The organism is Leptolyngbya sp. KIOST-1, assembly GCF_000763385.1.
Classification (GTDB): Bacteria; Cyanobacteriota; Cyanobacteriia; order Phormidesmidales; family Phormidesmidaceae; genus Nodosilinea.
Window position 1 is genome coordinate 741,200 of sequence record NZ_JQFA01000004.1, and the last position, 57,671, is coordinate 798,870.

Annotated in this window: 49 protein-coding genes (2 of these 49 running past the window's edge); 37 read left to right on the top strand and 12 right to left on the bottom strand. The window is 61.2% G+C overall.

Going from position 1 to position 57,671, the window contains the following annotated elements; genetic code table 11:
- The 4 genes from psbQ to NF78_RS20295 all read left to right on the top strand — a co-directional run.
- Positions 1-190 carry the 3' portion of a photosystem II protein PsbQ gene (psbQ, locus tag NF78_RS20280; protein ID WP_035991228.1) on the top strand. Its footprint begins 257 nt before the window's first position, so the window shows 190 of its 447 coding nt (coding positions 258-447); the start codon falls outside the window, past its left edge; the stop codon is at positions 188-190.
- A gap of 41 nt (positions 191-231) precedes the next feature.
- Positions 232-1,329 (top strand): NAD(P)/FAD-dependent oxidoreductase, encoded by a 1,098-nt coding sequence (locus NF78_RS20285; RefSeq protein ID WP_035993460.1) that lies wholly within the window; start codon positions 232-234, stop codon positions 1,327-1,329.
- Positions 1,330-1,421: 92 nt separating this feature from the next.
- The gene (locus tag NF78_RS20290) at positions 1,422-2,792 is read left to right on the top strand and encodes an FAD-binding oxidoreductase (RefSeq protein WP_035991230.1); all 1,371 of its coding nucleotides are present in this window, start codon (positions 1,422-1,424) and stop codon (positions 2,790-2,792) included.
- Positions 2,793-2,805: 13 nt separating this feature from the next.
- A complete protein-coding gene (locus NF78_RS20295) occupies positions 2,806-3,261 on the top strand; it encodes a hypothetical protein (RefSeq protein WP_225885384.1) in 456 nt (151 codons plus the stop codon).
- Positions 3,262-3,272: 11 nt separating this feature from the next.
- Here the strand turns inward: NF78_RS20295 and NF78_RS20300 are convergent, their stop codons facing one another.
- The 3 genes from NF78_RS20300 to menA all read right to left on the bottom strand — a co-directional run bounded on the left by NF78_RS20300 (position 3,273) and on the right by menA (position 6,688).
- Positions 3,273-4,706 carry an AMP-binding protein gene (locus tag NF78_RS20300; RefSeq protein WP_035991235.1) on the bottom strand — a complete coding sequence of 478 codons (1,434 nt, stop codon included), beginning with the start codon at positions 4,704-4,706 and terminating at the stop codon, positions 3,273-3,275.
- Complete coding sequence (locus NF78_RS20305) at positions 4,691-5,689, bottom strand: o-succinylbenzoate synthase (RefSeq protein ID WP_035991236.1); 999 nt, start codon at positions 5,687-5,689, stop codon at positions 4,691-4,693. Before NF78_RS20305 ends, NF78_RS20300 begins: the two co-directional genes overlap by 16 nt.
- Before the next feature lie 84 nt (positions 5,690-5,773).
- Positions 5,774-6,688 (bottom strand): 2-carboxy-1,4-naphthoquinone phytyltransferase, encoded by a 915-nt coding sequence (menA, locus tag NF78_RS20310; protein ID WP_035991238.1) that lies wholly within the window; start codon positions 6,686-6,688, stop codon positions 5,774-5,776.
- A 239-nt stretch (positions 6,689-6,927) separates the two neighbouring features.
- Here menA and NF78_RS20315 point away from each other — a divergent pair, with 239 nt between their 5' ends.
- On the top strand, positions 6,928-7,305 hold the full coding sequence (locus NF78_RS20315) for a single-stranded DNA-binding protein (protein WP_035991240.1): 378 nt from the start codon (positions 6,928-6,930) through the stop codon (positions 7,303-7,305).
- A gap of 325 nt (positions 7,306-7,630) precedes the next feature.
- On the opposite strand, the gene NF78_RS20320 is transcribed toward NF78_RS20315, so the two are convergent.
- Positions 7,631-7,996, bottom strand: coding sequence for a DUF1823 family protein (locus NF78_RS20320; RefSeq protein ID WP_035991242.1), 366 nt, complete (start codon positions 7,994-7,996; stop codon positions 7,631-7,633).
- A 285-nt stretch (positions 7,997-8,281) separates the two neighbouring features.
- Between NF78_RS20320 and NF78_RS20325 the strand changes: the two genes are divergently transcribed.
- The 3 genes from NF78_RS20325 to fbp all read left to right on the top strand — a co-directional run bounded on the left by NF78_RS20325 (position 8,282) and on the right by fbp (position 10,955).
- Positions 8,282-8,512 (top strand): hypothetical protein, encoded by a 231-nt coding sequence (locus tag NF78_RS20325; protein WP_035991244.1) that lies wholly within the window; start codon positions 8,282-8,284, stop codon positions 8,510-8,512.
- Between the two features lie 82 nt (positions 8,513-8,594).
- The gene (locus NF78_RS20330) at positions 8,595-9,494 is read left to right on the top strand and encodes an alpha/beta fold hydrolase (protein ID WP_035991246.1); all 900 of its coding nucleotides are present in this window, start codon (positions 8,595-8,597) and stop codon (positions 9,492-9,494) included.
- Positions 9,495-9,896: 402 nt separating this feature from the next.
- The gene (fbp, locus tag NF78_RS20335; protein ID WP_035991249.1) at positions 9,897-10,955 is read left to right on the top strand and encodes a class 1 fructose-bisphosphatase; all 1,059 of its coding nucleotides are present in this window, start codon (positions 9,897-9,899) and stop codon (positions 10,953-10,955) included.
- A 244-nt stretch (positions 10,956-11,199) separates the two neighbouring features.
- Here the strand turns inward: fbp and NF78_RS20340 are convergent, their stop codons facing one another.
- Positions 11,200-11,415 carry a hypothetical protein gene (locus NF78_RS20340; protein WP_052050783.1) on the bottom strand — a complete coding sequence of 72 codons (216 nt, stop codon included), beginning with the start codon at positions 11,413-11,415 and terminating at the stop codon, positions 11,200-11,202.
- A 155-nt stretch (positions 11,416-11,570) separates the two neighbouring features.
- Here NF78_RS20340 and NF78_RS20345 point away from each other — a divergent pair, with 155 nt between their 5' ends.
- The 10 genes from NF78_RS20345 to NF78_RS20385 all read left to right on the top strand — a co-directional run bounded on the left by NF78_RS20345 (position 11,571) and on the right by NF78_RS20385 (position 23,825).
- A complete protein-coding gene (locus NF78_RS20345; protein ID WP_035991251.1) occupies positions 11,571-13,907 on the top strand; it encodes an NACHT domain-containing protein in 2,337 nt (778 codons plus the stop codon).
- A 380-nt stretch (positions 13,908-14,287) separates the two neighbouring features.
- Positions 14,288-14,440: a hypothetical protein gene (locus NF78_RS31940; RefSeq protein WP_197064928.1), complete on the top strand. Its 153-nt coding sequence runs from the start codon at positions 14,288-14,290 to the stop codon at positions 14,438-14,440.
- Between the two features lie 251 nt (positions 14,441-14,691).
- Positions 14,692-16,221, top strand: coding sequence for a glucose-6-phosphate dehydrogenase (gene zwf / locus NF78_RS20350; RefSeq protein WP_035991253.1), 1,530 nt, complete (start codon positions 14,692-14,694; stop codon positions 16,219-16,221).
- A gap of 130 nt (positions 16,222-16,351) precedes the next feature.
- A complete protein-coding gene (opcA, locus tag NF78_RS20355; protein ID WP_035991255.1) occupies positions 16,352-17,680 on the top strand; it encodes a glucose-6-phosphate dehydrogenase assembly protein OpcA in 1,329 nt (442 codons plus the stop codon).
- 126 nt (positions 17,681-17,806) lie between these two features.
- Positions 17,807-18,475, top strand: a complete 669-nt coding sequence (gene pdeM, locus NF78_RS20360; protein ID WP_035993466.1) for a ligase-associated DNA damage response endonuclease PdeM — start codon at positions 17,807-17,809, stop codon at positions 18,473-18,475.
- 197 nt (positions 18,476-18,672) lie between these two features.
- Complete coding sequence (locus NF78_RS29850; RefSeq protein WP_225885385.1) at positions 18,673-19,485, top strand: SH3 domain-containing protein; 813 nt, start codon at positions 18,673-18,675, stop codon at positions 19,483-19,485.
- A 53-nt stretch (positions 19,486-19,538) separates the two neighbouring features.
- Positions 19,539-19,757 (top strand): hypothetical protein, encoded by a 219-nt coding sequence (locus NF78_RS20370; RefSeq protein WP_035991257.1) that lies wholly within the window; start codon positions 19,539-19,541, stop codon positions 19,755-19,757.
- A gap of 173 nt (positions 19,758-19,930) precedes the next feature.
- Entirely contained in the window at positions 19,931-21,079 is a 1,149-nt protein-coding gene (locus NF78_RS20375) for a glycosyltransferase family 4 protein (protein WP_035991260.1), read from the top strand.
- A 31-nt stretch (positions 21,080-21,110) separates the two neighbouring features.
- Positions 21,111-22,556 (top strand): undecaprenyl-phosphate galactose phosphotransferase WbaP, encoded by a 1,446-nt coding sequence (gene wbaP, locus NF78_RS20380; RefSeq protein WP_035991262.1) that lies wholly within the window; start codon positions 21,111-21,113, stop codon positions 22,554-22,556.
- Complete coding sequence (locus NF78_RS20385) at positions 22,557-23,825, top strand: O-antigen ligase family protein (RefSeq protein WP_035991264.1); 1,269 nt, start codon at positions 22,557-22,559, stop codon at positions 23,823-23,825.
- On the opposite strand, the gene NF78_RS20390 is transcribed toward NF78_RS20385, so the two are convergent.
- On the bottom strand, positions 23,812-23,907 hold the full coding sequence (locus NF78_RS20390; protein ID WP_035991266.1) for a cytochrome b6-f complex subunit PetL: 96 nt from the start codon (positions 23,905-23,907) through the stop codon (positions 23,812-23,814). The genes NF78_RS20385 and NF78_RS20390 overlap by 14 nt on opposite strands.
- 206 nt (positions 23,908-24,113) lie before the next feature.
- On the opposite strand from NF78_RS20390, the gene aroB reads away from it, so the two are divergent.
- From aroB to NF78_RS20410, 4 genes are all read left to right on the top strand, one after another.
- Positions 24,114-25,211, top strand: coding sequence for a 3-dehydroquinate synthase (aroB, locus tag NF78_RS20395; RefSeq protein ID WP_035991268.1), 1,098 nt, complete (start codon positions 24,114-24,116; stop codon positions 25,209-25,211).
- 164 nt (positions 25,212-25,375) lie between these two features.
- Entirely contained in the window at positions 25,376-26,116 is a 741-nt protein-coding gene (locus NF78_RS20400; RefSeq protein ID WP_035991270.1) for a DUF2993 domain-containing protein, read from the top strand.
- Positions 26,117-26,263: 147 nt separating this feature from the next.
- On the top strand, positions 26,264-26,905 hold the full coding sequence (gene hisB, locus NF78_RS20405) for an imidazoleglycerol-phosphate dehydratase HisB (RefSeq protein WP_035991272.1): 642 nt from the start codon (positions 26,264-26,266) through the stop codon (positions 26,903-26,905).
- A 42-nt stretch (positions 26,906-26,947) separates the two neighbouring features.
- The gene (locus NF78_RS20410) at positions 26,948-27,685 is read left to right on the top strand and encodes a class I SAM-dependent methyltransferase (protein WP_052050784.1); all 738 of its coding nucleotides are present in this window, start codon (positions 26,948-26,950) and stop codon (positions 27,683-27,685) included.
- Positions 27,686-27,837: 152 nt separating this feature from the next.
- Here the strand turns inward: NF78_RS20410 and NF78_RS20415 are convergent, their stop codons facing one another.
- The 4 genes from NF78_RS20415 to NF78_RS20430 all read right to left on the bottom strand — a co-directional run bounded on the left by NF78_RS20415 (position 27,838) and on the right by NF78_RS20430 (position 31,088).
- Positions 27,838-28,029, bottom strand: a complete 192-nt coding sequence (locus NF78_RS20415) for a DUF2949 domain-containing protein (RefSeq protein WP_035991274.1) — start codon at positions 28,027-28,029, stop codon at positions 27,838-27,840.
- 338 nt (positions 28,030-28,367) lie between these two features.
- Positions 28,368-29,258, bottom strand: coding sequence for an NAD(P)-dependent oxidoreductase (locus NF78_RS20420; protein WP_035991276.1), 891 nt, complete (start codon positions 29,256-29,258; stop codon positions 28,368-28,370).
- A 39-nt stretch (positions 29,259-29,297) separates the two neighbouring features.
- Entirely contained in the window at positions 29,298-30,083 is a 786-nt protein-coding gene (locus NF78_RS20425; RefSeq protein ID WP_263970663.1) for a glutamine amidotransferase-related protein, read from the bottom strand.
- Between the two features lie 231 nt (positions 30,084-30,314).
- Complete coding sequence (locus NF78_RS20430; protein ID WP_035991278.1) at positions 30,315-31,088, bottom strand: ABC transporter permease; 774 nt, start codon at positions 31,086-31,088, stop codon at positions 30,315-30,317.
- 201 nt (positions 31,089-31,289) lie between these two features.
- Here NF78_RS20430 and NF78_RS20435 point away from each other — a divergent pair, with 201 nt between their 5' ends.
- The 8 genes from NF78_RS20435 (at position 31,290) to NF78_RS20470 (ending at position 39,162) form a co-directional block, all read left to right on the top strand.
- Positions 31,290-33,245, top strand: coding sequence for an FAD-dependent oxidoreductase (locus NF78_RS20435; RefSeq protein ID WP_035991280.1), 1,956 nt, complete (start codon positions 31,290-31,292; stop codon positions 33,243-33,245).
- A gap of 88 nt (positions 33,246-33,333) precedes the next feature.
- Entirely contained in the window at positions 33,334-33,714 is a 381-nt protein-coding gene (locus tag NF78_RS33565; RefSeq protein ID WP_035991282.1) for a GIY-YIG nuclease family protein, read from the top strand.
- Between the two features lie 5 nt (positions 33,715-33,719).
- The gene (locus tag NF78_RS31380; protein ID WP_035991284.1) at positions 33,720-33,950 is read left to right on the top strand and encodes a hypothetical protein; all 231 of its coding nucleotides are present in this window, start codon (positions 33,720-33,722) and stop codon (positions 33,948-33,950) included.
- A gap of 160 nt (positions 33,951-34,110) precedes the next feature.
- Complete coding sequence (locus NF78_RS20450) at positions 34,111-35,232, top strand: Rieske 2Fe-2S domain-containing protein (protein ID WP_081972790.1); 1,122 nt, start codon at positions 34,111-34,113, stop codon at positions 35,230-35,232.
- A 122-nt stretch (positions 35,233-35,354) separates the two neighbouring features.
- A complete protein-coding gene (locus NF78_RS20455) occupies positions 35,355-36,128 on the top strand; it encodes an HAD family hydrolase (RefSeq protein ID WP_035991286.1) in 774 nt (257 codons plus the stop codon).
- Between the two features lie 215 nt (positions 36,129-36,343).
- Positions 36,344-37,375 (top strand): calcium-binding protein, encoded by a 1,032-nt coding sequence (locus NF78_RS28465; protein WP_156119897.1) that lies wholly within the window; start codon positions 36,344-36,346, stop codon positions 37,373-37,375.
- A 154-nt stretch (positions 37,376-37,529) separates the two neighbouring features.
- Complete coding sequence (locus NF78_RS20465) at positions 37,530-38,174, top strand: chromophore lyase CpcT/CpeT (RefSeq protein ID WP_081972792.1); 645 nt, start codon at positions 37,530-37,532, stop codon at positions 38,172-38,174.
- Between the two features lie 187 nt (positions 38,175-38,361).
- Positions 38,362-39,162, top strand: coding sequence for a hypothetical protein (locus NF78_RS20470; RefSeq protein ID WP_035991294.1), 801 nt, complete (start codon positions 38,362-38,364; stop codon positions 39,160-39,162).
- A 60-nt stretch (positions 39,163-39,222) separates the two neighbouring features.
- Here the strand turns inward: NF78_RS20470 and NF78_RS20475 are convergent, their stop codons facing one another.
- Both NF78_RS20475 and NF78_RS20480 read right to left on the bottom strand, forming a co-directional pair.
- Positions 39,223-40,839, bottom strand: coding sequence for a cyclic peptide export ABC transporter (locus tag NF78_RS20475; protein WP_035991297.1), 1,617 nt, complete (start codon positions 40,837-40,839; stop codon positions 39,223-39,225).
- A 238-nt stretch (positions 40,840-41,077) separates the two neighbouring features.
- Positions 41,078-48,385 (bottom strand): hypothetical protein, encoded by a 7,308-nt coding sequence (locus NF78_RS20480; protein WP_156119898.1) that lies wholly within the window; start codon positions 48,383-48,385, stop codon positions 41,078-41,080.
- A 325-nt stretch (positions 48,386-48,710) separates the two neighbouring features.
- Between NF78_RS20480 and NF78_RS20485 the strand changes: the two genes are divergently transcribed.
- The 7 genes from NF78_RS20485 to clpB all read left to right on the top strand — a co-directional run.
- Positions 48,711-49,415 carry a Crp/Fnr family transcriptional regulator gene (locus NF78_RS20485; RefSeq protein WP_035991300.1) on the top strand — a complete coding sequence of 235 codons (705 nt, stop codon included), beginning with the start codon at positions 48,711-48,713 and terminating at the stop codon, positions 49,413-49,415.
- 6 nt (positions 49,416-49,421) lie between these two features.
- Positions 49,422-50,207, top strand: a complete 786-nt coding sequence (locus NF78_RS20490) for a DUF2232 domain-containing protein (protein WP_035991302.1) — start codon at positions 49,422-49,424, stop codon at positions 50,205-50,207.
- Positions 50,208-50,317: 110 nt separating this feature from the next.
- Positions 50,318-51,424 carry a nicotinate mononucleotide-dependent phosphoribosyltransferase CobT gene (gene cobT / locus NF78_RS20495; RefSeq protein ID WP_263970664.1) on the top strand — a complete coding sequence of 369 codons (1,107 nt, stop codon included), beginning with the start codon at positions 50,318-50,320 and terminating at the stop codon, positions 51,422-51,424.
- 53 nt (positions 51,425-51,477) lie between these two features.
- Complete coding sequence (locus tag NF78_RS33065) at positions 51,478-52,179, top strand: DUF6714 family protein (RefSeq protein WP_072016206.1); 702 nt, start codon at positions 51,478-51,480, stop codon at positions 52,177-52,179.
- A 154-nt stretch (positions 52,180-52,333) separates the two neighbouring features.
- Positions 52,334-54,469, top strand: coding sequence for an FAD-dependent oxidoreductase (locus NF78_RS20505; RefSeq protein ID WP_225885387.1), 2,136 nt, complete (start codon positions 52,334-52,336; stop codon positions 54,467-54,469).
- A 399-nt stretch (positions 54,470-54,868) separates the two neighbouring features.
- On the top strand, positions 54,869-55,519 hold the full coding sequence (locus NF78_RS20510) for a type I restriction endonuclease (RefSeq protein ID WP_035991305.1): 651 nt from the start codon (positions 54,869-54,871) through the stop codon (positions 55,517-55,519).
- A gap of 118 nt (positions 55,520-55,637) precedes the next feature.
- A protein-coding gene (clpB, locus tag NF78_RS20515; protein WP_035991306.1) for an ATP-dependent chaperone ClpB crosses the window boundary here: on the top strand, positions 55,638-57,671 show its 5' portion. The gene runs 582 nt beyond the window's last position; only the first 2,034 of its 2,616 coding nucleotides appear in the window; its start codon is at positions 55,638-55,640; its stop codon lies off the right edge, out of view.

Sequence of the window (57,671 nt, forward strand, 5' to 3'; positions counted from 1 at the left end):
TCGGCTGGCGGCGACCCTGCTGACCAAAGATCAGCCCCAGGCCCAGTCCCTGGCCAAGGAGCTGTATGTCCACCTGGAGCGGCTGGACGAGGCGGCGGCCAACGGGCAGCAGGTGTTGGCCGGACAGGAGTACCGCAACGCCCTGGATGACTTTGACTCGTTCCTGGCCCTGGTGCCGACCTTTCAGTAGTTTTGCCTGACCCCCAGGCGCACCTCCCTGACACGAATCCCTTGACACGAATCACGATCATCGGCTGCGGCGTAGTGGGAGCGGCGATCGCCTACGAACTTAGTCGCCGTGGGGGGCTTGAGGTCACCGTGTGCGATCGCGCTGCCCCCGGCCAGGGCGCGACGGCAGCGGCCCTGGGGGTGGCGATGGCGGTGATCAGCCACAAGGTGAAGGGGCGCAACTGGCGGCTGCGGGAGCAGAGCCTCAACCGCTACCAGACCCTACTGCCAGAACTGGAAGCGCTGACGGGACAACCCATTCAGCGCAATACCCAGGGCATTCTCAGCCTCTGCTTTGACGCGGAGGAGCTGCCCCGGTGGCGATCGCTGCAGCAGATTCGCCAGGGCCAGGGCTACCGGCTGGAGCTGTGGGAGCCAGAGCAGGTGCGCGATCGCTGCCCCCACCTACGAACTGACGGGGTCAGCGCCGGTATCTTCTCGCCCCAGGACTTTCAGGTCAACCCCACCGACCTGACCCAGGCGCTGGTGGCTGGGGCGGCGACCAACGGCGTGGACTTTCGCCTTCAGCAACCCGTGGTGGGGTTTGACACCGGGGCGGAGGGGCTCTGCACCGCCGTTCACACTCAGCAACAAACCATCCCCACCGATGCGATCGTGCTCTCGGCGGGCCTGGGCACCCTGCCGCTGACCACCACCCTGGCCCAGCCCACTGCCATTGGCCCGGTGCTGGGTCAGGGGCTGCGCCTTCATCTAGATTCACCGCTGGGCAAGCCCGACTTTCAGCCCGTGGTCAACGGCCACGACATTCACCTGGTACCCCTGGGTGGCGGTGACTACTGGGTGGGGGCGACGGTTGAGTTTCCGCCGGAAACCTCTTTGGACGAGGCGCTGGCCATGCAGCCTGAGGCCGAGCGACTGGAGCAGGTGCGGTTGGGCGCGATCGCCCACTGTCCGGCCCTGGCCACAGGCACGGTCACCGATCGCTGGGTTGGCCTGCGCCCCCGCCCCCAGGGCCAGGCCGCTCCGGTGATTCAGCCGCTGGCAGGGTACCGCAATATTTGGCTGGCTACCGGCCACTACCGCAACGGGGTTTTGCTAGCCCCGGCGACGGCGCTGGCGGTACGGGATTTACTGGTGTAGCCCACCGACCGCGATCGCCCCCCGAGCGCTTTGACGAGCACTTTGGGAGGGAGCGTTTTACACTAGCAGGGGTAATCTCCCTCCACCGACCGATGACCCTGGCCTCTTCCACCACCGACTGGGATGCCCTGGCCCAAGCCTTTGGCTCCATCGAAACCATCCGCGACCCCAACCAGCGCGAAAAGCTCTCCAAGGACTACTACTACTTCAGCCCCATTTTGCAGGGGCAACTGGGCGACCTGGTGGCCGACCTGGTCGTGCGCCCCACCAGCGAGGCCGAGGTGCTGAGGGTGGCTGAAATTTGCGTCGCCGCTCGGGTACCTGTGACCGTGCGGGGGGCGGGCACCGGCAACTACGGCCAGTGCATACCCCTGGAGGGTGGCGTGGTGCTCGATTTGAGCAAAATGAACGCGATCAAGCGGGTCGAGCCGGGGGTAGCCTGGGTGGAAGCGGGGGCCAAGCTCGCCGCCATTGACCGAGTGACGCGGGAGAGCGGCTGGGAGCTGCGCATGTATCCCTCCACCTACCGCACCGCCACCATCGGCGGCTTCATCGGCGGCGGCAGCGGCGGCATTGGCTCGATTACCTACGGACAGCTGCGCGATCGCGGCAACCTCAACGCCGTGCGCGTGGTCACCTTTGAAGACAATCCCCGCGTGATCGAGCTGCGGGGCGACGAGGTCCAGAAGGTGAACCACGCCTACGGTACCAACGGCATTATCACCGAGCTGGAGATTCCCCTCGGACCGGCCTACCCCTGGGCGGAGCTGATTGTGACCTTCGACGACTTCATGGCCGCTGCCCGCTTTGGTCAGGCCCTGGGCGACGCCGACGGGCTGATCAAAAAGCTGATCAGCATTCACGCCTGGCCCATCCCCAGCTACTTTGCGTCGCTAAAGCCCTACCTGAGCGAGGGCAAAGCGGCGGCGCTGCTGATGGTGGCTGAGCCGTCCCTGGAGCTGTTTGGCGAACTGGTGCGCCCGTTTGGCGGCACCATCACTTACAACAGGTCGGCCCAGGACGCTAGCAAAGGTGCGCCCCTGGCGGAGTTCACCTGGAACCACACCACCCTCCACGCCCGCAGTGTGGACCCGTCGCTCACCTATCTGCAATCCCTGTTTCCCTACGACCCCAAGCTGGAGCGGGTGCAGCATTTCCATGAGCACTTTGGCGACGAGGTGATCATGCACCTGGAGTACCTGCGCATGGGCGGCAATACCATTCCCGCAGCGCTGCAAATTGTGCGCTATTCTACCCCGGAGCGGCTGGCTGAAATCATTCGTTACCACGAGGCCAACGGGGCGCTGATTGCCAACCCCCACACCTACCTGCTGGAAGACGGCGGCATGAAGCAGGTGGACACGGTGCAGGTGGCTTTCAAGGCGGAGGTAGACCCCTACGGCCTGCTCAACCCCGGCAAAATGCGCGGCTGGCTGGAACGCCAGGCGGCTCTGTCGGCCTAGGGGAGGAATGACTGTGACGATCGAACGTCCATTTACCGATGCAGACCGGGTGGAGTCGCTGAAGGCGGCGGTGCTGGCGGGTGCCACGGCGGGGATCGTTGCCGCGCTGCTGCTGCTGGTTCACCGGATTCCGCCGATGGGGGTCCAATCCGCCCTGGGGTCGATCGCCTCGGGCCTCAGCGGCAGCACCTTCTGGCTCAGCGCCGCGATCGCGGGCCTCTCCGGCAGCCTCTTCGGCATCACCTACCGCTACGCCGTGCGCCAGGACGAGAATTCTCAGCTGAAGGCAGGGGTGGTGCTGGCCTTTAGCCTGGTGCGGGGGCTGGCCCTGGTGAACGTGGCGGCGGCGCTCAGCCTGCGGGGCTGGCCCTTTGCGGTGGCGATCGCCGAAAGCCTGCTCATGTTCGCCGCCGCTGCCCTTGTGTTGGAACTAGCCCAGGGGCAGGGCTGGATCACCGCCGTCAAGTAGACCGCAGCGTTTCACCCTGTCCCTAGAATCTGCTGCGCCAGGGTCAGGGCCTGGGGGCGGCTCAGCTTGCCCTGGGCCGTCCTGGGCATAGCGCTGATCAAAATCCATCGCTTGGGCCGTTTGTAGGGCGCAAGCAGCGGACTCAGTACGGCGGGCAGATCGCTCAGCCGCGCCGGGTATGTCAGCACCACCAGGGCGCAGAGCCGCTGACCCCAGCGATCGCAGGGCAGCCCCACCACGCAACCATCCTGTACACCCTCAACGCTCAGCAGCGCTGCCTCCACCTCTTCCGGGAACACATTCTCCCCGCCGGTGATGAGCTTGGTGCTGCGACGCCCGACGATGTGCAGGTATCCCGAATCGTCGAAATAGCCGATGTCATCGGTAGCTAGAACCGCGGCAGTAGATTGCCCCGTAGGGTGGGCACTGCCCACCGCCAACCCGCTTTCCCCATCCCATTTCCCCAAATATCCCCAAGCCAGCGCATGGGTCTGGACCGTCACCCGTCCCACCTCCCCCAGTGGCTGAGGCCGTCCCCCGTCATCGAGAATCGAGATCCTGACGTGGGGGAGGGGCCTGCCGCTGTTGCGGTGTCCGGCCAGGAATTCCTCGGGTCGCAGGGTGGCCACCTGGGCGGCGGTTTCGGTCATGCCGTAGGTGAGCGCCACCGGAATTTGGGCCGCCTGGGCCGCATCGAGCAGCGATCGCCCCGCAGGCGCGCCCCCCAGCAGCACCGCCCTAAAACTCCGCAACCAGGGAACATTCCCCTCCCAGGCCAGCAAGTCCTGAAGCTGCGTCGGCACCAAGGAGAGGAATCCACCGGGCGGTAAGCCCAGCTGCGCTCCCCGCTTGAGGTCGCCATAGGGTTGAATGGCCAGTTGCCCGCCGGTCGCCAGCACCCGCAGCACCTGCATCAGCCCGCTGACATGAAACAGCGGCAGCACGCAGTAGGCGTGGACGGTCTCGACCCCAAAGTGGGCGCAGAAGCCGCTGACTGAAGCCATGAGCGTTTCCCAGGTGTGGACCGCAAACTTAATCTGCCCCGATGAGCCACCGGTGGGAATCAGGATTTGCCCTGGTGCCGCGTCGGACACCTGGCAAGGATAGGTGCCTAACCCTGGCGCGGTCGGCGTGTTCCAGTCAGGATTCACCAGATCCGTCACCTGCTGCCGCTCCTGCTGGCCCCAGCGGGGATTGGCCAAAACGACGACGCAATCCTCGCTCCAGGCGGCCAGGCAGGCGATCAGAAATTGCAGCGGATCGGCTTCAGTGATTAAAACGTCAGCCCCCTCCGTAGCGCAGGATTTTTGGTAAGCCGCCAAAACGGGCCTCAGGTTGTCCAGCCGCTGCCAGAAGTCCGGGCTGCTGGGGCCGATCAGCCAGTCCTCGCCCCGGCGATCGCGCAGCACATCTCCCAGGGTTGGTCCCATCAGAGTCGGTTCCATAGCTCGGCGGCGGTGAGGGTGTCCCAATCGTCGGCAAACCAGCCCTGGGTGCCAAACCCGAGCGCTGGAGCGGGTGTAGTGGCACAGCGCGATGCTACCGCCAGAGCCGCTCGTCGTCCCACCCCCGTCTCAAAGGCCGAGGAAAACACCAGCCTGGGGCGATGGGTGTGGCAGAAGGCTTGCAGCCGCTGGGGTGACCCCGCGATCGCCGGTTTGACCACCATCACTCCCCGCCACCCCTGCGCCCAGCATTGCTCCAGCTGAGCGACGGTGGCCACCGACTCATCCAGGGCGATCGCGGTTCGGTAGCGCTTGCTCATCTCCTGCATAGCCCCTAACCGATCGGGCGGCAGCGGCTGCTCCAGGTGTTCGATCGCAGCCATCTGAGGATCCGCATTAATGCGATCGCACGTGGCCAGCCATTGCTCCGCCTGGTCGATGCTCAGGCCACCGTTGGCGTCTAGTCGAAGCTGAATGTGGCTGGGCAGTTTCTCCGTCAATCGCTCCAGCCAGCGGATTTCGTCAGTAATGGCATGCACACCTATTTTCCATTTCAGGGTGCGGTGCCCCTGGGCTAAACGCTGAGAGGCAAGATCCAGAGCGGTCTCGCCAGCGGGCAAAAGGCCGCAGATGTTGGCGTTAGCAAAGCTATCTCCAGGAATCACCGGTTCATACCCAGCACAAAAATCTTCCTTAACTAACTCAGCTAAAGCGCACCCTACCCCAAACTGAGTCGCAGGCAGCCCATCGGGCACGGTCTCAGCCTGCCATTTTTTGTCCTGGGCATTACAGAACGACAGCGCCTCCTCCAGTGCCTCACTGCCAAACCAGGGAATAGGGGCAATCTCACCGTAGCCCACCCGCTCTCGACTATCTCTCAGTCGAACCAACAACCCCTCCCGCCAGGTCCAGAGCCCGTGGGCGGTGTGCAGAGGCTTCACAAACCGCCGCTGGTAAGGCCGAACCGCTAACTCAATCTCCATCACCTCGCGTTAGACAACGCGCCAAAATCCAAAATCGCCAATCCAGAATTTTAAATTTTTTTAACAGCCACCCCAAAATCGGCATCAAGCACTCAGCCAGGTGCTCAGCCAAAAGCCCATTGCCAGCAGCACCCCACTCCAGAAGTGAAAGCCAATCGCAAAAAACTTGGCGTTGAAGACCCTCGCGGGCTGGTCGTGGTAGCGGGTGACGTGGCGACTCAGCCGCCAGGCCGAGGGCAGGCTCAAAAAGACCAGCGCTGACCAGGCCGGAAACAGCCCCAAAGTCAGGCAAGCCGCCGCGATCGCAAATGCCACGCCACAGGTCCAGGGAATTAGCGCCGCCCCCCGCCTGGTGCCCAGGCGCACGATGGGCGATCGCTTGCCCGCCGCCAGGTCGTCCTCCACCTGGTGAAAGTGGGAGCAAAATAGCACCAGCGTCGTGGTCAGCCCCACGATGATGCCCGCCAGCTGGCTGCCCCAGGACCAGGTCTGGGTTTGACTGTAGTAGGCCGCCCCCATCGCCAGGGGGCCAAAGCTGAAGAAACACAGCACCTCGCCCAACCCCTGATAGCCCAGGCGAAAGGGCGGCCCCTGGTAAAGGTAGCCCAGGCCACAGCAGAGCAGAATCAGCCCCAGCACCGTGGGGTCCTGCTGAATCAGGGCGATCGCCACAATGCCGGCAATACCTAACCCCAAACAACCGTTAGCCAACCCAAAAACCAGCCGCCGATTGCGGGTCAGATTGACCACGGAATGCGCTTTGTTGACATCAATGCCGGTCTCTGAGTCAAACACATCATTACTGAGGTTTTCCCAGGCTAAAATAAGCACCGCCGCCAGCACGAATAGCGCAAAAATACCGCTGTTAAACTGGCTGGTCTCGGCGTAGGCGATCGCGCTACCCACCACCATTGGCATAATGGCAACGCTGTACATGGGGGGCTTGATCGCGGCCAGCCAGAGCTTGCGGGCAGCGGGATCTACCGATTGAATGGTCATGGCACTGTAAATACTCCAGGCCTAGCATATCGCTTAGCCGGACGCTGGTTGCGACCAACTTGCTGGCCCCTACGGGAGATCACTGCTGTAAATACGCACAGGCTGGTCTAAAAAAATACGTGATTTTCCATAGCGAATTTTTTGCAGAGCCTGTGAATATTAAAGCCACAGACATCTGTTGCGTTTATCTGTTGCGTTGGACAGAGTCTGGTGCATCTACCTTCAGGAGACTTCAGCTTATGTCCAGCCGTGGCTTAAATCTGTGTACGCTTTCTGGCAATGTCGCCGCCGATCCAGAAATTCGCAATATCGAGCGCAAGACCGGCGGTAACACCCAGGTTGCCGAATTGACCATCTATGTCGATCGCATTCCCAGCCGCAAAGACAACGACAATTTTACTGTCACCATTAGCGTGTGGGAAGGCTCCCCCGCCTGGCGCAAGCTCACCTACATCAAAAAGGGCTCCCTGATTATCGTCAGCGGCGCGATCGACGCCTCCCCCTATATCAGCAAATCGGATGCCCAGGCGCGGGCCGGGCTCCAGCTGAAAGCCACCGACATTTTTCTAGACGCTGCACCCAAACTGGAAGAGCCCCAGCCACAGCCAGTGTTCTAGCCGATATGGCGCTGAGTCTTGGCCGCGGTGGCAGACCATCCCCTCAGGATCTCCCCGTTGCCCCAGACACCAGCCCAACCAGCATCCACGGAGAGAGCGCCGTGGGTTGAGAGCGAGGATGCGGGTTTCCGCATCCTTTTCTACTTTCTGGGTTCCTCTTGCGGCGTTGTTGAATTGAGTAATGGATCTGTAAACTTGACATCCTTTCATCGCCCTCTAAATCCCCCAATTCTGGGGGACTTTGAGATTCTGACTCCCCCCAGAATTGGGGGGCTGGGGGGCGTATTATACCTGCACTCAGCAACGCCCCAAATCGGACTTCGTATCACCCCTGCTCCCCGACCGCCCCCTGCTTCCGGTAGCTGAGTAACCAGCTCACCATCGTGGCCCGCCGCGTCAGCCGAGGCACCAGCTGATCGACGGTGTAGCCTTTAAATCCCAGCTCCTCTTTCAGCAGTTGCTTATCAGCGGGGGGAATGGAACGGGTCAGCTGCACCGTCGCCGGGCGGCTCTCAATGAAGTGCGGCGGGTCGGGGTAACGGTCCGCCCAGACGGGCTCCACCGCCGAGGCATCCCAGCCGTCGGAGGTTTCCCGGTAGCCCAGGCCGTGCCAGACCAGGCGCTGTACAGCGTCATCGTCCATCTCGTCGTTGAGAATGGCCCAGAGCGTGTCGTCGGTCAAAGGAGGCATGGCGCGTTATCCACTTGGCAATCTGTCACTGAGCTAACTAGCCCACCGCTATTCTAAATTTTGGCCTGCCAAATTGGGATGGCTGTGGATGTCCCTCCGGCGCTGGTCTGGTGGCGATGGCGGCGTTAGCGGAGCTATCTAAAGGAATTGCCTGCCCCTGTGATCTCTGGTGCGGTTTCCATCCACGGCGCAGTTCCGTCACACTGTCCCGTCACATTGGGGCGGCAACGCACACCTAATCTTTAGAAAGACTGGGAACCTGCTGCTAACCCGGAGACCCCCACCATGCGCCGTCGTCAACAAAATCACCTCCTCAACCTCACCTTTAGCCTGATCAAGTACTTTCTGCTGGCCCTGGCGGGCTGCACGATCGCCTACCTGGTTGCCCTGGTGCTCGATCTGGCTCCCATCGCTGGGGCGATCGCGTTTTTGCTCGAACAGGTGCTGGCGCGATCGCTGGCTCTGCTGGGCTGCCTGTGGGCGATCGCCGTCATCCACGAATCTGCCCGCTCCTAGCCCGGGGGCGCTGGCTGAAACGCGCCCTTTTCGCTAGGGTTAAGGAGTATGAAGCAAATTTGGGTGTTTTAGAGGCCTCGCCATGACCACCGTCCTAGCCACTCCTGACGTCAAAACCTGGCTATGGCAGGGGCTGTCCATTCGCTACCAGCAGATCGGCACCACCGGGACCCCCGTGATTTGCATTCACGGGTTTGGGGCCTCCAGCGATCACTGGCGCAAAAACCTGCCCGTCTACGGCGAACGGTACCAGGCCTACGCGATCGACCTGCTGGGCTTTGGCCTCTCCGACAAACCCGCCCCCAACCAGCCCCTGCCCTACACCTTTGAAACCTGGGGCCAGCAGATTCTCGACTTTTGCCGCCAGGTGGTTGGCCAACCCGCCTACCTGGTGGCCAACTCTATCGGCTGTATCGTCGCCCTCCAGGCGGCAGTCGATGGGCCTGAGTGGGTCAAGGGCGTGGTCATGCTCAACTGCTCCATTCGGCTGCTGCACGAGCGCCGCCGGGCCGAAATTCCCTGGCACCAGCGCCTCAGCACCCCGATCGTTCAGAATCTGCTGGGTTATGCCCCCGCCGGGCGCTTCTTTTTCTCACGCATTGCCCAGCGCAGGGTAATTCGCAATCTCCTGGGCCAGGCCTACCGTCGCCAGTCAGCTATCACCGACGAGCTGGTTGAGGCCATTCTCGCCCCCGCCCTCACGGTTGGGGCCGCCGACGTCTTTCTGGCCTTTGTGCGCTACTCCCAGGGGCCACTGCCCGAAGACCTGCTGCCCCAGGTGCAGTGCCCGGTGTGGATAATTTGGGGCCAGGACGACCCCTGGGAACCCGTGGCCCTGGGGCGTGCCCTGGCCAACTTTCCGGCGGTGAAAGCGATGGAAGAACTGGCGGATGTGGGTCACTGCCCGCAGGACGAGGCCCCCGAGCTGGTCAATCCCCTGGTGCTGGGGTGGTTGGCCGAGGCCGAGGCCGAAGTGGGCTGAGCCCCTACAGCCCCCAACGACTACCTTTCATCGCCGCGCTCAGCTGCCCCTCATTTCTAAAGTGTCTCTAAAGGTTGCCAGCGATCCCAGCTGGCCTCCTTACCATGAAGACAGATCACCTCCTCCTGAGGACCTGCCGCCCTCTCTAGCCTGCCCTTTAGATTGAAGAATGCTTTGTCTGATGCTGAGGGTGGCTAACCCGTGACCCGATCAGGGACCCAGGAGGTTGTCAGGCGTTGCACCCTGGATAGTGGACAGCCGGACTATCCCACAAGCATTTTCCACCGGCCCTTGAGGCCCAGGGGCCAGCCTCTTGTGGGATGCGCCTCTGGCCTGTTCTGTCCGATCATAGATAACCCAGGCTGGCTGCCGCTACCTTGCTCTCAATAAAGGACCCCCACGATGGCTGACTACCAACCCGCCGACTCTGGCTTTGCTCTCGATCGCGACTGCAAAACCCTGGCCCGCCACGTGCTGGAGCATCTGCACAGCTTTGGCCCCGAGGCCCAGGACCTCAGCGCCCTGATGAACCGCATTGCCCTGGCCGGTAAGCTGATTGCCCGTCACCTCAGCCGCGCCGGCCTGATGGAGTCGGCCCTGGGCTTTACTGGCGAAACCAACGTCCAGGGCGAAGCGGTCAAAAAAATGGACATCTACGCCAACGATGTGTTTATCTCCGTATTCAAGCAGAGCGGTCTGGTCTGCCGCCTGGCCTCGGAGGAGATGGACAAGCCCTACTACATTCCCGAAAACTGCCCCATCGGCCGCTACACCCTGCTCTACGACCCCATTGACGGTTCCTCTAACGTCGATATCAACCTCAATGTGGGCTCGATCTTCTCCATTCGCCGCCAGCAGGGCGATGACCTCGACCAAACCGCCGCCGACTTGCTCCAGGACGGGCATCAGCAGTTGGCGGCGGGCTACATTCTCTACGGCCCCAGCACGGTGCTGGTCTACTCCATTGGTCGCGGCGTCCATGCCTTTGTGCTCGACCCCAGCCTGGGCGAGTTTATTCTGGCTACCGAAGACATTCGCGTGCCCGCCCACGGCCCCACCTATAGCGTCAATGAGGGCAACTTCTGGCAGTGGGAAGACGCCATTCGCGATTTCACCCGCTACGTGCACCGCCACGACGGTTACTCGGCCCGCTACACGGGGGCGCTGGTGGCCGACTTCCACCGCATTCTCACCCAGGGGGGGGTGTTCCTCTACCCCGGTACTACCAAAAAGCCCGAGGGCAAGCTGCGGCTGCTGTACGAAACCGCACCCCTGGCCTTTTTGATCGAGCAGGCGGGGGGCCGCGCCAGCACCGGCACCGAGGACATTATGGCGGTGGTACCGGGGGAAATTCACCAGCGCACGCCGTTCATTGTGGGCAGCCCTGACGATGTGGCCCTGGTGGAGTCGTTCATTCAAGACCACAGCCGCCGCAGCCAGGATGCGCTGGTGACGGGCTGAGGCATCGCTTTAGCAGGCCAAGATCCCAGGGGTCTGTAGTCAACTCACTGTGCTTGCCGAGCATCCCCAGCAAGACCCCTGGGATCTGTAACAGCGTGCATCAATAGACTCACGATCGGGCTGGTTCCGGTTTTTTGAGGATGAAGGCTAAAATCAAATTTATTTGGCTTGGTCTGGCTTATCTCAGGGAATTTGGTAAAAAAATGTGGCAGAGCCCCAGGGTTTAGGCGGATGAAGAATGGGGTTAGTCGTGGGGTTTGGTGTTGGTGCCCAGGAGGCCGATGACGGCGGCGGTGCCGGTGGTCCAGAAGGCGATCGCGCTATTGAGCACTCGGGTTTGGGCTTCGGTGAGGGTGGGCTGGCTGGCCAGGTGCAGCGCCGTGCCCCCAGAACTCAGGGTGAGCGCGAGGACGGTGGCGAAAATCAGGTTGGAGGTGGGCGGGGTTTTGGTCTGTTTCATGGTGAACTCCGGTGTGAATTGGATGAGTTCATCTTCGGCGGGATGCCGCGAAAGTTCATTCCCCGCAAGGGTTTCAGACGGTATGAGTTGGGTGTGAGTTGGGGATGACTTGCGCTACCCTTGGAGAAATCCGTGGTCAAGCGAGATGAAACGGCATGGCAGGGCGATCGCTCACCGCAACCCCAGACGGCATTCAGCAAATCAACCGGGCGCTGACCAAACAGGGTTGGAGTCGGGATGATCTGGCTAAGGAATGCGACTGTAGTCGCCAGCCCGCCGTCAAGTTTTGTTCTGGTAAGGCCGTCAGCAACAAACTTTTTGTCAGCTTCTGCAATGTCCTAGAGCTGGACTGGGAAGCCATTTCAGGGCAGAAACCCGCCTCTGGGCCAGACGAAACCCCAGAGCCCGAAACAGACATTGATGCCCTGGTGCAGATCATTCGCGCGAAGGTGCATGACGACATCCAAGAACGTTGCGGAAAAATGCGCGTGCTGGATATGGAGCAGCCCATTGGCCTGGGCGACATCTACACCAGCGTCAACATTCTCGAAAAGCTCTCCGGCAGGCGACGGCTGGGTCTGAATGAGCTGATGAAAGACTGCGACCCAGAAAACTTTGATCGCTTTTTGCTGGGCCAGGTTCGGCATGAACGAGTTCCTGGGTTGGAGGCAGTAGAACGCTACAACCAACTCATGATTTTGGGCAAGCCGGGGGCGGGCAAAACCACCTTTATGAAACGGTTGGCCATTCTCTGCAACCAGGGCGAATTTCAACCCGAGCGGGTGCCAATTTTTGTGACGCTGAAGGAGTACGCCGAGGCGGAAGGAAAGCCAACGCTGCAAATCCACATTCAGCGCCAGTGGAACGCCTGTGGTGTGGAAGCGGTGGATGCACTCTCGGCGGTATTGAGAAGCGGCAAAGCTCTAGTGCTTCTGGATGGCCTGGATGAGGTCAACGAAACCGACCACGGCCGGGTGCTGCAAGATATCAAAACCTTTGCTCACCATTTTAGAAATTGCCAGTGCGTGATCACCTGCCGCATTGCCGCCAAAGAATACACCTTTGAGCAATTTACCGAGGTGGAGGTGGCCGACTTTGACCAAAAGCAGATCGCAGAATTTTCGACCAAATGGTTTGCCGTAAAACAAGACCCCAAAAAGGCTGAAACTTTTATTCAGCGACTAGAGATTAATGAACCGATTCAAGAACTGGCGACTAACCCCCTGTTGCTGACATTGCTGTGCCTGGTGTTTGGCGAAGCAGCAGACTTTCCGGCCAACCGGGCAGAGCTGTACAAAGAAGGGCTGGATGTACTGCTAAAAAAGTGGGACGGCAAACGCAACATCGAGCGCGATCAGGTTTATAAAAAGTTGTCTCTCAAACGCAAGGAAGACCTGCTAAGCCAGATTGCCTTTGAAACCTTTGAACGGGGCGATTATTTCTTTAGGCAAGCCACCGTAGAGCAGTACATCATCGGTTATATTTTCAACTTACCCGGTGCCAGTGACGATGAGGAAGCCCTACAACTGGATAGTGAAGCAGTGCTGAAATCTATCGAGGCTCAGCACGGACTTTTGGTGGAGCGAGCCAGGACGATCTATTCGTTTTCGCATCTCACGTTTCAAGAATACTTTACTGCTCAACACATCATCAGCCCTACAGCAGCACTAAACCAAACTCTGCAAAATCTGGCTACCCATATTACTGAGAAGCGCTACCGTGAGATTTTCCTGCTTACAGTAGGGATGCTATCTCAGGCTGACAGTTTGCTGCTACTGATGAAGCAACAAATTGATTGGATTATGATTAATGAATCCACAGGAGAGCAAGATTTACAGGCCATTTTAATTTGGGGCGATCAGAAAGCTCATTCAGCGAATGCCTTCTGCAACACGGCTGCGATTCGGGCTTTTTACTATACACTTAGCCTCAACCTTAACTGTGATCGCAACCTTCCCCTACACCAAGCGCTCGATCTGGATATCAGCCTCGATCTCGACCTGAATTTTAATCTTATCCTTGATCTCATTTTCGAGCCCAATTATGCCCCTAACGGTAGCTTTTATCTCATCCTAGACCTTGCTCTTGATACTGCCAGAACTCGAGTTTATGCACTCAGAATTGCAGAGCAAGTAATAAGGAACCTATCTTCCAATCTAAAGTTTGAGGTTCAGGAATTAAGTGCAGCATTGCCAATTCAAGTTGACTGGGAAATATTTAATCAGTGGTGGTCAAAAAATGGTGGGGCTTGGTCTGAAAAATTAAAAATGGTCATGATTGAGCATCGAAATATTGGTCATGACTGGCGACTTTCTGGAGCTCAAAAAGAAAAGGCACAACAATACTACGACGCCAACAAACTTTTGGTCGATTGCCTCAACAGCGATTGCTACGTCACCAAAGCCACTCGGCAATACATCGAAGACACCTTGCTGCTGCCCCTCAGCGAAATCGAAAAATACCCAGTCCCCGATGCCATAGCAAACCTGTAGCGGCAAAGATCCCAGGGTTCTTCAAGAACCCTGGGATCTGCAACTTCGCATCACAACTAAACGAGGAAATCTATGCGTGGAATTCAATTTTTGGTCAACGAGGATGGAGAGAAAACAGCGGTTCTCCTTGACCTGCAAGAGTGGGGCGATCTGTGGGAAGACTTTTATGACATTTTGGTGGCTCGCGCACGGCAAAAGAAGATACTGTAAGCTGGAGCAACCTACAATCTGAACTCGCCCAATAGCTACTGCAAACCTCTAGCGGCAAAGAACCCAGGGTTTTTCAAAAACCCTGGGTTCTGTTGACCTGCCATTAAGCTATGAACGTCGCCAGCCCAGGACGCTATGCTACAGAGTAGGCGATCGCCCCGGAGGCTGCGATGACCGCTCTTTCACCCTGGACTATTTACTCCACCAGCGACGGTGAGCCCGTAGCCGCAACCTACGCCCACCTCTACGCCCTGCTCACCACCCCAGAGTGCTACAGATTAGGCGATCGCTCTGGTGGATCTGCGCCGTTAAACCAGACTTAAGCTGGCTGGGCCACCCTAAAAAAAGGCCTTCCGCCCAGAGGCAGAGGGGCAAATTGGTGATCTCCAATACCCTTTTAGATCGGTTGCTTAAGAGCGTCTATAGTCTGCCTGGGTTCCTTCAATCTGCTGGCACTATGAAAAAGAATTGCGCCATCACGCAATCGTTCACCTGTCCTTGCACTCTCCCTTGCCCAGCCTGCGGTAGCCCCTGTGCCCCTGGCCGATACCCCCGGTGTTAATCCCCTAAGCCTATGGTTTCCCTGCTTGAAAATCCCCTTCGCGTTGGCCTCCAGCAGGATCGCATTCCCGAACCCCAGATTCTGGTGATCTTTGGCGCTTCGGGCGACCTCACCCAGCGCAAAATTGTGCCCGCTATCTATCAAATGCGGCGAGAGCGGCGACTGCCCCCCGAACTCACCATCGTCGGTGTGGCCCGCCGCGAGTGGAGCCACGAGTTCTTCCGTGAGCACCTGCGGGAAGGGGTAGAGGAATTTGGCAACGGCCTGGGCCACGAAGCCGTGTGGAACGACTTTGCCCGGGGTCTGTACTACTGCCCCGGCGACATCGACAACCCCGAGTCGTACCAGCAGCTCAAGACCCTGCTGGCCGAACTGGACGAAAAACGGGGCACCAAGGGCAACCGGGTATTTTACCTGTCGGTAGCGCCGCGCTTCTTTGGCGAAGCTACCCAGCAGCTGGGGGCCGCAGGCATGCTCGACGACCCCGACAAGCAGCGCCTGATTATCGAAAAGCCCTTCGGCAAAAACCTGTCCTCAGCCCAGGTGCTAAACCGGGTGGTGCAGGACGTCTGCGACGAGCGGCAGATCTACCGCATCGACCACTACCTGGGCAAAGAAACCGTTCAAAACCTGATGGTGTTTCGCTTTGCCAACGCCATCTTTGAGCCCCTGTGGAACCGCCAGTTTGTGGACCACGTACAGATCACCGTGGCCGAAACCGTCGGTCTGGAGGGCCGCGCCGGCTACTACGAGACCTCCGGCGCCCTGCGGGACATGGTGCAAAACCACCTGATGCAGCTGTTCTGCCTCACCGCCATGGAGGCGCCCAACTCCCTGGATGCCGATGCCATTCGCAACGAAAAGACCAAGGTGCTCCAGGCCACTCGCCTGGCGGACATCGATGACCTCAGCCAGTCCGCCGTGCGGGGCCAGTACTCCGCCGGGTGGATGAAGGGCAAAGCTGTGCCGGGCTACCGTGAAGAAGATGGGGCCAGCCCCACCTCCACCATGCAGACCTTCAGCGCCATCAAGCTGGAGATCGACAACTGGCGCTGGAAGGGGGTGCCCTTCTACATGCGCACCGGCAAGCGCATGCCCAAGAAGGTGAGCGAGATCTCCATCCACTTCAAGGATGTGCCCCACCTGATGTTTCAGTCCGCTGCCCAGCAGATGAACCACAACGTGCTGGCCCTGCGCATTCAGCCCGACGAGGGCATTTCCATGCGCTTTGAGGTGAAGACGCCGGGGAACTCGCTGCGGACCCGCTCTGTAGATATGGACTTCCGCTACGACGCCGCCTTTGGCCAGGCCAACACCGACGCCTACGCCCGCCTGATCGTCGACTGCATGCTGGCCGACCAGACCCTGTTTACCCGCGGTGACGAAGTGGAGGCCTCCTGGCGACTGCTGACTCCTCTGCTCGAGGTGTGGGACGCCCCCGCCGACCCCAATGCCATTCCCATGTACGAGGCGGGCACCTGGGGGCCAGTGGAGGCTGAATTCCTGCTGACCAAGGATGGCCGCCGCTGGCGACGGTTGTAAACGTCCCTTCGTTAGGATTGTTTGTAGACCCGCTGGTGGAGATGGTGGGCAGTGCCCACTACGGTTCACCCCTAACCCATCCACCCACCCACCCATCCACTCCCCACCCACCCCTTACCCCCAATCTCCCATGACCACCACTCCCATCGTTGCCCTGCAAAGGCCAAAGGATATCTCCCTCGACGAGATCGAGTCAGAGCTCCAGAGCATCTGGCACATGCAAGACTCGGGGGTAGCGGCCCCCACCGCCACTCGGGCCACCACGTTTACCATGGTGGTCTACGAGCCGGAGGAGGTGCAGCAGGTGTTGGCCGCCCTGGGCCACTACGCTGGGTTTATCGACGGCAACCACGGTCCCCAGACCCGCGAGGGCCTGCGCCAGGCCCAGATCGCCTATGACCTGCGGGTGACGGGCCGGGTGGATCCTCCCACTTTGGCCCGCATTCGCCAGGAGTATACCCAGCTCTCCAACGAGCAAAAGCGCTACAAAAACCTGGACCAGCGGGGCTTTAACCTGAGCGAGTCGATCTCGGCCCACAACCCCTGCCGCATCATCAGCCTGTGCCCCACCTTTGGGGAAGATACGGGGGTAACGGCCCAGGTGTCGGTGTACTGCCCGGTGCAGAAGAAGAGCACCAGCAACCTGGTGTGCTGCGAGTACATTACCCTGCGGGGCACAAAAGCGGCCCTGGAGCGGGTCAGCGATCTAATTGCGTCGCTGACGCTGCCGGAGCTGCCCAAGTTTGTCTGGTGGAAGGCGACCCCCAGCCCGGAGCAACTCCTGTTCCGCAACCTGGCCAAGAGCAGCAACTGCATCATTGTGGACTCCAGCTACTTCAGCGACGCCGAGGCCGAGCTGCAGAAAATGCAGGAGCTGATCGAGCAGGACACCTACATCGCCGACCTCAACTGGCACCGGCTGGCCCCCTGGCAGGAGCTGGCGGCCTCGGCCTTTGACCCGCCGGAGCGGCGCGAGTCGCTGCTGGATGTGGACCGCATTAGCATTGACTACGAGCAGGGCAATGCGGCCCAGGCGCTGCTGTACCTGGGCTGGTTTGCCAGCCGCCTGGGCTGGCAGCCAGTGAGCTATGTGGAAGAGGGCGGCATTTACAACATCAAGAAAATCTATTTCAAGGGCCCCAACGATCTGGACGTTGAGGCAGAGCTGGCGGGCATTCCGGTGGCGGACTCGGGCGAGGTGATTGGCGACCTGACCGGGCTGCGGATTCAGTCCACTAACCCCAACGCCAACTGCTGCACCATTCTGTGTTCAGAAACTACCGGCTGCATGCGGATGGAGGCGGGCGGTGGGGCCCAGGCCTGTCAGGTGGAACAGGTGACGGCGCTGTCGGACCAGCGGGCGGACTTTATGCTGGGGCAGCAGCTCCAGCGCTGGGGTGAGGATGTGCTCTACGAGGAGAGCCTGGCCATGGTGGCGCAGATTATGCAGCTGCTGTAGCCAGGGCAGTACGACAGGGAGCGGTTCCAGGGGAGCGATCGCATTCGTTTGGCCACTTTCCCTGGCCGGGCGCTGTCCATGGATGACATACTGCAAACCTAGACACCGTTCCACCTATCGATGCTGATGTCCCCTACCCTACCCGGAGAAGTTCTCAGCGTTGGCTCCACCCAGCTGCACCTGTTGGGCGATCGCGCCCTTTTTCTCCCCGCCCAGCGCGCCCTGTTGGTGTCGGATGTCCACCTGGGCAAGGCGGAGACGTTTCAGCACCACGGGCTGCCGGTGTCGAGCCAGGTCAACCACGGTACCCTGGCCCGGCTCGCGGCGCTCTGTGTCCAGCACCAGCCTGACCACCTGTGGATTCTGGGCGATCTGTTCCACGGACAGGACGGCATGGTCGATGAGGTGATCGACGCCTGGCTGAAGTTTTTGCACCGCACCCAGGTGAGCGCCCACCTGATCCTCGGCAACCACGATCGCCGCCTGCACGCTACCCTCACGCAGCTCTCGGTGCAGTGCTGGGTGGAGGCGGTGGAGGTCGATGGCGTGCTGCTGAGCCATGAGCCCGACCCGAACCCCGATCGCCTGAATATCTGCGGCCACATCCATCCCTGTTTTCGACTGAAGCTGGGCTGCGATCGCCTGCGACTGCCCTGCTTTCACTGGCAGCCCCGGCAAAACCGGCTGACGCTGCCCTCCTTTGGCGAGTTTACCGGCGGCTACGACATTGTGCTGGCGGCGGGGGAGACGGCCTACGTGGTAGCCGAGGGGGCGGTGGTGGGGTTTGGGCGGTAGGGTGTGAAGGGTGGATGGGTGGATGGGTGGATGGGTGGATGGGTGGATGAGTGGGGGATGAATTAGGAGTGATCGTAGCGTGGGGGGAGGGGTTTGGAGGTAGTGGATGTGACAATCTAAAATCTCCAAGTCGAAAGCTAAACTCCCCTAGAATCCAGCGCTATGCTAGACCTCTGGATTTCCTGAGGGGCATAGCTATGACAAAAACTAAAGCATGGATGGCCGTGGCGATCTGTAGTATTTTCGTCGCCATCGCCGCGATCGCTGTCGGACGGCGCGACGATTCTACCGTAGAGGTGCCCCCGACCCCAGAGGAGCAGCCGGTGGTGATTGACCCCGCTGAGCCCACCCCAGGCACCACCCCAGGCACCACCCCAGAAACAATCGTTAGCCCGGGGAGAACGCCAAGCCCGAGCCCACCAGAACCGGGAGTTGGCGGTACTGGGGAAGCCGTCAACCCGCCCCAGGCGGCCCAGCTAATTGCGGCCCAGCCCGAGGCTCAGATCAATCTGCGATCGCAGCCTACCACCTCCTCCAGCGCCAGGGGCTATGGCCTGGTGGGCGACCCGGTGCAGCTGCTGCGCCAGGCCCGGGCCAGCGATGGCACCTGGTATTACGTCAAGTTTGAAAAATCCGGGGCCGAGGGCTGGATTCGCGGCGACTTTATTAACACCGAAGGGCGGGCCACCCCGCTGTCGCCCCAGGCCGCCGCCAGCAGCACCTGCGAGGGCCTGATGGAGGGCATGAGCGTAACCGCCTTCTACGACACCAACGGCTTTCACCTGGTGCGGTTTGTAAATATGGAAACCCGCAACACCTTTGATGCCTCGCTCAGTCGCCAGGGCAGCAGCAACCAGGGGCAACCGCTCTACCAGGGCAGCACCAGCCCACCCACTAGCGATCGCAGCTATCCGGTCTCGCTGGTCGATCTGTCCGGCGGCAACCCCCGCAGCGGGACTCAGGTGAATGTGAGCTATGCCGGCATTGATGGGAGCGCCACCTGTAAATAGGTACCGGCAAATCGGTATAAGATGGAGCGTGACCTGGCCACCTAGGAGCACCCATGGCAAAAGAACTTAGCGCTGAAGAGCAGCGGGAGCTAGAGAGCCTGCGACAGACCATCGAGCAGGCGATCGCCGACGGTGTGCTCACCCAGAGCGAGCGCGATGCCATTACCGCTGCCATGAAAGCCGACGGCAAAGTCACCTACGAGGAGCTGGAGATGGTGCGACAGCTCGTCTCCGAGAAGGTGGCCAGTGGTGAGCTACAGCTCGAAGGCTAGGCCTAGCTGGTAGAAATATTGCTTGTCGTTTCTGAGGGTGTCAGGTTTTAGGTGCCAGGTTCTAGGTGTCAGGGGTCAGGCATGGCTGGCCGACTTCTGCTGCAGAGTACTAGGGCCGATCCAACACCTGCCCCTTCGCCCATCTACCCTTCACCCATCCACCTCCTCTCTCCATGTTCCCCGAACCCCTACCAACCGCCGTGGCCGTCGTACACGAGTGGCTGGTCAGCCGTGCCGGTTCCGAGAAGGTCGTCGAGCAACTGCTGCGAGTGTGCCCCCAGGCCGATGTATTCAGCCTGGTGGAATTTCTAGAGGCCGAGGCGCGATCGCTCATACCCCCCGGCACCCGGGTTCAGACTTCCTTCATTCAAACCCTGCCCTGGGCGCGGCGGCACTTTCGCCAGTACCTGCCACTGATGCCCCTGGCGATCGAGCAGTTTGACCTCTCCGCCTACGACCTGGTGATCTCCAGCAACCACGCCGTGGCCAAAGGGGTGATCACCCGCCCCCACCAGCTGCACGTTAGCTATGTGCACACCCCCATTCGCTACGCCTGGGACTTGCAGCAGCAGTATCTTCAGCAGGCGGGCCTGACCAGCGGGGCCAAAAGCGCCCTCACCCGGCTGATTTTGCACTACCTGCGGCTGTGGGATCTGGCGGCGGCCCACCGGGTAGACTGCTTTGTGGCCAACTCCCGCTACGTCGCTCGCCGGATTTGGAAGACCTACCGCCGCCCGGCCACGGTGATCTATCCGCCGGTGGCGATCGATCGCTTTCGCTGGGATCAGCCCCGGGAGGACTTTTACCTCACCGTGTCGCGCTGCGTGCCCTACAAGCGGGTCGATCTGACGGTGGCAGCTTTCAACCGGCTGGGGCTACCGCTGGTGGTGATTGGCGATGGGCCGGCCCTGGGGGCGCTGCAACATGTGGCCAAACCCAATATCACCTTTTTGCGGAACCCTCCCGACGCTGTGGTGTCAGATTATATGGAGCGCTGTCGGGGGTTTATTTTTCCAGCGGAAGAGGATTTTGGCATTACCGTAGTTGAAGCCCAGGCGGCTGGGGCACCGGTGATTGCCTACGGCAAAGGTGGCTGTGCTGAGACGGTCGTGAGCGGCAAAACGGGGGTTCTATTTGATCAGCAAACCGTTGAGCAGCTGGAGCAGGCGGTGCTGCATTTTGCGACGTCTCGCCACCAGTTTGCGGCTGAAACTATTCGTAATCAGGCCGAAACCTTCTCAGAAACTCGATTTCAGCAGGAGTTGAGCGCCTATTTGCTACAGAAGTGGCTGAAATTTCAGCAGGGCGATGAATTAGAGTAGTGTCGGTGTTGCAGGAGTGGTGGGGACAGTTATGTTTCCTCTGGAGCGTACGGTTCAGCCCGTAATGTTGTCGCTGAGGATGTCCACCCGATCGCTGCCGATGGTTGGTCTACTCGGCGCATCCGATCTGCTGGCCCTGTTTCTGGCCGCGACGGCTGGAGTCTACCTGCGATTGGCCCTGGGCGGGGCCTATTCGCCCAGCCTGTACGGGCAGCTGTGGCCGATTTTGAGCGTGTTTTTGCTGGCCTATGCGGCGGCAGGGCTATATCCCGCCGTCGGTCTGAGTCCGGTCGATGAGCTGCGGCGCATTTGTCTGTCCACCAGCTTTGTCCATCTGGTGCTGGGGGCGGGCCTGTTTTTAACCGGCGAGAGTGAAACCTACTCCCGGGGTGTTTTTCTGATTACCTGGGTGCTGTCGTTGCTGATGGTGCTGCTGGGGCGGCTGTTGGTGAGACAGGTGTTTGCCCACTACCCGTGGTGGGGCTATCAGGTGCTGATTTTGGGGGGCGGGCGCACTGGAGAACTGGTGGTACAAACGTTGAAAAACCAGCCCAACTTCGGCCTTAAGCCCGTCGCCGTGCTGGACGACGATCGCGATCGCAGCGATTCGATCTGCGGGGTGCCGGTGGTGGGGCCGCTGGCGATCGCGCCCCGGCTGGCCCGCAAGCACGACATTCACTACGCCATTGTGGCCATGCCGGGGGTGCAGCGAGAAAAGCTGCTGAGAATTTTGGAGCGCTACGGCCGCACCTTTCCGCACCTGATGATGATTCCCGACCTGTTTGGGGTGGCCAGCCTCTGGGTCAGCTCCAAGGATCTGGGGGGAATTTTGGGTCTGGAAATTCGGCAGCAGCTTCTGCTGCCGGGGCCACGCCTGATCAAAGCCCTGCTCGATGTGGGGCTCACCCTGGTGGTGGGGATGGCGGTACTGCCGCTGCTGATTCTGATTGCGGGGTTGGTCAAGATCGATTCACCGGGGCCAGTGTTTTACGGCCAGCCCCGCCTGGGGCAAAACAATACTCCTTTTACCGCCTGGAAGTTTCGATCGATGGTGTCCAATGCGGACCAGGTGCTGGAGCGCTATTTTGCGGCCAATCCAGACCTGCGATCGCAGTGGGAACGCGACCACAAGCTCCGCCACGACCCCCGCATTACCCGCATCGGCCACTTTTTGCGGCGCACCAGCCTGGACGAACTGCCCCAACTCTGGAACGTGCTGCGGGGGGAAATGAGCCTGGTGGGCCCCCGACCCATTGTCAAAGACGAAATCTTTCGCTACGCCGACAAATACAGCCTTTACACTAAGGTTCTGCCGGGTCTCACCGGGCTGTGGCAGGTGTCGGGGCGCAACAATGTGTCCTACGACGAGCGGGTCAACCTCGACGCCTACTACGTCAGGAACTGGTCCGTGTGGCTGGATATCTATATTCTGCTGAAAACAATCTGGGTGGTCATGATTGGCGATGGAGCCTACTAGATGGAGTCTACAAAGGGAAACGGGTTTGGGGTTAGCCGCTTAACCCTGGAGCGATTGATTTTGGTCAGCCTGGTGGCACTGCCCTACCTGGTCTACGGGGCGATCGCCACCCTGGGCAGCTTTTTGATCGTCAGCCTGTACCGCTGGCCGCGCCAGATCGGGCGACTGCTGTACACCCAGGGCTGGGTGTGGCTGGCCCTGGCCCTGGTGGTTGGGGTGGTGCTATCGACTGCGCCGGGCGAATCGGCCCTCCAGGTGCTGAACTTTATTCCGTTCTTTGGCTTTTACGCCGCGATCGCCGTCGCCATTCCCAGCTTCAGCCAACCCCTAAAAACCCTGCACCACTGGGGCCTGGCGCTGCTGGTCGCCACCATTCCCATCAACCTAGCGGCGGTGGCAGAGTTTTACCTGCGATCGCCCGGGGGACTCAGCCGCTGGGGCAGCGCCCCCTGGCTGCAGTGGCTCTACCTCCAAACCAACTACGGTGCCCGGGCAAGCTCCATATTTGGCCACCCCAACGCCTTCGCCAACTACATGGTGATTGTGTTTGGCCTGGGCCTGGGCCTCTGCGCCTACTACCTCAGCCGCCCCGACCTGCGGCGCAAAAGTGCCTGGATCTGCGGGGCCACGGCCCTGACGCTGGTGGGGATTTTCTGCTCCGGGTCCCGCAACGGGCTGTTGATTGCGGGTCTCCAGGTGCTGCTGTTTGGTGGGCTGCTGCGGCCCTATCGCTACATTTTTTGGGCCGGGCTGGGGGCGATCGCTCTGCTGGTCGGCAGCGCGCTGATTTGGGGTATCGGTGGGCGCACCCTGCCAGAGGCCTTTGCCACTGCAACCCTGCGGCTCAACGTCTGGCAGCTGGCCCTCGAAATGATTCCCCAGCGACCCTGGTTCGGCACCGGATTAGGCACCTTCAAGCTGCTCTACGACCCGGCCGACTTTCCGGTGGCAGGGGATTTTTTACCCCACGCCCACAACCTCTGGATCATGCTGGCTGCCGAAGCCGGGGTGCCGGTGGCCCTGGGGTTCACCGGCCTGGTGGGTTGGATCCTGGGACGCAGCACCTATACCCTGGTTGCAGCCCCCGTCCCCGCCGATGCCATGGCGTTGCTCGGGGGCTATCTGGCTGGCTTTGGCGGCACCACGGCCTTTGCCATCTTTGATCTGGCCTTTTACGATGGCCGCATCAACATCCTGGGCTGGCTCCTGCTGGGCAGCATTCAGGCCATACCCTTTCTGGCACCGGGGTTGCGGTCTAAATCAGCTTAGCTGCCCGCAGGCCAAAGTACAGCACAATGGCCGTGCCCACCATGACCGACAGAAACAGCACGTAGGCTACTACACCACCCATAATCTCTCTCCACAACGGTTACGACTTTCTATTGAACCACGGCGGGGGGTGAGTGGGTGGATGGGTAGGCGGGTGGGTGGGTGGATGGGATTATTTGAGACTTGGGAGGTCTTCCTTCACCTCTTCACTTCTTCACCCACACACCCTCTTCACCCCTCGACCCGGTAAAGTTTTAAAGCAACCTCTTCATCCCCTGGCTAACCTCCATGAAATCCGTCATTCCTGTGCCGCTGCCGAGTCATCCTTACGAGGTGGTGGTTGCCACGGCGGGCATAGACCACCTGGGCAGCTGGCTGGCCGGAGCCGAAACGCCACTGGTGAAGCCGGGGCAGAAGCTGTTGCTGGTGTCTAATCCGGCCATTTTCAAGCACTATGGCGATCGCGCTCTGGCCGCCCTCACCCAGGCGGGCTACACCGTCGAAACCTGCCTGTTGCCGGCGGGAGAACGCTACAAAACCCTCAGCTCGATTCAAAAAATCTACGATGCGGCCCTGGGCTTTCATCTAGAGCGCAAGTCGGCTATGGTCGCCCTGGGGGGCGGCGTGATTGGCGATATGACCGGGTTTGCTGCCGCCACCTGGCTGCGGGGGGTCGCCGTGGTGCAGGTGCCCACCTCGCTGCTGGCCATGGTCGATGCCTCCATTGGCGGCAAAACCGGCGTCAACCATCCCCAGGGCAAAAACCTGATCGGGGCCTTCCACCAGCCGCGCCTGGTGGTGATCGACCCCACGGTGCTCAAAACCCTGCCTCCCCGCGAGTTTCGAGCGGGCATGGCGGAGGTGATCAAATACGGCGTGATCTGGGACAAGGACCTGTTTGAAACCCTGGAGGCGGCCCCCCGCCTGGATCAGTACCGCTACCTGGGGGAGGACTTGCTGCACACCATCCTGACGCGATCGTGCCAGGCCAAGGCCGAGGTGGTATCCCAGGACGAAAAAGAAGCGGGGCTGCGGGCCATTCTCAACTACGGGCACACCATTGGCCACGCCGTAGAGAGCCTGATGCACTACCGGGGGGTCAACCACGGCGAGGCGGTGGCGATTGGCATGGTGGCCGTCGGCAAAATAGCCACTGCCCTCAACTACTGGACGGCGGCGGCGGAAACCCGCCAGCTCCAGCTAATCGAAAAGGCCGGGCTGCCCACTCAAATACCCGCTCAGCTCAAGGCCGAGGATATTTTGGCGCTGCTCCAGGGCGACAAAAAGGTCGAAGACGGGCAGGTCCGCTTTGTCATACCCCAGGGGCTAGGGGCGGCTGTGGTGACGGGGGATATTACCCGAGAGCAGATGCTGGCGGCGCTATAGGGCGTGTCATCGTCTCCTTGCGCCCTGGCTATTCATTAAGAAAGATTAATTGATCTGCCTAAAGCAGCCTCCTGTCAGCGCCGAAAACCCCCACGGCGACGGAGCTTGACGGCCCTGACCACCATCTAGACTGGTGAATTCAACCGTATACAAGGATACTAGTTATGGCTCAAGGCAATTCGGACTTGGGGGAGCAGGCCCTGAGCAAGGCGGTAGAGATGGGGCTGTCCACCCAGCTCGATGCGGTGGAAACCCTGGAGACCGAAATTCGCACCGATCCGGTGGCCCTGATGCAGGGGCAACTGGAGTCGGTCGCCATTCAGGGGCAGGGGCTGGTGATTAAGGAAGACCTGCGCACCGAAGCGCTGGCGGTAAAAACCGACGGCATTGCGATCGATCCGCTCAAGGCTGCCCTTGGCGACATCGAACTGACGCGCCCCACCAATGCCACGGTGGCCGCCAAGCTGACCGAGGCCGACATTGAGCGAGCCTGCAACTCCGACTACATTCAGCAAAAACTGCAAGACCTGGAGGTAACGGTGGAGGATCGCCCCGTGCGGCTGCGGGTTCAGCAGGTTAAGGTTTCGCTGCCGGGGGATGGTCGGGTGGCGATCGCGACCGACATCCAGCGGCTGGACTCGGGGGAACAGCAGCATGTGGCCTTCACCACCACCCCAACTCTGGCACCCGAGGGATACCAGGTGGTGCTCAGCGAAGTTGATCTGGGGGAGGATAACACCTCGGCCCCCCTTACCGAGAGTCTGCTGTCGGCGGCGAAAGACCTGCTCGACCTGCGCCAGTTCAGCCTCAGCGGCATGACCCTGCACGTCGATCGCATTGATGTGCTAGAAAAATACATCAATCTGCAGGCCAAGGCTCAGCTTGAGAAGTTTCCCGGCAGCTAGTGCTTGACCAACCTGATTGTGACAGGCCCTAACGGTCTAAAGGTGCAGGGTACAAGGTGTACGGTTCAAGGATTGCCGTGAGCCGTACACCTTTTGAACTCCGTTCAGCGGTCGTTTATGATCAGAGGTTTAACCGGTTCAACTGCCATGCAAACCCAAGATCGGCCCCTGGCGGCCCCTAGCGCCAGCCCCACCCATTCCAACCGCAGCGCCAGCGTCAGCCGCACCACCGGTGAAACCGATGTCCAGGTCAGCCTCAACCTCGATGGCACCGGACAGTGCGAAGCGAACACAGGCATTCCCTTCCTGGACCACATGCTGCACCAGATTGCCTCCCACGGGCTGATCGATCTGCAGGTGCAGGCTACGGGAGACATCGAAATTGACGACCACCACACCAACGAAGACGTGGGCATTACCCTGGGGATGGCGCTGCACCAGGCCCTGGGCGATCGCAAGGGCATCACCCGGTTTGGCCACTTTGTCGCGCCCCTGGACGAGTCGCTGGTGCAGGTGGCGCTCGACTTTTCGGGGCGGCCCCACCTCAGCTACGGCCTGGAGATTCCGACCCAGCGGGTGGGCACCTACGACACCCAGCTGGTACGAGAGTTCTTTGTCGCCGTGGTCAACCACAGCCAAATGACCCTGCACATTCGCCAACTCGACGGCATCAACTCCCACCACATCATTGAGGCGACCTTTAAGGCCTTTGCTCGGGCCATGCGGATGGCCACTGAGGTGGACCCTCGCCGGGCGCACCTGATTCCCAGTTCTAAGGGGGTGATCTAGCCTGCCTTGAGGTAACTTAGTTCATGCAGCTCACTTAAAGAGATGTTTAGACGCGTTCCTCCTGGCACCTCCAGTCGCCTCACCACCGTTGACCACGGTGAAACCTACGGTCGCCATGTGCTGCAATCGGTGGTGCGATCGCTGTCCGTGAGCGCCTGTGTAGACATCGGTTGCGGCCATGGCGACGACCTGAGGACTGTGTTGGCCCAGCACCCCGCGGCCCAGTGTTTTGGGGTTGACTACGGCGACTGGAACACTCCCAGCCTCGAGGCTGCGGGCATCTCCCCCGTCTCCGTCAACATCGAAGCGGAGCCGCTCCCTTTGGCCTCAGAATCCGTCGACCTGGTGATTGCCAACCAGGTGCTGGAACACACCAAGGAAATCTACTGGATCAACCACGAAATTTTTAGGGTGCTCAAGGTGGGGGGCTGCCTCTACCTGGGGGTGCCCAATGTTCTGTCGCTCCACAACCGGCTGCTGGGCCTGGTTGGGGTACACCCCACCTGTAACAAAATGATCTCAGCCCATGTCAGGCCCTTCTCTAAGGCCGATACGCTGCTGTTTTATCGAGCCGCCGCCCCAGAGCTAACCCAGCTCACGGGCTTTTACGGGTCGCAGTTTTACCCATTTCCAAAACGCCTCGCGCGGCCGCTGGCCAACCTGTTTCCCACCTGCGCGTTTTCAATTTTCTTTCTGCTTAAAAAAGTCAGGCCCTACGGCGATGAGTTTGTGAACTATCTCTCGCAGGTACACCTGGAAACCAATTTTTTTAGAGGCTAACCGGCAGCGGGTCCTGGCTTGGCTTTGCTGCAGCCTTTGTGCCCCAGCCCTAGACTTGTACCCCAGCATAGGCCTTAGTACAGACCCCAAATACAGAGGAGAGGCGCAGCTAGTCGCTACGCCTCTCAGGGATTGGGCAGGGTGCCGTCGGCCTAAGCCGCTTCCATCCAGTCATAGATTTGCTCTAGTTGCTCTAGGGTCACTAAACCGTATTGCCAAAGGATCATAGGCAATGGCCCAGGGTCTTGCTCACTGTGCTTCAGGGCCACCTGAATGGAAGCCGCCGAAATAGCCAAATCGTCTTGCAAAAATTGGATCAAATTGGGTTGACCACTAACCGTCATCAAGTATCACCTCCTTAGGGAAACGCCAGGGTACAAAAGCAAGGCGCATAGATGTTGCCCACGATTTTACACAAGGATGCCTCAGTGACAACATTAATTTTGGGCGGTCCGGTCGAACTTAAATCACACCCCTATTAAGCCGACTGTCGATCGACTGACAACCAACGCCAGGGCCTGCAAACCAGACCCTGATGGGCTACCCCAGTCATCACAGCTCAGTAAGCACCGCATCCAACTGCAATAAAAGATACCCAGCGTTGGGCCAAAACCCTGGGTTTTGCTTCACGGATTGTTGGAACCCTTAACAAATGATCAAGATTTGGTGCGCAGGCGATCGCCTAGTCAGGCTCAGGCAGAGGACTGACGATATTAAACAGAGCCGCGTAGTCATCGTCGGCAAACCCCGCCTGTACCGCCTCTTCTACAAGCTGCCGCACGCTCTCGGCGGGGGTGGTAGCCAGGCCAGCGGCCTCAGCCGCCGCTACAAACAGGCCCATGTCCTTTAGCAGGTGCTTGGTAGGAAAGTTGGGGTCGGCGAACTGACGGGTCTGCATGCGGGGCAGCTTCTTGTCAAAGGTGGGGGCATAGAGAGCGCTCTGGCGCACCACGGCCATAAATGTATTGACATCGATACCCGCAGCCTGCACCAGCCCCAGGCTCTGGGCAAAGGCCGCCGTGAGGGAGCCAATCAGCTGGTTCATCGCCAGCTTGAGGGTGGCGGCGCTGCCCGCTGGCCCCACGTGGTAGAGGGTGCTGCCGAGGCAGGCGAGCAGGGGTTGCCAGCGCTGATAGGCCTCTTCTTCACCCCCCACCATGATGATCAGTTTGCCGTTTTTGGCCTCGGGAATGCTGCCCAGCACCGGAGCTTCCAGGTAGGTGCCGCCGACCTGGGTCACCCGCTGGCTCAGCGCCTGGCTTTCGGCGGGGGCGATGGTTCCCATTTGAATCACGGCACAGCTGGCCAGGGGCGATGGGCTATTTCCCCCCTCGCTCAGGCCCATGTCGGCCAGTAGCGATCGCGCCGCTTCGCCATCGGTCACCATGAGAATAACCGCCTCCACGCTCTGGGCCAGGGCCAGAGGTGTAGGGCAAACCGTAGCCCCCACCAGCTCCAGGGGCTTCAGCCGGGCCGGAGTGCGGTTGTACACCCACACCTGATGGCCCGCCGACAGCAGCCGGAGGGCCATTGGCGACCCCATTAACCCAGTGCCAACTACCCCAATCTTCACCGGTGGTATCCTCCTCGTGGTGTTTCGTCGCCGTCGGTGCTAGCCGCTTTCGGTCGTTAGCCTGGGCAAGTCCTGACAATGGGCTGTAGGGCCTGGGCGGGGCTGAGGACGATGCACGGGATGATACTGCCCCCACACTGTCTCGGCCTGGGCCGTAGCTCCCAGCCACCTGGCCAAAAAGTGGCGCAGCCAGCGCTCTACCGCCGGGCTGTAAAGGCGATGCTGACTTATATGGTAAGCGCGCGGCTGAGCTCCGGGGCAGATGAGTTGGTCAGATCCTTCGCTGGTCCAGTGGTTCACCATCCCGGCGGTAATTTCGGGGTGAAACTGGAGCCCGTAGGCCCACCGCCCATAGCGAAAGGCTTGATGGGGAAACGTCGACCCGGTCGCCAGCAGGTGGCTGCCCACGGGCAGGGTAAAGCCCTCCTGGTGCCACTGGTAAACCATCAGGGGGCCTGGCATCAACACCTGGCCTGCCGGGGTCGGCAGGACGGGGTAGTAGCCGATTTCGCGCTGTTGGGTCGGGTGGGGCGCAACCACTGCCCCCAGGGCCCGAGCCAGCAACTGGGCCCCCAGGCAAATGCCCAGGTAGGGTTTTCCTGAGGCCAGGGCCACGTCGATCCAGGCGAGCTCCAGGCGGATGTGGTCGAGGTGGTCGTCGTTGGCGCTCATGGGGCCACCAAAGACCACCACCGCACTGTGGTCTTGCAGCGTGGGGGGCAGAGGGTGCCCCAGGGCCGGACAGCGCACATCGAGGGCAAAGCCCAGGGCTTGTAGCACTTCCCCCACTCGACCCGGATTGGAGGTGGGCTGGTGTACGACCACTAGGACGGGCCCTGGGACGGGCAAAGTAGGCAGGCTAAGGCTCACAGAAGACAGCAATTCGCAAACAGCAATTCCCCCGGCAGGCGCTCCATCGGTTGGGCCATACCGGGCCGACCATGGACAGAAGCAGCAACCGTTTCTACTGTATCGCCTCTGCCTGGAAACCGTGGCCGATCGCCTCCAGGAGCGTCATCCATGCAACCGCTCGGCGTCCCAACACCCACACCGTATCTAGAGCTGGCGCTCGACCTGCACCATGCGCCGATAGGAGAGCCAGCCAGTCCCCACCATAGCAACGGCAAACAGCGCCAGAAACCCGACGTGGCTACCCACCTCAGCCAGGGTAAGTCCCTCGACCACTACCCCGGAGAGAGCCTCAATCATGTGGTAAATCGGGTTGAACTGGGTCAGCCGGGCCAGGGAGTCCGGGAAAAAATCTGTGGGCAAAAAAGTACCGCCTAGAATCATCAGGGGAATGCCAAAGGCGGCAATCAGCGCGTTGACATCCTCGGTGCGGCGGGCCAGTTGGGTGCCCAGTACAAACCCCACCCCCACGTAGGCGGCAATGCTGAGCAGCACGATCAACAGATTGACGAAGGGGTTGCCCTCCAGACTGGCGCCGTAGAAAAGGGCGATCGCGTAGACCAGCCCTGCCTGCCCCAGCCCGATGACGCCGTAGGCCAAACCAATGCCAAGAAAGTACGACACGCCGCTGAGGGGCGATAGAAACAGGCGTTTCAGCGTTCTCTGTTCGCGTTCAGACACCACGGTAGCCACGCTGCCCCCCAGAGCGCTAAAAAATAGCGCTGCTCCCACCAGGGTTGAGGGGGCGGCCTGGGTGTAGGCCTCGGCCAGGGAAATTTGCAGCCGCTCCTGCAGAATCAGGCTGTTGAGAATCAGCAGCAGGACCGGGAAAATGGCCCAAAAAATCAGGCTGCGCCGCCGCCGCCACAGTTCGACCAGAATGCGCTGGGCAACTGCCAGGGTTTCTCGCACGTATTTCATGGGGATGAGTAGACTGTGAAGGCAACTTAATACTACAGTTTCTAACAGGTTCACGTGGGATCAGGCTTCCTCTGGCCGGGAGCCATGGATGCCCCTCCTCTGGCCGGAGGCTGTGTTACCGTTAATGCCCAAGTCGCTCTCCACACACCCTTGGGAATACTCCCAGGGCGAGTTTGACCCAAGCAACGCTTTAAACCTCAGATGAGTCAATCCCTAGAGGGGCTATTTGCCCAAACCCTGGCCCGTCGTAACGTCCTCAAGCTCTTTGGTGTAGGGGGAATTGCGGCGCTGTTGAGCTATTCCAGGCTGAATAAGCCCCAACCGACGGTATTTCAGCGCGATCGCCTGGAGCTGCCCGCCCAGGTAGGGCGACCGACCACTGCCGTCATCATTGGCGGCGGTCTGGCGGGGCTGGCGGCCGCCTACGAGCTGAGCCAGCGCGGGGTGGCGGTGACCCTACTGGAGCGATCGCCCCAGTTGGGCGGCAAGATCGCCAGCTGGCCGATCCAGGTGGGCGACGACCAGTTCATGATGGAGCACGGCTTCCACGGCTTCTTTCCCCAGTACTACAACCTGTTTGGCCTGGTCAACGAGCTGAACATTCGGCAAAACTTTAAGTCCCTCGACTATTACTCCCTGGTCTACAAGGATGGCTACCGACCGGAGGTATTTCGCCCCAGCAATGCCGCCTTTCCCTGGAATGTGGTCGACCTGGCAATTTCGTCTTCAAACCGGCTGAAGTGGGGCATCAATCTCACCCACCTCAAACATCTTCAGGTGTTTCGAGAGATTACGGGCTTCCGCAATCCCCAGAGCTACCAGCGCCTCGACAATCTATCGGTGGCCGAGTGGGTAGCCGACGACTTTCCCCGGGGGCTCTACGACCTCTACTTTTTGCCCTTCGCCAAGTCCAGCCTCAACGCCCCCGATGTGCTCAGCGCCGGGGAACTGATGCAGTTCTTCCACTTCTATTTCTTTGGCAACCCGGAGGGGCTGGCCTTCAATGGCACCTGCCAGGACATGGGGCGATCGCTAGTGGACCCGATGGTGGAAGCCATCCAGGCCAACGGCGGCCAGGTGCTCACCGGGGTCACCGTCAGCCAGGTGCAGTGGAACCAGGGCCAGGTGGCGGGCATCACCTATCAGAAGGGCAGCGTAGCCACCAACCCGGTACCCTTCTGGGTGGACCGCAACCCCCTGCTGAGTTCGGAGACGATGGAATATTTTGGGGCGGGCGACAATATCTACTCCGTCGCACTGGGGGCCAAAACGGCCCTGTCGCTGACCTGCACCCACCAGGGCTGTAGCGTGCAGCGCCAGGTGGAGGTGAATGCCGAGGGCTATCTGTGCCCCTGCCACGGGGCCGCCTACGCCAGTGACGGGGCGGTGCTGGCGGGGCCCGCCCGGGAGAACCTGGCCAGTTTTAAGGTGCTGGCGCGGGAGGGCGATCGCATTCAGCTAATCGCCGCCAACCCCAACACCGAGGCCACCGCTGCCCACGATCTGGCCGCCGACTACTACGTGATGGCCGCCGACATCCCCGGCATCAAAGCCCTGTTTGCCCTGTCGGCGGGCGAGGTCAGCCCCACCCTGGCTACCCAGGTGGACCAACTGCGGGTAGCAGACCCCTTTGCCGTGGCCCGTTTCTGGCTCGATCGCGACTTCGAGTGGGAGCACAGCTGGTTCACCTCCCTCTCCGGCTACAAACTCACCGACAGCATCACCCTCTACCACCGCATCCAGGACGACTACATCGCCTGGGCCGATCGCACCGGCGGCAGCGTGGTGGAGCTACACGCCTACTGCTACAAAGAAAAGGACTTCCCCACCCAAGCAGATATCCTCAACACCTTTGAGGCCGAACTCTACGAGGTGGTGCCGGAGTTGCGGGGGGCGACGGTGCTCCACCGCCAGTTGGTCAACCAAAAGAATTTCGCGGGTTTTCCGCCGGGTAGCTTTGCCAACCGGCCCGAAACTACCACCGCCGCCGAGAACCTGATGTTTGCAGGCGACTGGGTGCGGATGCCCTTCCCCTGCGGGCTGATGGAGCGGGCAGTGAGCAGCGGCCTGCTGGCGGCCAACGCCATCTTCGAGCGCGAGGGGGTGCGGAGGCGACCCATCCTCTCGGTGAACCCCGAGGGGGTGCTGAAGATTTAGGCCAGGTTTTGGATCAGGAGTTCAGGCATGTAATACAGAGGAATTGGTTAGGCCGGGAAGAGGGCACAGGTTTTGAGTAAACGTCGGGGTGTTGACATTGAGTGACCTTCAAGGGCAAGCCCAAAAATTGCTTCAGGTTCTTCTGTCCACACCCTTTGACTCCTGTGCAGCGCTCATCCGCGATTTCAGAGATCTCCCACCTTCCCCGGGGCTCTATGCTGTCAAACATCGAGGTGATCAATTACTTTATTTGGGCAAAACCAAAAAACTGCGAGAGCGCTTTAGGGGTGGACACAAAGCCCTGACCTGGTCATGGCTAGACGATTATGATCATAGGGATATTAGAATTTCATTTGCCCCTCTTGCCATGGTCGAAGTGATCAAACTGGGAGAAGCGCTGGAAGGGATCCTGATTCAGGCCACACAGCCCCCCTATAATGCCAGGTATCCCACCAGAGATTGGAGGTAGTCACAGTGCAAGCTCTCCCCCAAACTGGGCACAAGCATCTCAGTCATGATGCCGCGCTGATGCTGTTGGCTGTGCTACCCGATCACATTCGAAACGCCTATCTAAATCATGCTAAGCAGATCAACTATTCCATTGAGCTGGTATTGGAGATGGCGCTGGCTGATTTTCTAGACCCCGATTCGCTAACGTTTGCAGATTGCAATCCTCAGATTGGCTTGCCTGAAGGCCAAGAATAGCCCTGGAGAAAAGGGGGCTGCTGTCGGGTAGGCACTGCCCGCCATCCGAGAAACTATTTTTCCAGACGTTGCCTTAGACGATTTATGAGCAATAACCAGGAGCAATAACAGGCATAGCGCTGTTAGAAATAACGTCGTTAGTAATTAGGTCAGGTGTGAGATGGATGGATTGAATCGCGAGGCTACGGTAACCACCCAGGATCAGTTGGAGGGATCGCCCCCCAGCCCTGGCATTTCCCCCATCGCTGCCCTGGGGAAGGTGCCCCTGCGGCAGATGGGCATCAACCTCAACCACTGGTACGCGGTGGCCCAGAGCGCAGACCTGGCCGCCAAGCCCCTGGCGGTGACCCTGTGGCACCAGCCGATGGTGCTGTACCGCGATCGCACCGGTAGCCCCGTCGCCGTCGAAGACCGCTGCCCCCACCGCCAGGTGAAGCTCAGCGAGGGCACCGTGACGGGCGACAACATCACCTGCGCCTACCACGGCTGGCAGTTCGCCCCCGATGGCCACTGCGCCCACATCCCCTACCTGGAGCCCCAGCAGAAGCTGCCCACCTGCACCCTGCGATCCTACCCGGTGAAAGAGCAGGATGGCTTTATCTGGGTATTCCCCGGCGAGGCGGCACTGGCGGACCAGGTTACCCCCCTGGCTGTGCCCGAGTGGGAACACTTGAATTTCATCGGCTCCCTCACCACCATCGATGTGCAGGCCCACTATTCGTTCCTGATCGAGAACCTGATGGACATGTACCACGGCCACCTCCACGGCGGGGCCCAGGTGTGGGCCAACCCGGTGCTGCGGGAGCTGACTGCCGATGATACCCACGTCCACGCCCACTACGACGCCGAGAGCTACTACCGCATCGACAAGATCTGGTCGGCCTCCCAGCTGATTTTCCCGGCCCTGCGCCAGCTGCACCCCGAACCTCTGGATGTTTACTACCACTACCCCCACTGGCGATCGACCCTGGGGGAGGACTTTGTGATCTACTGCCTGTTCTGCCCGGTGAGTGAGACCCACACCCGCGCCTACCTGCTGCACTTCACCTCCCTGGGGCGGTTTCCCAAGCTGCACAAAACCCCGCTGGCGGTGCGGCGGTTCTTTAAGCGATCGTTCACGAACTCCGCCAGCTTTGTGCTGCGGCGGCTGGTGCGCGAAGACGTGCTGATGCTGGAGCAGGAGCAGCGGGCCTTTGAGCAAAACCCCAGCTACCGGGGGCCGGAGCTGAACCGGGCGCTGACGGCGGTGCAGCAGTTGATCCGGCGGCAGGCGGGGGAGTGAGGGGTGAGAGGGTGGATGGGTGGGCGAGTGGGTGGTTGGATGGGTGAGGTAGAGCCTGACAGCGAACGGCCGACACCTGGTACCTTAAACCTGAATAGTTGACTCTCTACTCCTTACCCACAATGGCTTCCCCCGATATTTTGGCGCTCGATTTCGATGGTGTGGTCTGCGATGGGCTGCGGGAGTATTTTCAGACGGCCTGGCGGGCCTACGGCGAAGTGTTGGAGCCGGGGGCGGGGAGCCCACCGGCGGGGTTGGCGGAGCGGTTTTACCCATTGAGGCCGGTGGTGGAGACGGGCTGGGAGATGCCGCTGGTGATCTATGGGTTGATGAGCGGAGTGGCCGATACAGCTATTCTCGATCGCTGGCCCGAGCTGATTCCCCAACTGCTGGAGCAGGCGGGGGTGGAGCCTGCCACCATTGGCCAGGCGGTGGATGGGGTGCGCGATCGCTGGATTCAGACTGACCTTACCGACTGGCTCAGCTACCAGCGGTTCTACCCCGGGGTAATCGATCGCCTGTCGCAGGCGATCGAGGCTGGGGTGGAGCTGGTGATTATTTCTACCAAGGAAGGGCGCTTTATTCAGCAATTACTCGCTCAGGGTGGGCTGGAGCTACCCCCGGAGCGCATTCTGGGCAAAGAGGTCAGGCGACCGAAGTATGAAACCCTGCGGCAGTTGAAGGCGGCTCGTCCGGGAGCGATGGTCTGGTTTGTCGAAGATCGGCTCAAGGCCCTGCAGGCGGTGCAGGGGCAGCCCGATCTGGGGGAGGTGACGCTTTTTTTGGCCGACTGGGGCTACAACACCGCAGCAGATCGAGTCTTGGCCGGTCCAGGGAGCGGCATCCAGGGCTTAGACCTGGCTCGGTTTTGCGGTCCGTTTTCGGCCTGGACATAGTGAGCGACAGGCCGTGTGACAAAAGATTCACCCTAAATTTACGTAATCTTGATTGCCCTGGGGATCAATTAAATTGTTCGTAACGCTACCGCACGAAAATTTCCGGATTTAAGCGCCAGCGTCAGAATCAGGGATAGACACTGGCGTCCATTGTTAAAGCTTTGGTTAACGTCAATGGCTCAGACTTGAAGCACGCTGTTTGCCCCCGTGTTGCCATGCCCGACCTATTTGTGCCCCCGTCTAAAACGCCCCCTGCACCGGAGTCAGAGTTCTTGGCTGCTCCGGCTGAGGCGGGTGATGATGAGACAATCCTCTCCATCCCCACCTCTGCGGCTACCCCAATGGACCTGGATGTCGAGCTGAACCTGCTGGCGGCTGACGCTCCAGCCCCTGCAGCCCTGGCGGAGGGGGACACCATTCCCACCGTGGATACGGTCTTCTTTTACGGTCGTACCGCGACGGGGACGACCCTGTACCAGGTGGACCTGGAGTCGGGCCAACTAGCGCCGATTGCCGACCCAGGAACCCTCTTTACCACGGCCATTGAGGGGTTGTTTACGGCCGCGCCTGGGGGGTTGGGCGGCGACGGTGAGGCCAGTACCGAACCGCCGCGCACGTTCACCGTGATCGAAGGCACCAGCGGCAAAAACTTTTTGATTGGCACGACCGCCGACAACGCCCTCTTTGGCTTTGGCAGCGACGACCTGATTTTGACGGGTCGGGGCACCAACCTGGCCTTTGGCGGCACGGGCAACGATACCCTGGTGGCCGGGCCTGGGGGCAATGCCTTGTTTGGGGGCGAGGGTGACGATGCGATCGAGGGCGGTGAAGGCGACGATGTGTTGGTCGGTGGGGCCGGCAACGACATTCTCTACGGTGGGGCCGGCGCCAACCTGCTGATCGGCGGCACCGGAGCCGATATTTTTCGACTTAACACGCCGGGGGCTTACAGCCCTCTGGTAGACCCCGCTGCCCTAACCGCTGAACCCGACACCATTTTCGACTTCAACCCCGCCGAGGGCGATCTGCTCGACTTCAGCCTGATTGCCGCCCAGCCCCTGTTTGACGGGCGCGATCTGCTGCCCTTCCTGAGCTTTGTGCAGGTGGGGGCCGATACCCACGTGCAGGTCACTACGCCCCTGGGCCAGACAGTTACCGAGGCCATTCTGCTGAATGTGGATGCCGACACCCTGACTCCGGACAGTCTGACCTTTACCCCACCCCCTGGCGTACCGCTGCTTAAGTAGACCATCCCCAACCTCCCGCTTTCCGGTAGCATCAGGGCTAGGGCGTGTCATCAATTCTGGCCAAAAGGCGGGTATATCAGGCATTGCCACGCCCGCCCCAAAAGACAGGCTGGGGGCTGTAACCCTTGATTTATGAGCATTTAGCAGCTAATTGATGACAGCCCCTAGAACAGTAGGCAAGCCAATGATTGAGGCCCAGCTGCGCCAGGTGGCCGCCGCCCTGGCCGGAGAGTTTGACAACCGCTCCCAATCCCTGGCCGACCCGGCCTGGTACTTGCACCTGCGGCTGTGGCAGCGGCCCCTGCCCTTGAATCTGTTTGGCGAGGGCTACGGGCTTTTTTTGGAGCAGATTAGCGTGACCTCGGGGCAGCCTCCCTACCGCCAGCGCATTTTGCACCTGACAACAAAAGCGGGGGGGCTGTGGGGGCAGTACTACGCCCTGGCCGACCCCAGTACCTACCTGGGCGGAGCTACCCAGCCCGATCGCCTGGTCGGGCTGACCCGTGATCAGTTAGTGGCGCTGCCCACCTGTGGGCTGGTGATTGAGCGCCAGGCCGACGGTCAAACCTATAGCGCCCGCTTGCCCGACGACAGCCTCTGTACGTTTACCGCCAATGGCATCACTACCTACGTGCGGCTGGCCTTTGACATTGGCCCTGAGTCTGCGGCCCCAGGCAGTCCGCTGGTGTTTCAAATGAACGATCGCGGCATTGACCCTGACACGGGCAAAACCACCTGGGGGCCAAAGATGGGGCCCTTTCGGCTGCTCAAGCAATGCGCCTATGCCCTGCCGGGGTAAGGGGCGCGTAAACTAGGGGAGTTCCTCCGCCTGAAGCGGGCTGTCGGTGGTGTTGCGGCCTGGTCTGGGCAAACTGGAGCCAGGGCGTCCGCAATGGGCTATCCAGCGCTATACTTCCGGCGCTACACGTTCGGCGCTATACATTCGGCGCTACACTTACCGACCCCACCCCTTTTTTCTGGCCTCCATGGAGATCGATATCCTGATTCTGACCGTGTACTTCATCTGCGTAGGCTATGTGGTCTATCAGATGGCGCTGTCCATTGAGGAGGAGTTAGAAGATCAGGTGGTGCTGGTGCCCGACGGGGCCAGTCTGGAGAGCAGCGTGCGATCGCAGCTGGTGCGCCAGGGCTTTGCCGAAGACGCCGCTGAGGTGCTCCAGGCCGGGGTAGAACCGCTGGGCAAGTCGGTCTCTCTGCGGCTGGTGGTGCCCGAACCCCGCAGCCTCGCCCCCCCGAACCAGCGCTCCGACGAGCTTCAGACAGGGCAAATTGTGGTGCAGGTGCTGCCCCAGGGACCGCACCCGCTCAAGCCCATTCAGGGACTTACGGTGCAGGTGATTAACGAGAGCCGCGCCCTCCAGCTCACCATCGATTGGGATCGCAGCTCCATTAGCCGCATGACCAACGAAATTCGCCGGGTAATTCGCCACACCCCCGGTATGCGCCTCGACCTGGCCCTGCCCCAGGTGGTCAGCGTAGTCAACCCTAACCAGTACCTCAGCACTGTCGTCACCAGCGAAGACTGCTTTAGCCGCAACGCCGACACCCAGGTGCTGCAGCAGGCGGCCCCGGTGGTGGATGTGCCTAAAATGGCCGATCTCAAAGCGCCCCTGCGCACCTACGCCCTTGACCTGGTGGTTCAGCTCAAGCCCTTTAGCGATCGCGGCGGTCGACCGGTCATGCTGCTGCTGCCCTTCCGCTTTGCCATTCAGCCGCTGCCCGCCAAAGCCGCCATTCCCCTGGTGAACTGGATTTTGAAGCGCTAGGGCGTCTCGTCAATTCTGGCCAAAAGCCAATGTCCTAAGCGCAATGGCCATCGCTATAAATCACAGACCCTCGTCGATGCGCTGACCATACTCCAGCTTGATCAGCTGATCGGCAAGGTGAAAATAGCGATCGTCGTGACTGATCACCAGTACCGCCTTGCCCCGCCGCTTTAGCTCCAGCAAAATTTGTTTGTAGAACACTTCGCGAAACTGGGGATCCTGGTCCGACGCCCACTCGTCAAACAGGCAGATCGGGCGATCGTCCAGGTAAGCGGTCAGCAGGGCCAGCCGCTTGCGCTGACCCTGGGATAGATCCAGGGTGGACAGCACCCCCTGGTTGACCTGCACCTTGTGGTCCAACTGCAGGTGTTGCAGATAGTGCTGGGCGCGGTCGTCCAGATTTTGAAGCTGGAGACCCAGCAGCCGCTCAAACAGATAGAAGTCTGAAAACACCGCCGCAAACAGCTGGCGGTAGGCGTCGAGGTTGTGCCCCTCCACGGGGTTGCCGTCCCAGCGGAGGGTGCCGGTTTCGGGGGCGTAGAGGCCCGCGATCAGCTTGGCGAGGGTGGACTTGCCGCTGCCGTTGCCGCCCACAATGAAGACCAGATCCCCCGGCTTAAATGCCAGGCTGACCGGCCCCAGGGTAAACTGCCCATCGCGATCGGTGTGGTAGGTGTGGGTGACGTTGTCCAGCTCGATCTGATGGTGCAGCGATCGCGGCAAATGGGCCCCTGCCCCAGTCGTTTCCGCTTGGCTGGCGAGGGAGAGGCCCAGCTCGTCAATTTTTTTGAGCGCCACACTGCCCCGGCTCAACACCGGCAACACGGTCATCAGGTTTTCAATCGGTCGTGCCAGGTAGGTGATGGTGAGGGCGTAGGCGGAGAGGACGGGGGTAGTTATGTCCGTCAGCTGCGGCAGGCCAAACACCAAAAAGCCGAGAATGCCAAAGAACAGCAGGCTGCTGAAGTTGAGGGTAAGGGCCGCCACGGTTTCCGCCTGCACTTCGTAGTCGCGGAAGGCGGCCGCCGTGGTCTCCAGGTCTTCTTCAATGAAGGCAAAGCGCCGGGGCAAGTTGAGCTTCAGCTCTTTGACGCCGTCGGTGATCGAGCGAAAGTGCTTGAACAACAGGTCTTTCTGGTCCCGAGCCAGTCTCAACAGCGCGTACACCGAGTTGAGCATCACCTGAATGACGACAATGGCGACCCCAATCACTACCAGAATGGCCAAAAACACGCCGACGGAGAGCCAGGCCAGATAGCCCAGACAGCCAATCACCAGGGCGGCGTTGACCAGCAGCAGGGGCAGGTTGAACACCGTGCTGGAAATGGCATCGATGTCGTCGGTCAGGGAGGCCAAAATTCGGTTGGGGCCCAGGGTCTCCAGCTGGCGCAGGGGGCAGGCCAGAATCCAGTGACTGAGCTGCAGCCGCATTTTGTAGATCGCCTGCTGGGACAGGCGAGCCAGCAAAATTTGTGAACCGCTGGCGGCCAGCAGGGTGATCACCGCCAGGCCCAAAAACTGAGCCAGCACCCCGGCACTCTGCTGGCCGGGGGTGCCAATGGCCCGGTTGATGGAGGCAATCAGCAGCACGCTGCCGACGCCGCTCAGGGCTCCGGCAATACTGGCGATCGCCACCGTCACCCAGGAGGAGCGCAAAAGAAATACAATCAGCCGCATGGGTCTGGCTTACCAGTGAGAATTTGAACGGGACCAAGGCTAAGAGACGCAGGCCAGCAACCGTTGCTCCCCCAGCCGATGCAGCCGAGACAGCCACTCTGGCCTGAATGCCGCTGCCGCTGCCACCGTGGAGCCGGGCCGAACTAGCGGGGGGCGGTGACGGGGCAGGCAACGGCGGCAGGATTCAAGTGAGTGGGCCGATCAAATTTGTCAGCATTGGAGAGTTGCGCCCTCTTTCCTACACAGTCAGCACCGTGAGCTGGCTCAGCAGAGGATCGATCAGGGTTTGGTGCTTATCCGCCAGGAGCTGATCCATATAGGCTTGTAGACGAGCGCCCTGCTCCAGGTTGGGCACGTATACCTGACCATTGGGGTGGGTAAACAGCGGTGTGGTGGCCAGTGTTGCCAGGTCATTGCTGGCGGGGGCCAGCACCAGCGGCCCGCTGCTGGTATTGGGCAGCAGACCAGGGGGTAGGCGTTCCAGGAGCGCCATCAGGTGGGCCTGGCAGGCTTCCACATTTAGCCCCCGCTCCTTCAGCAGGTGCAAAATGCCGTTGAGGGGCATGGGCTGCTCGGGCAGAGCGCGCAGCACCTCCATCAGCAAAAACATATCGCTGTACTGGTGGCGGGTGAGGTCGAGCACCTGGGGGTAGCGCACCAGGTTGACCAGCCCATAGGTGACCCGGCTGCAGCTGGGGGGGCGATCGCTGTGGTAGGTATCCTGAACGATGGTGGCGTTGGGAAACTTCTGCCGCAGCCAGCGGGCAATCTTCGGCAACGAGGCGCTGCCGCCCGTACAAATCACCTGGTTGATGCCCTGGGTGTTGAGCCCAGACTCGCTCAGCAGACGATTCAGATGGCCATTGATGCGCTGGATGTAGGGCAGAATGATGCGGTCTTCCAGATCTTTGCTGCGGACAATCCAGCGCTGGTCGGCTAGCTCCAGCTCAAACTGGGGCTGGTGCTGAAGGATGATCTTCAGGTGGCGGGCTGCTTCGAGCACGCTCTGCCCCAGCAGGGACGCTTCCAGCCGCTGGTAGAGGCGCTGGCGACGGGCCAGATCGGGCTCTGCCGGACGGGGCATGTCGCAGCTGTCGAGGTTGAGGTCGTGCCAGTGGGTGCCATCTAGCTCAGGCATGGCGGTCTGCCAGCCCCAGCCTGCGGCGTCTACAGCTCGGCCAGAGCCTTGGGCGGGGCGGCTCTGGCGACGCTCTGCCGGGTGCAGCAAATGGCAGATGATGTCGAGGTCGATGGCGTCGCCTGCGTAGCCCATAGAGTGCAGGGCGAAGTCGCTGTAGGTGAGGTCACCCAAGGCACTGGGGAGGTTGACAATGCCCACTTCGGTGACGGTGGCACCGGCGGAGAGCACCACGGTACCGCCAGTCCAGGGGCAGGCGTAAAGGGTCTGCTGCTGCATGGGCTGGCCGTTGCCCTGGGGCAGTGGCGTAGAGGGGTCGGGCAGGCCCGACAGCACCGCCGCGATCGCATCCTCTACGAAGTAAATGTCGTCGGGGTTGGCGGAGAGTCCGGCTCCCAGCACCGCCTCCCGCAGGTTGAAGGTGTAGGTGTCGGGCCAGTTGGCCGGGTAGCTCACTACCACCCCCCGCAGCTGGTTCAGCGCCTCGGCGATTGCCGCCGCATCCAGCCCGACCGCCCCCACCGTGAAGGCAGCCTCTACACGCAGCCCCTGGGGCAGGGTTGCCAACAGCTCCCGCAGGCCATCTTGAAAGACTTGCAGGGGCAGGCGATCGCGATCGGACCACTGAATTTGGGGCTGGGGATCCGCGCCCTCACCCAGGCTGGCCGGAATGCTCAGCTTCAGGTAGGGCTTGAGGGTCTTAAGCAACACGGTCCCCTGATCGCTGGCATCGCCATCGCTCCAGTTGACGGTCAGGGTTGAGGAGCCAACCGACTGCACCCCATAGCGGTTCGCACCATCCACAGGTACCACCGAGGCCAGGGTCGGCAGACGAAAGAACTTGTCCGCCGTGACCCCCGAGATGGCATTGTCCACCCAGTAGAGCGGATAGACCTGTCCGCCCCGACGCTCCAGCAGCACCGCCGATAGCCCGGTGGTCCCCACATCTAGGCCCAGGAACCACAGCGGAGTCGGGGCTGCGTCCGGGGGTGGCTCCACCTCAGGCGGCACCGGCACCGTGACTGACTCGTCTTCTACAAAGGCTTCGTCAGCAAAGGGCTCCTCAGCAAAGGGGGCATCGGCCAGGGGTGCCGTCTGGTCGAACGCTTCTACCAACGCCTCGGGCTCCTCGGGGCGATCTAACTCTGGCTCGGGCAGGGGCGGCTCGGGCAGAGGCGGAGCCGGCAGAGGATCGAGCAGAGGCGGGGCTACGGCCTCTGGGGCTACGGCGCCCAGGGTCTCTAGTTCGTCGGAGGCGATCGCCTCTAGAGCCTCTAATGGCTCTAAAACTTCCGGAGCTTCTGGGATTTCTGGGGCCTCTGGGGCGATCGCCTCAAACGGTTCTAGCTCGCCTGGGGCGATCCCCTCCGGGGCCTCTGAGGCTGCCGTCTCCAGGGTTTCAAAATCGTCCAGTGCCCCTAGATCGTCTAGCGACTCTGGCGCTATCGCCTCTGGGATGATGGCCCCCGGAGCCACCGCTTCAAACGCCATAGAAACCAGTTCCTCTAGCTGATCAAGGGGGGATGGAACGGGCTCAGGTGGCAAAATTGACGCCCCCTGGTCTTCTGAGTCAACGTTCCGCAGATCCAGGCCAGCCGCGTCTGGAGTCGAGGCTTCAATCTCAAAGGTGTCTAAATCAAGGGATTCCAGGTCGGGGGCTTCTAGCCCAGGGGCGCCGGGGTCCGCCGCGCCTGGCTCAGTCAGGGGTAGGTCCAAGTCGGTGGGTTCCCCAGGGTTGGCCTCATCAAAGCTAAGGGCTTCAAGGTCAAAGGCGTCTGGCCCAGGGGCCTCAACCCTGGGGGATTCTGCTTCGAATGCGCCAAGGTCTGTCAGGTCGTTGATGTCCAGGGCATCGAGGGAGGTTGCCGCATCGGCTGACTCCAGGGCGCTGAGGTCCAGGGCATCCAGGTCGGCCGCAGCGGGGGCTGCCTGGTCGAAGGCAGCGAGGCCGAGGGCGTCCAGCTCAACGGTGAGAGGGCCGTCTGGAGAAAGGTCCTCATTCCCAGAAGGCTCAACGGCCCGTTCTTCGGTCCCCAACGGGGTGTCCCCTCCGGGGCCATCCGTCGATTCCAGGTTTACCGTTTCGAGATCGGTCGCCTCAGCCGGAGTGGAGGCCGAAGTGAGCGACCAGGTTTCCGACAGGGGCAGCGACGACTCTGCCGTCGGTTCCAGATCGACATCCGCGAGCCAGTCAGCAACCCCGCTGTCAGTGGCGGGAGGCTCCGGCTCCAGCTCCAGGTCGAGGTTAAGGTCGAGACTCAGTCCAGATGTGGGAACGTCCACCGCGCCTGGGCCAGGGTTCTCATCGTCGAGGTCTAGCCAGGCCAGGGGCTCCGAGGCCGGTGGATCTGACTGGGGGGCAGTAGGAGCTGCGATCGCATCGAGATCTAACTCATCCAGGTTGAGGTCGAGGCTGAAATCCCGCCGTGGCTCTGGGGGCAGCGGGGTAAGGGGCTCCCCCAGCAGCGCGTCGAGGTTAATAAAGTCGATCATCGCTTCCATCGACTCAGCAGTCGCCGCCGCCGCCGCCTGAATTGGGTCCAGGGGGGCGGCCTGTTCCTCGGGTGCATCAGGGGCAGGGTCAGCCAGGTTTGCCCCAGCGGCATCCAAAATGTTGTCGAGGCTAATTTCGCGCTGCCAGTCCGTGGCCGTTTCTGCTTCAGCCGCTTCGGAGCCAGCTGCCGTCTCGGCAGGGTCTACCCAGCCCTCCCCAAGCGCGGCCAGGTCGTCGAGGGAATTAGCTCCCTCTGTAGACGGCTCTGTAGACGGCAGACTCTCCCCGCCCTCCACCCCAGGGTCATCGAGGCTAAGGTTGAGATCATCCAGGGTGATGGAGAGCGGCAGATCGGGGGATGCGGGCTCGGGCGAGACTGCCCCCCAGGTGTCCAGGGTTAGCTCTGGGGTGGCAGCGGGCGGTTCGTAGCCACCAGGCGCTTCAGCCCCATCGTTCCAGCCAAAGTCCTCCAGCGAGAGGTCGTCGGTCGAGCTGGAGGCCGGTTCGCTGGGCAAACTCAAGTCCTCCAGGGACAGAACATCCAGCGGCGTATCCCCTGGCGTGTCTGGGGGCATGTCTGGGGTCTGGCCCGCAGCGGGTTCACCGCCCAGACCAAATTCCGCCAGGGTCAGCTCCTCGGAAACTGGCCCGGCTGGGGAGGTGGCTTCTGGAAACAAATTGTCAACGGTGGCCTGGTCCGGCGGTGGGTCGGGGCGTAGGGCAGAGTCCCTGGGGCCAGCCGTGCCCACCGCCAGGTCAGCCGTCGAACCAAACTGGGCGTCAGCCGTAAGGTCGTCCAGGGTGGCCCCAGCTTCAGGTTCTGGGCCCAAGGGAGGCAGGGGGTCGAGGGTTAACTCGCCCAGCATATTTTCCAGCGTCAGGGAAGGTCCAGTCGGCCCGGACATGGTCTCCGCTGGCGGTGCCTCCAGGGCGGGTGGACTGGGAGGAGGCACTTCCGCCGAAAGGTCGCTCAGATCCCCCAGGGTCATCCCTGATTCCCCCAGGGCCGGCTCCTCATCTAGCCCCAGACTCAGGTCCAGGTCAGACAAAATTGAGGCCAGGGTGGGCGCGTCGGAGACCGGCGCGGGGGCTGAGAAATCGGTTAATGCATCCGTAATGCTATTGATTGGGCCATCGGTTGGGCCACCAATTGCGCCGAACAGGTCTTCCGGTTCAGCTGTGGGCTCAGCCGCGGTGGACGGCACATCCCCAAACAGATCATCCACTCCAATTGATGCAGCGGTTGGGGCGACATCAGGGGGTGCCCCAGCCGCGCCAATCTCGCTGAACAGATCCTGTCCAGTCTCCCCAGCGGTCGGTTGAACGGGGGCTTCCGAAGCTTCAAATAGGTCCAGAGCCGACAGGTCCGGGGGTTCAGCCGCAGGCAACGCCTCGCCGTCCTCCGGTGCTGACGGCCCGTCACCGAACAGGTCCAGGCGATCGAGCCCGCCGTCCGCCTCTGAACTGGGCGACTCAGCAACGGCCTCGGAGCCGGGAAGTTCGGGTTCGAATAGCGCTAGGCCTGGCTCAGCCTCGACGGGTTCAACGGTTTCAATGGGCTCTAGGGTGGGCTCGATCGCCGCTTCTGCCCCAGACAGCGAAAGATCGAGCAGCTCCAACTCGTCCGGCTCCGGGGGGGCGAAAGCGGTCTGGTCGCCAGCCGGGGCGGCAAATAGATCGTCACTGAACAGATCGGCGGTGCCGGACTCAGGGGAAGTCGCTTCGAGAAGATCGGCAGGGAAGTCGAAGTCGCCAGCCAGATCCAGGTCGGGGTCGCTCGGGTCAGGGCTAAGGTCTAGATCGCTGGGAGCCCCATCCAGGTCGGTGGCCGAGGCGGCGGACAGGTCAATACTGAGGTCAGGCTGGGGGCGATCGCTGGGTTCCGCAACCGGCTCATCGTCTGCGCGATCGGGCCAGGTCTGGGGCGGTGGGGGGGCTTCGCCCGACAGGTCAAGGCTGGAGAGGTCAGAAACGGTTGCCTCGGTCAAAGCTTCCTGGCCGGACACATCGCCACCAGCCTGGGCCGAAAATAGGTCGAGGCTGGCGTCGGTAGTGGCGAGGTCTGGGGCGGGCGGGGCGGCTTCGCCCTGGGGCGCAGGCTCAAAAAAGCCGGGCAGCGCCGGTTCCGCCGCCGACGTTTCCAGGGAGTCGAGGTCCTGCCGCAGTTGGTTGATCGTGGCCTCATCCATGGTCAGGTCGTAGTTGCCGGGGGTAGGCACCTCGTCCTGGGCCAGCAGGTCCTCCTCGGGAGAGGCCGCCATAAATCCGCCAAAGCGATCGTCGCTCTCATCCACGGCGGACTCCAGATCACCCATCTCCCCGGGGCCGGGGGGCAGCAGCTCGTCAAACGATTCGATGGTTTCGGGCAGATCGGCCTCCAGGGCCGCCAGGGAGTCAGCCAGACTGGCTTCCAGCGGGCCAGCGGCATCGCCAAGTAGGTTCTGGAGGTTCTGGTCGGTGAGGTCGTCGGCTTCGGCCTCGGCCACTTCGGCAGCCTGGGTCAGCAGGGTGAGGTCCTCGGGCTGGGGCAGTTCGCCCAGGAGCGGTGCCTCGGGCCGTTCAAAGGTAGTCTCTTCGGGGGCGGCATCGACGATCGCATCGGTAGAGCGATCGAGGTCAAGCAGAGCATCTACGGGTGTGGAGTCGGCGGCGTCGCGATCGCCCTCTTCCTCCTCCACAGCACTGGCCCCGGTCCCCTCCGCCAGCAGGCCGCCAAACAGGCTCTGGTACAGATCGTCGAGGGCAGACTCGGCGGCGGTATCGGCACTGGCGACCTCAGCACTCAGGTCGCCCCCTCGCTCGGGCAGCGACACCGCCGTAGTGGGATCTGGGGCCGCAGCATCGAGGCTGTCGAGCAGCTGCAGGTCGAGGGCTTCGGTATCGTCAGGGTCCAGCGTCGCCTCCAGATCGCCATCGAGCTGCAGCTCGGTGATGTCGTCGTCGAGCTGTAGCAGGGTGATCTCATCGTCGTCGAGATCGACGCCCAGATCGAGGGCCTCCAGAGCCAGATCGGACTCCAGGTTGGGAGCTAGCTCGCCGTCGCCCCGATCCGCCGCGTCGGTGGTTAGCTCTGGGGTGGAGGAGGTCTGGGGCAGCTCTCGCCGCTGGCCCGATTCCAGATAGGCCAGGGTTTCGGCGTTGACCTGCTGGCCCAGATGGTTGATCAGAGCGCCAAACATCAGCTCACCCTGCTGGCCCAGGGTGTGCATCTGGTTGAGGCCCTGGTTGAGGGAATTTTGGTAGCTGTAAATGCTCTGCTGCAGGGTTTCAAACACCGATCGCAGCGACTGATCCAGCCCCAGCATGACCTGGTCGGACTGGGCCTGAATTTGCTTGAGGAACTCCAGCCGCTGAGCCGGGGTCAGCTCCGGGGCCTCGCGATCGACTGGGTCCCCTTCGAGCAGTCCGTAGGCGTTGGCGGTGGCAGCCTCGAGCCGCTGCACCGACTGGTTGACCTGGTTGCTCAGGTGGGTTTCCAGCTGCTGGGCCATCTGCTGCAGGGCGGCCTCCCAGCTGGGGGGGAGCTGGTGCAGCGCTGCCGTCTGGTCAAACTGCGATCGCTGCTGCTGAAGCTGCTGCACCTCCTGAAGCAACAGCTCCCGCTGCTGCCTCAGGGTGGCGACCTCATTGCGCAGCGGGTCGAGAATCTGCATGGTCTGCCCGCGCAGGTACTGCATCTCCTGCAGCAGCGCCTTGAGCACCTGGCTAGAGGCCGCCGTGGTGGGGTCGTTGGGCAGGCCGCTGAGGTCGGGCACCGCAGGGGCAGCCTTCACTTCGGCCAGGTAGGCCCGGGCCCGCGCCAGCAGCTGTCGCTGATTGGCATCGTTCGACATCACCCAGGGCAGCCGGGGGGCGGCTTCCCCCAGAATTGCGTCGATCTCGGCTACCAGAGCTTCCAGTTCATCCTGCTGCACAGCCACCTCTTTGCTTACCTTTCCCAGCGATTGCCAAAGTGTATGTCAGGCGTCTTTAAAAATCATCACGGTTATGCCCGGGGGGCGCTGCTGTTGAAGGGCATAGATAGAAAGGGCTCAACTGATGATCCTGACAACTTGGAATGGGTCTCGATCTTAACGGCGATCGCCCTCGTTTCGCCTGGAGCAGAGTGATATAGTGCTAAAACTTTGACTTCCACAGCCAGGCTGCCCGTGAAGAATTCTACCCCTCCTCTGGGATAGGATTGGTTGAGGCGATTTAATATCACTAACTTAAACAAAAAAATTAATGTTGGGGTGATAAATGGATGCTCGCTACAACCCTAGAGATACTGATGCCGATCTGAAACTGATCCGCTCGGCGCTGCTATTTCAGGATTTGCCGGAGGAGGCTGTAGTTGAGGCCACCAGCCATGTGGTATCGCGTCGTCACCCGGCGAATCAGGTGATTTTGCTTGAAAATGACTGGGGCAGTTCGGTCTATTTTATTTTGGAAGGCTGGGTCAAAATTCGCACCTACAACCTCGACGGTAAAGAAGTGACGCTCAACATTTTGGGCAAGGGCGAGCTATTTGGTGAAATGGCCCCCCTCGAAGAGGTGCCTCGCTCCACCGATGTGATTACCCTGGTGCCCACCGTCATCGGCAGCATGCCCGCCAGCGACTTTGTCAAACTGTTAAATACTCAACCCCTGGCCGGCATTCACCTGTCGCAGCTGATGGCGCGGCGGCTGCGACAGGTCAACCGGCGGCTGCGGCTGCGGGAATCCGACAGCACCTCGCGGGTAGCCGACATTATTCTGTTTCTGGCCGATGGCCAGGGGCAGCGGGGGGCCAGCGGCATCGAAATTCCCAACCTGCCCCACCGTGAGTTGAGCAGCCTCAGCGGCCTGGCCCGGGAGACAGTCACCCGCGTACTGAGTAAGCTAGAGAAGAAAGGGCTGATTGTGCGGGATAAAGACCTGATGAGCATCCCCGACATCAATGCCCTAGAACGTCTGCTGGTTTAGCCATCCATGAGTCATCCCCCTGACCCCGCCCCCAGGGCTAATGCAGAGCCCCAGGCCGGGGCCACTGCTAGCGACTTTGATGAATTAGACACCTACCTGGAGTACCGCGCCGCTGAGGCCGAAGCCGACGGGCCAGACCTGTCCCACCGGTTTAAGGCGGGGCCGTTGGCGATGGTCGAAACGGCTTTTCTGGCCAGCACCGCCGCCCTGATCTGGCTGGTGAATACCTACTTCCCACCGGGGCCAGTGCTACGCATTCTGTTTCCGCTGCCGATGGCGCTGGTGTACCTGCGTTGGGGGGCGCGATCGGCGTGGATGTCGGCGCTGGTGTCGGGGCTGCTGCTCTCGGTGCTGATGGGACCGCCCCGCAGCCTGCTGTTTCTGATTCCCTACGCGCTGATGGGCGTCCAGCTGGGCTTTTTTTGGGTGCGCCGGACCAACTGGTATATCTCGATCGCCATTGGCGCACTGCTGGGCACCCTGGGCTTTTTCTTTCGGCTCTGGCTGTCGTCGGTACTGGTGGGTGAAGACCTGTGGGTGTACCTGACCACCCAGGTCACCCAGATGCTGAACTGGGGCCTGGAGCGCCTGATTGGCCTGGGGCTGCTGGATGTGAGTGTGCTGGGGCAGGCCAATGTGGAGGCGGTGCAGATCCTGGCGCTGCTGTCGGTGTTGGCCAGCAATCTGGTGTACCTGTTTACGGTGCATCTGGCCGCCTGGCTGCTGTTGGGGCGACTGGGTACAAAAATTCCAGAGCCGCCGGGGTGGGTGCAGGATTTGCTGAAGGACTAGGTCAGGTGCAAGGGTCACGGTGCAGGGTATGGGCTGCCTCCAACCCATGACCCGTAAACTGGAGGCCGTACACGCTGCTTTGAGGGTGTTGTTTTGGAGGCGTGGGGTCTGTGGGTAAGCCCTTGATTGAGGTGTATACCGAGAAGCGACGGGGAAAAGACTGGCTGGAGCGAGGGCGTGGGCTGCGGCCCACCCTGGTGCTGACCCTGGGATTCACGGAGACCGGGCTGATTGAGGGCATTTCGGCGGCAGGGGCAACTCCGCGCGATCGCCGCTTCACCGCCCTGGCCGATGCCGAATTCATGGTCAACGGCCCCGGCTCAACGCCCACCTATCCCCTGCCGCCGCTCCAGGCCGGGGCCTCCCCCGCGCTGATTTCTAGAGCCGTCATCGCTGCCCAGGCCATTCCCCTGGTGGTGCTGGATGCCGGGTTGCCGCTGCCGCCCACCGTTCCCCACATCGATTTGGGGGGAAAGCCCGCCCAGTGCCTGAGTACCGGGGCCGCGTTGCCCCCGGCGGTGGTGCGTCACCTCTGGCGGCAGGGGCTGGCCCAGGGGGAACGGCTGGCCGCCGCCAGCGACTCTCTGCTGCTGGCGGAATGCGTGGTGGGTGGCACAACGACGGCGCTGGGCTTGCTCACCGGGCTGGGGCTGGACGCGGCAGGGCGGGTCAACAGCAGTCACCCCGCCTGCAACCATCGGCAAAAACAGGCCCTGGTGGCCCAGGGGTTGGCCCTGGCCAATTTGCCAGACCAACCGCATCCTCTGGCGGTGGCGGCGGCGGTGGGCGACCCGATGCAGCCGCTGGTAGCGGGGCTGGCGATCGCCGCCAGTCGCTCTCGCCCCGTGCTGCTGGCCGGGGGCACCCAAATGCTGGCGGTCTACGCCCTGATGGGGGCGATCGCCGCCGCCGAGCACACCCCCTGGAACCCCCAGAACGTGGCGGTGGGCACTACGCGCTGGGTGGCGGAGGATCCTACCGGGGATACGGTAGGCCTGGCGGCGCTGACGGGGGCCTGTCTGATCGCCACTCAGCTCTCCTTTGCCCGGTCTCGGTTCGAGGCGCTGCGGGCCTACGAGCGGGGGTTTGTCAAAGAGGGCGTGGGGGCGGGGGGATGCGCGATCGCCGCCTCGCTGTACCAGGGATGGGGCCAGCCGGAACTGCTGGGGGCGATCGAAGCTCTGCTGGAGCAAAAAGCCCGGCTGGAGCAAGCCTGAGCCGCTCCCACCAGGCGCCATCGCCCGCGAAATACGCGAAATACACGGGTACCATGACGACCGATTCACTCTACCCCTGCCCCTGCTGTGGCTACCAAACGCTGACCCTTGAGCCCCCCGGCACCTACCTCATCTGTCCGATCTGCTTCTGGGAGGACGATGGGGATACGGGCACCGCCAATGGCCATAGCTGGACGGGCTCCAATCGGGTCAGCCTGCGGCAGGCCCAGCGCAACTTTGCAGCCCTGGGCGCTTGCGAACCCCAGTGGCTCAATGACGTTTGTGCGCCAACCCCGAGCGATAGGCGAGAGCCCCACTGGCAAACCGTGGATGCGCTGGCCGAGCAAACTCGACGGGCGCTCATGGAGAGCGTCGCGGCGGCCTTTCAAGGGGTAACCCTTGACGGGGGCGTTTCCCTGCACGAAGCTCGGGCGCGCGATGATTACGAAGATCCAGTTCAGGCCCGTCAGCTGGACGGGACTATGCGCTGGCAGGACATTCCCGACGACTGGATTGAAACCTTTCACGACGTCTTTGCGTTTATGGATGCAAAAGGATTTCGCCACGCCATACCGGCCTATCTACTCTGGTGCCTGAAGTACGGCAAACAGGAGACCAATGCCTACCATGCAACGGTTTCGTGCTTAAAGTCCCCCCACTACCGCAGCACCCTTTGCAGCGCCCTGAACCCAACGCAAGCCCGCGTCATCGCTGACTTTTTGCAATTTATCGATACCTTTGTGTGGCCAGTTTAGTCGTCGGTAGAAGGGCTGAAGGGCGCGTCACCCTGGCCGACTGGGTCGGCTACCATGGGCGATCGCATCCCCTGCCTCCGCCTCGCGCCCCGTTGCTCGAACCAACAACCTGTCGCTCCCCATAGCCGAATCTTACAACCAGCCGATAAGCTAGATGGTGCAATCGACTCGCCCCTTCTGGTTTGCTATGAAACGCTTCTTTCGCGCCCTTACAGCTCCCCTTTTGGCCTCAACCCTGGTAGCGGGTTCGCTGCCCCTCCCCATCGGCAACGCCCGCGCCCAGGAGACGGTCGCGCCCCGGGTGGCCCAGCTGCCCCGCACCCCCGACCAGGTGGTGGAGTGCGAACTGCTGATTGTCGGTGGTGGACTGGCGGGCACCGCCGCCGCCTACGAGAGCCTGCTGATGGGTCACACCGTCTGCATGACTGAGCTGACCGACTGGGTGGGCGGGCAGATCTCCAGCCAGGGCACCACGGCGCTGGACGAGTCGCGGGAGCAGCGGCGGCTGTTGTTCTATTCGCGGGGCTACAACGAGCTGCGGGAGCGGATCGAAGCCAAGTATGGGGAACTCAACCCCGGTCAGTGCTGGGTGAGTGTGGCCTGCTTTATGCCCCCCGATGCCAACGCCATTTTGATGGATATGCTGGCGGAGGCTCAGCACCGTGGCGGCGGCGAGCTGAAGTGGTTTCCCAACACCGTGGTCAAAGATCTGGGGCTGAACGCCGACGCTACCCACATCGACGAGGTGATCGCCATTCGCCACAGCCCTGCGCCGGGGACCGCGCCGCTCAACACCGACTTTCTTTCCGAAATTATTGAAGACGCCTATACCTACCAGGACTCAGCGCGACTGTCGAAGGAAATCATCCAATTTGTGCCAGCGGGGATTGTGCCGAAGCGGGCGCCAGGGGATGTGGAGCGGCGGGTGGACTGGTTTGTAGTGGAGGCCACTGAGACTGGTGAGCTGATTGTGCTGGCGGATGTGCCCTACGAGCTGGGGCTGGACCCCCGGTCGCCCCTCAACCCCTCTTCACCCGTGGCGGAGCGCGACCCCTACTGCACCCAGGGCTTTACCTACACCTTTGCCATGGAGCGCACCGCCGAGCCCCAGACCTTCCAGGTGCCCGACTTCTACAGCATCTACGAGCCCTACTACAGCTGGGAGAAAGAGCGGCCCCAGCTCCAGACCCCCCAGGACCACTTCGACTTTGTGTTTACCTATCGGCGGCTGTGGAGTGCCTCACCCCGCCGCACCGGGGAGCGCATTTTTGGCTCACCCAGGCCTGTGCCCGGCGATATCTCCATGCAGAACTGGACCTGGGGCAATGACTACCGCCCCGGCACCAGCCGCGACAACCTGATCCTCACCCAGGAGCAGCTGCAGGCCAGCGGTCAGCTAGCCCCGGGCGGCTGGCTGGGGGGGCTGCGCACCGAAACCCTGCGCCGGGGCGAAGAGAATGCGATCGGCTACTTCTACTGGCTGACCACCGGCACCACCGACTCGCAGCTGGATGACTCCTGGAAAGAGCCGGAACCCTACAACCTCTACATGAGCGGGCTCGACTCGCCCATGGGCACCGCCCACGGTCTGTCGAAGTTCCCCTATATTCGCGAAGCCCGGCGGATCATTGGGCGCCCCTCCTACGGCTACGAGGACGGCTTCATGATCAGCGAGATCGATTTCTCCTGGAACGATTTCACCACCGACTTTTACCGTGACGCCCTGGGCCCCAACGGCTTTGCCTCCATGCGGCGGTTTCTGGCAGGGCTGGAGACGGTAGATACCTTTATGCCGGGGGCAAATCCCGATGAGTTTCACGTGCGGGGGCGATCGCGCCTCTACCCGGACACCGTGGGCATCGCCCAGTATGCCATCGACTTCCACCCCTGCATGCGCGACTACCCCCCCGAGGCCCCCGGCAACATCGAGCGGCCCGGCGTGCGTCAGGCCCACGGCCAGGCCTACCCAGCTCAAATTCCCCTGCGGGCCATGATTCCCCAGCGGGTGGACAACATGCTGGTGGCCAGCAAGAGCATCGCCGCCAGCAACATCGCCGCCGCCGCCTACCGGGTGCACTCCTTCGAGTGGTCGGTGGGGGCCGCCGCTGCCCACACCATCGACTTCTCGCTGCGCAACGGGGTGCTGCCCTACGAACTGGTGGACAACCTGCCCCGCCACGAGCCCCTGCTTGACCAGCTGCGGGCCGAACTCGACGCCAGCGGTAACCCCACCAAGTTCCCCAACACCTCGATCTTCAACGAAGACTGGACCGAGTGGAAGCCCTGGTAGGCAACTAATTTAGCGCATTGGGCTCAGGGCTCAGGGTCTGTCAAGATCCTGGACCCTGTGGCGCTTAACCGGGATTCTTCACGGCCTATACCGACAGGATCTGGGCGGTTCATCGGGCAAGATGTTTATGCCGCCAGGAAACTTTGGTCCCTAGAACAGGGACAGCCGTCCCGGCTATCCACAGGACTTCCCCAGAGAACTCTAATACCGAATCCGAATTCCATACCCCCGGTTCTTCAAGGGCCAACCCGTAGGGGCAAACGGTTGTTTGCCCTCAACCAATCGGGGGTAGCCAGGCCGGATTTCGTATAAAGCCCAAATAACCGCCGCGGTGCGGAACGAGCCAAACCTTGCGATTAGTGCGCTTAGAATAAGGTATTGGCCCTGAGAGGGTGAATCATGGTGCAGACCATTGCCGCAAACACAGCCACCCTGCGCGATCTAAAACAGGCGCTGGGGTTACAACAATCCTTAGACCCCGCCTTTTTTGGGGAGTGGCAGCAGGAGATGCCTGCTCTGAGTGAGGCTGAACAACAGCTGCTCGATCGCGTCCAGGCCAATTTCACTGCATTGATGGAAGACCCACCAATGCTCGAAAACAGCGTCAAGATGGTGGTGCTGTCTCCTCTGCTGGATTTAGCCGGGTTTTACCGCCAGCCTTTTCGAATTGAAACCGAAACCAGCATTAATTTGGAGCGAGAAGACGACGGAATTGTCATTCGAGGCCGTATTGATGTCCTGGTTTTAAAAGAACAGTTCTGGCTGTTGGTGATTGAGTCCAAGCGCAGCGATTTTGCCGTGACGCGGGCCATTCCTCAGGCCTTGGCCTATATGCTCAGCAACCCCAAACCGCCCCAGGCCATTGTTCCAACTTTTGGTTTAATTACGAATGGCAATGAGTTTTTGTTTCTCAAAACCATTCGGCAGCCTACAGCTCAGTACGCCAATTCTCGGCTGTTCGCATTAATTAATCCAGGTAACGAGCTGTACAGGGTATTGCAAATCCTCAAACGGTTGGGCGCACAGGTTTTAGCTGCAGAAGAAACCTAAAGGCGGCAACCCGCCTGAGAACAATCGTGAACACCGATCCTGCTGGGGCAGCGGCTCTCTCTACAATGCAGTCATACACAAATTTGTAGCTATCCCTGTTCCTGGAGAGCGTAATCCTATGCAACCCACCCAAAATCTATTTACAGAAAAAGCCTGGGATGCCATTGTGCGCTCCCAGGATATTGCCAAACAGGCCCAGCAGCAGCAGATCGAGAGCGATCACCTGCTGCTGGCGCTGCTCGATCAAGACGGATTGGCCAGCAGCATTTTTGCCAAGCTGGGCGTCAATGGACAGGCGCTGCGCGATCGCACCGAAAGCTTCATCAACAGCCAGCCCAAGGTATCTGGGTCAGGCTCGTCGGTGTATCTGGGCAAGTCCCTCGATACCCTGCTCGATCGCGCCGACAAGCACAAAAAAGACTACGGTGACGAGTATATTTCGATCGAGCACCTGATTTTGGCCTACCCTGGCGACACCCGCTTTGGCAAAGCCCTGTTTCAAGATTTGGGCCTGAGCGAAGCCAAGCTCAAGCAGGCGATTCAAGACATTCGAGGCACCCAAAAAGTGACCGACCAAAACCCTGAAGGCAAGTACCAATCTTTAGAGAAATACGGACGTGACCTCACCGACGCCGCCCGCCGGGGCAAGCTCGACCCGGTGATCGGCCGCGACGACGAAATTCGCCGCACGATCCAGATTCTCTCGCGCCGCACCAAAAACAACCCGGTGCTGATCGGCGAGCCCGGCGTGGGTAAAACCGCGATCGCCGAGGGACTGGCTCAGCGCATCGTCAGCGGCGATGTGCCCCAGTCGCTCAAAGACCGCCAGCTGATCGCCCTTGACATGGGCGCGCTGATTGCCGGAGCCAAGTACCGGGGCGAGTTCGAAGAGCGGCTCAAGGCGGTGCTGAAGGAAGTCACCGACTCTGAAGGGCAGATCATTCTGTTTATCGACGAAATCCACACCGTGGTGGGCGCGGGGGCGACCCAGGGGGCGATGGATGCGGGCAACCTGCTGAAGCCCATGCTGGCTCGCGGCGAATTGCGCTGCATTGGGGCCACCACCCTGGATGAGTACCGCAAGTACATCGAGAAAGATGCTGCCCTGGAGCGCCGCTTCCAGCAGGTCTATGTCGATCAGCCCACGGTGGAAGATACGATCTCGATTCTGCGCGGCCTGAAGGAGCGTTACGAGGTGCACCACGGGGTCAAGATCTCCGACAGTTCTCTGGTAGCGGCAGCGACCCTATCCACCCGCTATATCTCGGATCGCTTCCTGCCCGACAAGGCCATTGACCTGGTGGACGAAGCCGCCGCCAAGCTCAAAATGGAGATTACCTCCAAGCCCGAGGAGCTAGATGAAGTCGATCGCAAGATCCTTCAGCTCGAAATGGAGCGCCTGTCGCTGAAAAAAGAGAGCGACGCCGCCTCGATGGAGCGGTTGGACCGGATTGAGAAAGAGCTGGCTGACCTCAAGGAGCAGCAGAGCGCCCTCAACGCCCAGTGGCAGTCGGAAAAAGACACCATCGACCACATTCAGGCGATCAAAGAGGACATTGACCGGGTCAACATCGAGATCCAGCAGGCCGAGCGCGACTACGACCTCAACCGGGCCGCCGAACTCAAGTACGGCAAGCTCACCGAGCTCCAGCGCCAGCTCGAAACCGCCGAAACCCAGCTCACCGCTACCCAAACCACCGGCAAAACCCTGCTGCGCGAAGAGGTGACCGAGGAAGACATCGCTGAGATCATCTCCAAGTGGACGGGCATTCCGGTCAGCAAACTGGTGCAGTCGGAGATGCAAAAGCTGCTGCTGCTCGAAGATGAGCTGCACGAGCGGGTGATTGGTCAGGAGGAAGCGGTGACGGCGGTGGCCGATGCGATCCAGCGATCGCGGGCGGGTCTGGCCGACCCCAACCGTCCCACTGCCAGCTTCATCTTCCTCGGCCCCACCGGGGTCGGTAAAACCGAGCTAGCCAAGGCCCTGGCCGCCTACCTGTTCGACACCGAAGAGGCCCTGGTGCGCATCGATATGTCGGAGTATATGGAGAAGCACGCCGTCTCCCGGCTGATTGGTGCCCCTCCCGGCTATGTGGGCTACGACGAGGGCGGTCAGCTGACTGAGGCCATTCGCCGCCGCCCCTTTGCGGTG

Coding starts and splice junctions, on each gene's coding strand:
- NF78_RS20290 (WP_035991230.1), top strand. CDS start 1,422: ATGACCCTGGCCTCTTCCACCACCGACTGGGATGCCCTGGCCCAAGCC.
- NF78_RS20300 (WP_035991235.1), bottom strand. CDS start 4,706: ATGGAACCGACTCTGATGGGACCAACCCTGGGAGATGTGCTGCGCGAT.
- NF78_RS20305 (WP_035991236.1), bottom strand. CDS start 5,689: ATGGAGATTGAGTTAGCGGTTCGGCCTTACCAGCGGCGGTTTGTGAAG.
- menA (WP_035991238.1), bottom strand. CDS start 6,688: ATGACCATTCAATCGGTAGATCCCGCTGCCCGCAAGCTCTGGCTGGCC.
- NF78_RS20315 (WP_035991240.1), top strand. CDS start 6,928: ATGTCCAGCCGTGGCTTAAATCTGTGTACGCTTTCTGGCAATGTCGCC.
- NF78_RS20320 (WP_035991242.1), bottom strand. CDS start 7,996: ATGCCTCCTTTGACCGACGACACGCTCTGGGCCATTCTCAACGACGAG.
- NF78_RS20325 (WP_035991244.1), top strand. CDS start 8,282: ATGCGCCGTCGTCAACAAAATCACCTCCTCAACCTCACCTTTAGCCTG.
- NF78_RS20330 (WP_035991246.1), top strand. CDS start 8,595: ATGACCACCGTCCTAGCCACTCCTGACGTCAAAACCTGGCTATGGCAG.
- fbp (WP_035991249.1), top strand. CDS start 9,897: ATGGCTGACTACCAACCCGCCGACTCTGGCTTTGCTCTCGATCGCGAC.
- NF78_RS20340 (WP_052050783.1), bottom strand. CDS start 11,415: ATGAAACAGACCAAAACCCCGCCCACCTCCAACCTGATTTTCGCCACC.
- NF78_RS20345 (WP_035991251.1), top strand. CDS start 11,571: ATGGCAGGGCGATCGCTCACCGCAACCCCAGACGGCATTCAGCAAATC.
- NF78_RS31940 (WP_197064928.1), top strand. CDS start 14,288: ATGACCGCTCTTTCACCCTGGACTATTTACTCCACCAGCGACGGTGAG.
- zwf (WP_035991253.1), top strand. CDS start 14,692: ATGGTTTCCCTGCTTGAAAATCCCCTTCGCGTTGGCCTCCAGCAGGAT.
- opcA (WP_035991255.1), top strand. CDS start 16,352: ATGACCACCACTCCCATCGTTGCCCTGCAAAGGCCAAAGGATATCTCC.
- pdeM (WP_035993466.1), top strand. CDS start 17,807: ATGTCCCCTACCCTACCCGGAGAAGTTCTCAGCGTTGGCTCCACCCAG.
- NF78_RS29850 (WP_225885385.1), top strand. CDS start 18,673: ATGACAAAAACTAAAGCATGGATGGCCGTGGCGATCTGTAGTATTTTC.
- NF78_RS20370 (WP_035991257.1), top strand. CDS start 19,539: ATGGCAAAAGAACTTAGCGCTGAAGAGCAGCGGGAGCTAGAGAGCCTG.
- NF78_RS20375 (WP_035991260.1), top strand. CDS start 19,931: ATGTTCCCCGAACCCCTACCAACCGCCGTGGCCGTCGTACACGAGTGG.
- wbaP (WP_035991262.1), top strand. CDS start 21,111: ATGTTTCCTCTGGAGCGTACGGTTCAGCCCGTAATGTTGTCGCTGAGG.
- NF78_RS20385 (WP_035991264.1), top strand. CDS start 22,557: ATGGAGTCTACAAAGGGAAACGGGTTTGGGGTTAGCCGCTTAACCCTG.
- NF78_RS20390 (WP_035991266.1), bottom strand. CDS start 23,907: ATGGGTGGTGTAGTAGCCTACGTGCTGTTTCTGTCGGTCATGGTGGGC.
- aroB (WP_035991268.1), top strand. CDS start 24,114: ATGAAATCCGTCATTCCTGTGCCGCTGCCGAGTCATCCTTACGAGGTG.
- NF78_RS20400 (WP_035991270.1), top strand. CDS start 25,376: ATGGCTCAAGGCAATTCGGACTTGGGGGAGCAGGCCCTGAGCAAGGCG.
- hisB (WP_035991272.1), top strand. CDS start 26,264: ATGCAAACCCAAGATCGGCCCCTGGCGGCCCCTAGCGCCAGCCCCACC.
- NF78_RS20410 (WP_052050784.1), top strand. CDS start 26,948: ATGTTTAGACGCGTTCCTCCTGGCACCTCCAGTCGCCTCACCACCGTT.
- NF78_RS20415 (WP_035991274.1), bottom strand. CDS start 28,029: ATGACGGTTAGTGGTCAACCCAATTTGATCCAATTTTTGCAAGACGAT.
- NF78_RS20430 (WP_035991278.1), bottom strand. CDS start 31,088: ATGAAATACGTGCGAGAAACCCTGGCAGTTGCCCAGCGCATTCTGGTC.
- NF78_RS20435 (WP_035991280.1), top strand. CDS start 31,290: ATGAGTCAATCCCTAGAGGGGCTATTTGCCCAAACCCTGGCCCGTCGT.
- NF78_RS20450 (WP_081972790.1), top strand. CDS start 34,111: ATGGATGGATTGAATCGCGAGGCTACGGTAACCACCCAGGATCAGTTG.
- NF78_RS20455 (WP_035991286.1), top strand. CDS start 35,355: ATGGCTTCCCCCGATATTTTGGCGCTCGATTTCGATGGTGTGGTCTGC.
- NF78_RS28465 (WP_156119897.1), top strand. CDS start 36,344: ATGCCCGACCTATTTGTGCCCCCGTCTAAAACGCCCCCTGCACCGGAG.
- NF78_RS20465 (WP_081972792.1), top strand. CDS start 37,530: ATGACAGCCCCTAGAACAGTAGGCAAGCCAATGATTGAGGCCCAGCTG.
- NF78_RS20470 (WP_035991294.1), top strand. CDS start 38,362: ATGGAGATCGATATCCTGATTCTGACCGTGTACTTCATCTGCGTAGGC.
- NF78_RS20475 (WP_035991297.1), bottom strand. CDS start 40,839: ATGCGGCTGATTGTATTTCTTTTGCGCTCCTCCTGGGTGACGGTGGCG.
- NF78_RS20485 (WP_035991300.1), top strand. CDS start 48,711: ATGGATGCTCGCTACAACCCTAGAGATACTGATGCCGATCTGAAACTG.
- NF78_RS20490 (WP_035991302.1), top strand. CDS start 49,422: ATGAGTCATCCCCCTGACCCCGCCCCCAGGGCTAATGCAGAGCCCCAG.
- NF78_RS33065 (WP_072016206.1), top strand. CDS start 51,478: ATGACGACCGATTCACTCTACCCCTGCCCCTGCTGTGGCTACCAAACG.
- NF78_RS20505 (WP_225885387.1), top strand. CDS start 52,334: ATGGTGCAATCGACTCGCCCCTTCTGGTTTGCTATGAAACGCTTCTTT.
- NF78_RS20510 (WP_035991305.1), top strand. CDS start 54,869: ATGGTGCAGACCATTGCCGCAAACACAGCCACCCTGCGCGATCTAAAA.